Consider the following 56,503-nt stretch of genomic DNA (forward strand, 5'->3'; position numbering starts at 1 on the left):
GGGTCCTTGTCCTCGTCGTCGGCGTGGCCGGTGTAGGACTTGGAGGTGAACGCGACGATTGCGTAGACGGTGGAGCCGGGCGCTTCGAACAGGCCGCGGCGCTGCTCGGGGGAGAGGGAGGCTTCGATGGCGGCGGCTCCGGCGTCGACCTTCACCTCGGGTACGGCGTCCTTGGCGAGCTTGGGCATGTGCGCTGTCCTTCCGTTGGTGTTGCGGGTGCGGGCGGGTCAGGTCTGCGGGATCAGGGGGATCACGGGGGAGATCGCGGCGACCAGGTCGGCGACGACGGTGTCCCGGAGCGGGGTGGGCATGTCGGCGTCGAACGCCATGTGGAGGCGCACGGCGACGGCGCCGTCGGGGCCCGCGATCTCGATGCGGTGGCCGGTGGGCACGAGGTCGTCGGCGCCGAGGTTGACCGCCCACTCGGACACGTCCGCAGCGTGGTTGATCAGGTCGTCGATGGCACGCTGCGCGGTGTCGAACTGCTCCTCGGGCAGGTCGTCCCACTGGCGTCCGTCGCCGCCGTCGGCGGGCACGGTGCTGGCGATGTCGGCGCCTTCCATCTGCTCGCCGATGCCCATGAAGTCGGGGTCTTCGAGGGCCGTGGCGTGCTGGCGGGCGGCTTCGTGGCGGAGGTCGGCGTCGGTGTACGGCGGCGGTTCGGTGGTCACGGGGTGTGGTCCTCTCGGGGATCAGCGGGCATGGGGATGGGTTGGGGCAGGGCGTCGAGGCCGTCGCCGAGGTCGTCGGCCAGCGCCCGGCGGCGGGCGGCCAGTTCGGGCGCGCGGTCCTCGCACACGTCAGCGGCAGCAAGCAGCGCGTCCACGAGCTCGGCCAGATCGGCGGCGGCGGGCAGGCGGAGGGAGATCACGCGGCGGTCCCCACGGGTTCCGCGTACCGCGAGATCGCCTCGCCGGTGATGGCCTCGACGAGCGCGCAGAGGATGACCTCGGCGGCATTGGGGGTGACGGCGTTGCCGTACTGGCGGACGCGCTCACGCTTGCTGCCGAGGACGATGTAGGTGTCGGCGAAGCTCATGGCCCGGCCGATCTCGTGCGGCTCCAGCATCCGGAACAGCACGTCCTCGATGTCCACGTCACCGCGGACCAAGGCGTACCGGTCGCGGGTCGACAGCGTCCCGACGGGCTCGGAGACCGGGCGGGCCGTGCTGTTGCCGTAGTACGGCACGAGCAGGTGCTCCCAGGTGACCAGCGACTGGTGGCCGGCGGTCGTGAGGGTTCGGGCGGGCTCGTCCACGCCGGTGCACATCTGCCCGGCGCCCCCGCGCGGGGTGTTGTTCCGCATGAGCATCGCCGGCGGCGCGATCAGGCCGTGATGGTTGCCGTTCGCGGAGACCGTGCCGACCGGTTCGTGGATGGACCGCCCGCGCAGCTGGTTACCACCGCCGCGCAGGGTCACCATGAACGGGAGCCAGGCGAGGCCGGTTTCGTTGCGGGCGGTCTGGGTGCGCAGCGGCGCATTCGCCGTCGCGGGTTCCTTGCCGTCGCGGCCCTCGACGGGAACCAGCAGCGGGGGAACGGCCAGGCCGTCGTTCTCCCGGGTGGTGCGAGTCGGCATCGGATCGCCGACGCTGGTGGCCGAGTCCCGCCAGGTGCCGCCGGCGGGCACGATCAGCGGGTCGTACGCCATCGCCTTCGTCGCGGTGGTCGTCTGCGTGGTGAGGGGCTGATCGGCGGGCCAGGTGCGCACCCCAGGGCGCCGCTCGAAGGTGTTCCCGGCAGCCTCCAGGGTGATCGGCCGGGCGAACTTGTCCAGGCCGGCCTGGATCCGGGCGAGCGTCTTGTCGGCGAGCGGCTTGGCGCGGCTGCCGATGCGCTGCCCCGGGATCGACCAGTCGATCGCGACCGCGGCCGGGAGCACGGCGGGTTCCACGATCTGGTTCCGGCAGGTGGTGCGCGGGCAGCGGTACACGTACTGCTGCCGGTACCGGCCCATGTCCCGGGTCGGGTCCTTGAAGACCTGCACGGCCTGCACCCACTCGTCGCACCCGGTGCAGAACGCGGCCGGCCGCAGCCACTTGTCCCAGTCCGGGGTCCGCCAGAGGGAGTGATGCCAGTACGCGACGTACAGGCGGTCGCGGGACTGCGGCGCCTGGTGGACCGCGCGCGGGTGGGCGTGCATGGAGTTCAGCGCGATGGTCCGCGTGGTGTAGCCGAGCTTGCGGATCTCGCCGAGCCAGCGGTCCCACTGGTCCCACGCTCTGACGTCGGTGACGTTCTCGACGACGCCGGCGCGGACCAGGCCGCCGCGGTCCTGGACGCCGCGGAGGTACAGCGGAACTTCCTCCATCAGCGCGCGGGACCGTTCGACTTCCTCCGACGGGGCGAAGCCCTCGAACAGGTCGCCTTGCAGGGAGGTGTCGAAGTCGCGGCGCTTGCCGCGGGCGTTGGACCACTGCGGGCATTCCGGCGATGCCCAGAACAGGTCGGTGGCGGGCCACCGGTCGACGGGTGCCTCTCGGATGTCGCCGCGGTAGTGGTCGGTGTCGGGGAAGTTCGCCGCGTGTGACTCGATCGCGCGTTCCCAGTGGTTGGCGGCGCGGGTGACGGACAGGCCGGGGATGGCGTGCGCGCCCTGCGAGGAGCCGCCGGCCCCGCAGAACCAGTCCATGAGGGTGAGGGTCATAGCGTCTGTCCTCCGTATGCGGCGGTCGCCTCGGCGGCCTGCTGGGCGAGCGCGTCCTCAGCGCACGTCTTGTGGGATGGGTGCCGGCCGGAGTCCAGGAGGAACGCCGGGCGGCCGCACCACCTGCACGCGGCCGGGCCATCCCAGTTCCAGTGCGAGGACGCCGCCCAGTCCAGGAGCTGCCCCGGCCGGAACACCGGCGGCGCCGTCCGCTTCTTGCGGGGCGTCACGCCGCACCCCGCAGCGCGGCCAGCAGATCAGCACGGTGCCGGCCCTGGATCTCTTCCACCCGGGAAGGAACCGGACCCTGCCGCGGGGCCCGGGCACGGGCCAGCGCAGCCCGCTGCGACGGACTCAACCCACCCCACACACCGGCCCGCCCATGCCGCCCAGCGGTGCCCTCGCGGGCCATGGCGTCGTCCAGACACGCCGACCGGACAGGGCAGCCAGCACAGACCGCGCGCGCCCGGCCGGTGGAGTACAGGGGCTGCTCCTCGGGCTCGTCCGAGGGGAAGAAGAACGCGGCGCCCACCTCACGGCACGCTGCGTTCTCCCGCCACCGGGCCTGCTCCTGGAGGGGCTGCGAGGGCAGCGATACGGGTTGTGCCCGCCACCGGTTGATGGTGCGGGTGGTGATGCCGAGGAGTCCGGCGATGTCCTTGGCGCCGCGGCCGGACCGGGTGAGGAGGTGGACGGCGTACCGCTGTTCGGGCCGGTTGAGGGTGGGGAAGGGCGGTCGGCCGGTGATGGCCCGCTCGACGGCGATCAGGTCGATATCGATCACGTCGTCACCGCCGCGGGCCACTTGGCCTTGGCCAGCCGGTCGCGCTGCGCCTGCGGCAGTACGATCTCCGGCACACCGAGCCAGTCCAGGCCGGCATGCCGCAGCCACCAGGCGTCGCACTGGTTGTCGTCGCCGAACTCCCGGCCGGCCCGCTTGTACGCGGCCATCGCCATGCCGGTCTTGTCGCCGTTGCCCTTGCCCGTCGCGAACGCCTTCAGCGTGGCCGGGGGGATGAGGGCGTACGGCACGCCTTCCTCCAGGAGCACGACCCGCACGCAGCCGTGGACCATGCCGGTGATCCCGGCGGACATGGCGTGGGTGGGCAGGTCTTCGACGACGGCGAGGTCGGGGTGCTCGGCGCGGATGATGGTGCGGATGGTGTCGGCGATCTGCCTCAGGCGCCGGTCGCCGTGCGCCGTGCGGGTCTTGATGGTCTCGGTGTCGCCGCCGGTGTAGGCGATGCCGGTGGCGGTCAGGGACAGGTCGAGGCCGATCGCGGTGGGCGTGCTCATGCGTGGTCCGTTCGGATGGCGCCGCACTCGCGGCAGATCGCGGTGCCCGGCTGGTCGGCGTTGGGCAGGTGGCGGGTCGTCATGTGGCCGCACGCCAGCCCGTGGCACGGCAGGCGCAGGTACGGGTCCGGCACCAGCACGGGTCCGGCCGGGCGGTCGGCGCCGCGCGGGCGGTGCCGGCGGATACCGACGACGAGCAGCGCGAGCGCGACGGTCACAAACCCGTACGCGATGAGGTCGGTGATCACCGGGCCACCCCCCGCGGTGCGAGGTTCCCGGCGCGGTCCACGGCCTCACGGGAGAGGTCGTCGTTGCAGCGGCGCAGCTCCTCGATCTGATCGACCAGCGCGCGCCGCGCCCGGTTGACGAGCAGCAGCTCGCGGCGCGTCGTCTGAGGTTCGACAGCCGGGCCCGCCGGGGCCGGGGCCGGTTCGGTCGCCTCCTTGCGGAGCGCATCGATCTCGTCGCGGGCGTCGCTGATCTGCCGCGACAGGCGCCGGGTATTGAACCGCTCGCCGTCCGCGTCCTTGAGCGCGACATCGCGGGCCTCGTAGGCGGCATCGCGCTGGCGGCGGGCGTCGGCCAGCTGGCGGGTGAGGGTGCGTTTGGTGGGCATCACGCACCAGCCCCCTCAGCGGCCGGCACGTCCTCGGCCTGCTCAAGCGGCCACTGCGTGCTCACGCCGTCCGCCTGGGCGTGCTCGCCGCGCGCCCGCAGGTAGACCTGGTACGACTCGCCCTGCTCGCGAGCCCACACCACCTGCCGCCGGTGCAGTTCCTCCACGTCGGTCACGGCGAGGTCGTCGAACCGTTCGTACGGGCCCCTGCGGTTCCGCAGCGACTGCACCCATGCCGGGCGGTCGGCGCGCGGTGTGAACGCGATGGCGCCCATCCGGTACGCCGCCCGGGCCGACATCAGCGCGTCGTACTCCGCGCCGTGCGCCTGGTCCTCATCCCAACCGAGGCCGTACGCCTCGGCGGTGGTCCGCATCTGGTACGCGCCCTGCGTCTCCGACACCCGCTTGCGGTACGGGGCGGCGTGCTTGTCGAGCACCATCGTGTCGATGACCCGTGTCAGCGGCTGCCGCACGATCCCTTCGAGGGTGTCGCCCAGGTGGCGGGCGCACTCCGCGTTGAGGAGGTTGAGGTCGTAGCCGCCGAGGTTGTGGCCGACGAGCGGCACCCCGGCGGTAACGACCTCCATCAGGGCCTGGGCGATCTCCCCGACACCCTGCTCGGCCGGGATGCCGTGCTCGGCGGCGTACTCGTCGGTGATGCCGTGCACGCTGATGGCCTCGGCCTCCATCGGGATGCCCGGGGACAGCAGCCAGGTCCGGGTGGACGGGGCCTGGCCGCCGCCGACGAGGATCAGCGCGCAGGTGACGATGCGGGCGGTCTGGGGGTGCTTGTCGCTGCTCTCGAAGTCGAGGCCGGCCATGCGCTGGAGGAACCACGGGGCGCTCACTCCGCACCACCGCCCGAAGCCGCCTTGCGCTCGTTGAAGTGCCGCATCCCGAGCGAGTCGAGACTCTCCTCGTCGCCGCTCTCGTTCTGCACCAGCACGTGCAGCATCTGTGCAGAACGCAGCTCGTAGCCGATCTGCTCCAGTCGGCCAGCTGACGTCTTCGGGTTGATGATCTCGTCGCGGTAGTCGTTGGCCGTGCGAGTCGGGGCGTCGCCGCGCTCGACGGGCACCGCCTCCGGCTCCGGCTCGCCGGTGGGGATCAGCCCGGTGTTGAACAGCAGGGCCCGCAGCGCGAGGGACTGCGCCTTCGCGGTGCCCTTGTCGCCTGAGTCCAACGACTCGCCCGCGGACTTGCCCAGCGGCAGGCTGTCGCCCATTGGGCCGATGACCTGCCAGGTCACCAGGACCGTGCACTCCCGCATGGGGTTGCCCCGCGAGGACTTGGTGTCCCGGTAGGTGGCGACCATGTCAGTGGCCACGACGTTGACGCCGTGCCGGAGCGTCGCCGGACCGAACGCGTTGAGGGCGGACTCGACGCCGCGGAACCGGTACTTCTCCTTCGACTTTCCGGACCGCTGGTCGAACTCGATGTGCCGGTCGTTCTTCCCGACGAACCGCACGTCGTGGCGCACGCGCAGCCACGCGAGGTGGACCGGGATCATCTCCGGCACCGGATAGTCGCCGGCCACGAACTCGGTGTCGGTGATGTCGAGGCCGGCGCCGGACTCCGGGGCGGGGTACATCTCGGAGGCGGGAGCCGGGGGCGTGTAGTCGTCGGCGGTGGCGCGCTCCGCGCGCTCGGTCAGGGACGTCACGGGGTGAACTCCTTGCGCACGAAAGCGGGGATGGCGATGCGGTCGTGCGGCACGTCGGCCACGCACGTCCGGTACGCCTCGGGGAACTCCTCGGCCAGCCGGGCCAGATCGGGCGTCCGCTTGTGGGACTGCTCGATGGAGAAGAACGGCTTGTCGCCGACCAGCGCGGCCTGCGCGTTGCCGAGCGCGGCCACCAGCCGGGCCTGCGCCGCCTTGCGGCGCTTCTCCGCCGCGGCCTTGTCCGCGACGGCGACCAGGTAGTCGGTCATCGCGTCCTGCGTGTCCAGGTCCCGGTCCAGGACGACGTCACCGGACCGGTCGGGGTGCAGGCGCCCGTAGAGCTCGATCAGGGCGTCCGGCGGTTCCTCGCCGGTCGACGCCGGGGGCCGGCCGACGGTGATGTGCTCCCACCACAGGCGGTTGGCCTCGGCGTTGAGGTACGCGACGAGCTTGAGGTGCTCGTCGCGGCGGACGGTGTACTGCCGGTAGTCCTGGCCGCCGATCAGGCACACGACGTGGATGTGGTCCAGGCCGGTGACGAGGATCTGCCAGAGGACCTGGGCGAGGACGTCGTCCGGGGGGCCCTCGCGCCAGAGCTGGGCGACGAACGCGTTGCGGGTCTTGACCTCCAGCGCGCACAGCGACCGCTGGGACCTGTTCAGGGGGCATTCGGTGCAGAGCCTGTCGAGGGTGCACATCTGCCAGGTGTCGTCCTGGTTGGCGATGATCCCGACGGGTTCGACGACGGTGCGGTTGCGGCGTGCCCAGTCCCGGGCGAGCGGCTCTTCGAGGACGGTGCCGAAGTGGGCGGCCTCGGACCACGAGTCGTCGTGGGGGAGCTGGCCGCGCTTGTCGTAGTAGACGTGCAGGGGGGTCTTGAACCCGGACAAGCCGAGAACGCCCGGCAGGTCGCTGCTGCCGATGCCGGCGCGGCGGGCGTCGAGCCACTGCTCGCGGGGGGTGTCGTGGTGGAGGATCAGGCGGCCGGTGGGTGTGACGCGGCGGCCGGGGGCCGGGGTGGTGGCCCCGGCCTCGGTCATAGTCGTCATCGGGCCTCCGCCCGTCGGGCGCGCCAGCCGCGCAGGTACGTGCGCATGTACGTGTTGTAGGCGTCACGCGAGGACTGGCAGGCGGGGACCTTGTGGCACTGGTGCCACTGCCAGCCGGCGTGGTCGCCGGTGCAGCAGCCCTCGGGTGACCAGCGCAGTGCGGGGTGGATCTGGGGCTCGGTGGGGATGGTGCGGATGTCGGCGAGGGCCTGCTCGAACACGGCGTCAGCCACGGCGCACCTCGCCCTCAGCGAGGCGGCGGGCGAGCGGCACGGCCACGGCGAGCGCGAACCGCCCGTCGTCGCACAGCCGGTCGTCGTCGGGCTCGTACATCCAGCCCTCGGGGTACCAGCGGCGGCCGGTGCGGTCGCAGATCGCCCACCGGTCGGCGTGCCCGTACGAGAGCCGTAGCTGGAGCGGCGTCCAGGGCGACACGGGCCGGGGGATCTCCAGGACGGTGGCGAGCGCCAGGAGTGCGGCCGGGTCGTCCCCTGCGGCCGTGGTGGACTCGCCCTCGCGGGTGTCCTTCCCGGCCATGTCCCGCACGGTGCGTGCGGCCTCGCGAACCATGTCGGCCGACCCCGGGCCGATCCCGGATGCGGCTCCGTAGTGCTCGGCGACTCGCGCTTCGGCCTCGTCCGCGATGGCCGTGAGTCGGTCGGCAGCCTCCGCCAGCACCTCGGCGCGATAGGCATCGAGCGCGCGCTCGCGCTTGGTGGGTTTGGTCGCCATCAGGGCGAAGAGCCGGTCACGTGCCGGGCGGGCGCTCACGATGCCCTCCGGTCCTGCTGCTGTGGCAGGGCGACGACCGACCCGGCGCCGATGGCGTGGGCGTGCATCGCCTCGTCCGCCAACTGCGAGACGTCGGAGGCCGTCAGGTCCATCGCGGCCCGGCCCATGTCCGCGACGTCCTCGATGTCGCCGACGAGCGCGTTGATCTGAACGTCCGGCGCGTTGTGTGCCACGGCGTCGATCAGTTCGTCGAGGGCGTTGAGGACGTCGTTCTCGTGGTCGTCGGCGAGTGCGGCGGCGAGCATGGTGAGGGTGTCGCGGCGGATCCGGTCGGCGCGCAGCCGGGCCGGGGACGCGGCGGTACGGGGGGTGACCCCGATGTTCTTGTTGATCACCGGGACTCACCCGCCTCGGCGTCAGCGGCGGCGTCGAGCGCGTGCTCGTCGGCCTGGTCCAGGTCGTACATCTCGGTGGCGGACATCACGTCCGCGTCGGTCATCTCGTCTTCGGGCTCGGCCGCGTTGGCCGCAGCCTGTGCGTGCACCGCGTCTGCGTTGAGGAGAGCCACCAAATACGCGGAGATCTCGCCGTGCCCGGCCTCGATCCACGGCGTCGGGCAGCAGTCGTACACGCCTGTGTCGTCCTGGACCGAGCCGTCCGAGCGATCGATCACGTGCAGTCCAGTGGTGTCCGCGACGGACGGGCAGACCGGCGCGAGGCCGTCCATCGACTCGCTGTCGCCAATGATTACGCGCCAGTAGAGCGGCAGGGCCGGGGTGTTCTCGGGGACGTTGAACCGGCGGATCGCGTACAGTGCGGCGGCCCTGAGTTCATTGAGATCGGTCATGAGTGGTTGCCCTCCTCGGGCACGGCGGGAACGAGCTCGGTGGGGGCAGGCACGACGGGCACAGGCGGCGTGGGGGCGGGGCGGCTGCGCATCGCGCTGCCGAAGAGGAGCGCGAGCGGGACCTGCAACGCGAGCCAGATCAGCAGCCCGATCGCGACGGCGGACATCACGCGCCCACCCCCGCCCGGTGCCGGCCGTGCGACCGGAGCGCCGCCACGAGGACCAGCACGGCGACCGCGCGGGGCAGACCGGCCAGCAGGGCCCGGGCCCGGGCGGCCTGCGCGCGGCGGGCACGCGCCCACGCACGGCCCTCCCGCCAGTTCGCGGCGACCTCCGCAGGGCGGCCAGCCAGGTAGCAGACCGTCACCCACGCGGCGATGGCGGCCAGGGAGCGGACCAGGATCACGGCCAAGGTCACGTCAGCCACGGCGACCACCGCCACCCGGCTTCTTCGGGTTCGGGGTCGGCTGCCCGGGGAACCACGAACGGTCGGCGGCCATCACGCGCCACCGCCAGCCAGCTGACGGGCACGGTGGACGACCTCGCACCACTCGTCGTGCTGCCCGCAACCCAGGGCCTGCATGAGCTCGCCCTGCTCGGTTTGCAACCGGCCGATCTCATTCCGCTGCGAGTCCCGCACCTCGGTCAGGAGCGCCGCCTGCCTGGCCCCCTTCAGGAACTGCTGCCGGATCCGCGCGGCCTCGGCCAGGATGCCGTCACCCTGGACCGTCAGCGGCGTGACGCTGCCCGCCCCACGACTCACGGGCCGGTCCGTGTCCGGGTCGGTGGACCACTGCTGCCAGACGCCGTCCTGCTCGTACCAGTCCCAGGCAGGGTCGGCGAAGTCCGCACACGCCTGCGCGACCCACGCCTTCGCGGCATCGACAGTGGTGTGCAGGCTCGGCCCGTCGCTGATGCCCTCGTAGTCGGCGAGGTAGAAGGTCCGCACGGCGAGCTGCTGCTCCAGCAGCGTGGCGCGGGACCTCGATACGGCTGCGGCGGCCACCTTCTTGAGGGCGTCGTGCACCGCCCGCGCCTGCGCGGTGATCCGCGTGTCCTTCGCCCGGATCTCCGCGACTGCGGTGTCCAGCGCCTCGTTCGTCGAGTGCCGCTCCGCCCGCAGTCGCACCAGCTCGGCCGCGACCTCCGGCGTCATCAGCAGACCGGTGTCGTCCAACCGGGCCGCCATCGCCGTGTACAGGTCGCCCGGCCGGGCGTTGTACCCGTTCCAGTTCTGCGCCACAGCCGCGAGGACACCGACCACCGACTGCTGCTGCTCGGCCGGCGCCGGCACCTGGCCGCTCACGCCGACACCTCGGCGGACCACGCCTGCGGCAGACCCGACGGCACCTCGTCCGACGCCAGACCGGCGGCCTCCGGCAGCACCGACGCCACCTCGACCGAGACCGGCACCGTGAACGTGTTCACCTGGAACGGCACGCCCATGAACTCGGCGTCCATCGCCAGCCACACCGTGTCCTTGTGCGTCTTCAACTCGACGATCTCCGGCAGCCATCCGAGCGCCACCCGCCACGCCTCCAGCGCGGCCGGTCCGTCGAGGCCCACGTACACGAAGCCGTCGATGCTGCCGCCGGAGTACAGGTTGATCGAAGGGCCGGGCAGGTCGGGGTTGTTCCGGGCCAGGGTCGCCAGCGCGGTGAGCGCGGCGAGCTGGATACGATTCGTCTTCAAGGCGAGTGCCTCACTTCTTGATTGGTTGGTGGTGGGGTGCGGCGCCGAGTGGGGCTGCTGGCCGGACAGGGCCGGTAGCCCCGCGCCACTGGGGGGACAGGTCAGGCGGACTTCGCGGCCGGGGACGCCGGCCGCAGGTACGAGCGGTGGATGACCACCAGGGCCCCGATCTCCTCCGGCGTGAGCCGGCAGCCGGGGCAGTCGACCGGGTTCGGGATTCCGTGCTCGCACGGCGCGTCCCATCCGGCCTGGAACGCCTCCTCCGGCGTCCGGCACATCACGCGACGGCCTTGGACGGCCCGGCGGTGTTCTTCGGCTGGGGGGAACGGCTGTTCTTGCGCGGGATCACGCCGTTGGTGATGTCGCCGAGCGAGCAGTTGAGGATGTCGGCGGCCGCGCGGAGGAACTGCGGGCCGGCGTTGAGGCGGCCGAGCTCGACTTGGCTGACGTGGTTCTGGCTGTAGCTGATGAGCTGGGCGAACTCGACGATGGTGAGCCCCTTGAGGGTTCGCCGTTCGCGGAGTGCCGCCCCGTCGGTTCTGAGTGGCATGGAAGAAGTGAACCAGAATCCCTAGGGATTCACAAGGGTTCACACATGGGAAAGCCTAGGGATCACCGTGCAGGTCACGGCTGATTCCCCACTGGTCCCATAGACTTTTCCTAGGATCTCTGTCACCATCCTGTGACATGAGCCAGACCCCCGAGCGCCCCCACTCGGTCGGACAGCAGATCAGGTCACGCCGCATAGCGCTGGACCTGACGCAGCCCGCGTTGGCCCAACGCGTCGGCATCGACCCCTCCACCGTCAGCGCCACCGAACGCGGCCTCACTGAGATCCAGCGCGGCAAACGCGCAGCCTGGGAGAGAGCCCTCGAACTCAGACCCGGAACCATCACCCGGGCCTACACCGACGACACCCTCATCGAACCCGCCCCCGCCGACCAGACCCCCTACGCAGACCTCACCGACCCCCACGAGCGAGACATCTGGGAGATGCGAATCTCCGAGGAGGACCGACGCGCCATCATCGACATCCTTCGGGCAGACAGACAGGGACACCGCCGCCCCGCCTGACACCCACCCTCCAGCACCCGCCCCGGCCGCCGCCCCCACGGCAACCGGGGCGGCCTACGTTCCCCCCGGCCCCTCCGGATCCCGCGGATACGCAGCCATCCACGCCAGATACCGCGCCGCCGGCCGCCCCTGGTAGTTCCACACCGGATCCTCCTCGGCGATCGCCCGCCGCTCGGCCTCCTCGGCATCCGCCCGCCGCACGAACCGCGTCAGCGTGACCTTCACCGCGTACACCGTCCACGGCGCCGACGCGGCATGCTGCGCCAGCCGAATGAACTCGCCATCGCTGACGCCGACGTAGAGCAGTCGGTCGCGGTCGTCGTATGCGCGGTACAGCGTGCAGGTCACAGCACCTCCAGTTGCTGGTTTTTATACATCGTCAGCGGGCTGTGGACGGCGCTGCTCGCCAAGGAGCGCGACCCCGGCCGCGACGTGGTGCTGGTCGAGGGGGACAGGGTCGGCTGGGCCGCCTCCGGGCGCAACGGCGGCTTCTGCGCCGCCAGCCTCACCCACGGCGCGGCCAACGGGCTGGCCCGCTGGCCGGACGAGTTCGCCGCGCTCCAGGCGCTCGGCGCCCGCAACCTGGACGCCATCGAGGCGGCGGTCGGCCGGTACGGCCTCGACTGCGAGTTCGAGCGGACCGGCGAGATCGACGTGGCCACCGCGCCGTACCAGTACGAGGAGCTGCGCGCGGCCGCCGGCACCGCGGCCGAGCACGGCATCGACATCGAACTGCTCGACCGCGACCAGATGCGGGCCGAGGTCGACTCGCCGACCTTCCACGGCGGCCTGTACGACCGGCGGGGCGTGGCCATGCTGCACCCCGCCAAGCTCGCCTGGGGCCTGGCCGCGGCCGCGCGGCGGCTCGGCGTGCGGATCTACGAGCGCACCCCGGCCACCGAGCTGGTCAGGCACCGGGCCGCGATGGCGGTCCGCACCCCGTACGGCAGAGTGCTGGCGCACCGGGTGGCGCTCGGCACCAACGTCTTCCCGTCGCTGGTCCGGCGGATCCGCCGGTACACCGTGCCGGTCTACGACTACGCGCTGACCACCGAGCCGCTGACCGACGCGCAGCTCGCCTCGGTGGGCTGGAAGGGGCGGCAGGGCCTCGGCGACAGCGGCAACCAGTTCCACTACTTCCGGCTCACCGCCGACCGGCGGATCCTGTGGGGCGGCTACGACGCGGTGTACCCGCGCGGCGGCCGCATGCGGCCGGAGTACGAGCACCGCCCGGACACCTACCTGACCCTGGCCCGGCACTTCTTCCACTGCTTCCCGCAGCTGGAGGGGCTGCGGTTCAGCCACGCCTGGGGCGGGGCCATCGACACCTGCACCCGGTTCTCGGCGTTCTTCGGCACCGCGCACGACGGGCGGGTCGGCTACGCGGCGGGCTACACCGGGCTCGGCGTGGGGGCGACCCGGTTCGGCGCCGAGGTGATGCTGGACCTGCTGGCGGGGGAGTCCACCGAGCGGACCCGGCTGGCGATGGTCCGGGACAAGCCGCTGCCGTTCCCGCCCGAGCCCTTGGCCTCGGTGGGGATCGGGCTGACGAAGTGGTCGCTCGACCGGGCGGACCGGTCGCAGGGGCGGCGCAATCTGTGGCTGCGGGCGATGGACCGGGCGGGCCTTGGCTTCGACAGCTGAGCCGCGCCGGGGGGCGGGGCGACGCGGGGTGCGGCGGGCCGGGTGCCCCGGTCTGTCCGGGGCGGCGGGCGGCCCGATGATCACCCCGGCGCACGACCGCGTGCGGATGTGACCCGCTTCACTACCGGTCAGTAGTGAAACCCGCGTAATAATCCGTGACCTGCCCGCTCTCTCTCCTGACAGCAAACTCGCGCGAAGCGAACGGAGGGACCGGCATGGGCAGCGCCGGAGCGAAAAGTGCGGTCGAATGGCTGGTGTCGGTGGCGGCCGATCCGGAGGCCTGCCGGGCGGAGTGGGAGCGCAACCCGCTCGGGGTGGCACTGCTGCCGGCCGGGCGGATCTGGGACGTCCTGATCCTGAACGGCGAGCTCGGCTACCCCACTCTCGACGTGCTCACCCGGCTGGTGGACCGCCCGGGGCCGGTGCTCGCGGACTTCGGCGACTCCCGGATGGGCTTCTTCGTCCCGCCGGGCACCGCCGCCCGCTGGCTGGCCACCGGAGTGCGCGCGGCCGGCCGCGGCACCTGGATCGTGGTGCCCTACCCGGGCCGGGCCACCGGCGGGGTGCGCTGGCTGGTGCCGCCGGACGGCACCGGCCACCTCACCGACCCGGTGCTGCTCGAACTGGCCATGCACGAGGCGGCCGCGCAGCTCGCGGGCGGCGGCTGAGCCGGCACCCGTCCGCTGTGCGCGCCCGGCCCGGTCCCATGGCCCGGTGCGCGGTGCTTGTGGCCCGGTGCCCGGATGGTGAGACTGGCGGCAGACGACGACGGAAGGGTCTGCCCCGTGACGACCACCAAGCGCATCACCCACTGGATCGCCGGCCGGCCCTGGACCGGCGGCCCCGCCGAGCGGCACGGCGACGTGTACGACCCGGCCACCGGCCAGGTCACCGCGCAGGTCGACCTCGCCCCCGCCGAGGTCGTGGACGAGGCGGTCGGCGCCGCCCTCGCGGCGTTCCAGCAGTGGCGGCACGCCTCGGTGGCCAAGCGCACCGGCGTGCTCTTCGCCTTCCGCGAGCTGCTCAACGCCCGCCGCGAGGAACTCGCCGCGATCATCGTTTCGGAGCACGGCAAGGTGCACTCCGACGCGCTCGGCGAGCTGGCCCGCGGCCTGGAAGTCGTCGAGTACGCCTGCGGGATCCCGCAGTTGGCCAAGGGCTCGTACACCGAGCAGGCGTCGACCGGCGTGGACGTCTTCTCGATCAGGCAGCCGCTGGGCCCGGTGGCGATCATCTCGCCGTTCAACTTCCCGGCCATGGTGCCGATGTGGTTCTTCCCGCTCGCCGTCGCGGCCGGCAACACCGTCGTGGTCAAGCCGTCGGAGAAGGACCCGTCCGCCGCGAACTTCCTGGCCGGGCTGTGGCGGGAGGCCGGCCTGCCCGACGGCGTCTTCAACGTCGTGCACGGCGACAAGCCCGCGGTGGACAGGCTGCTGGAGCACCCCGACATCAAGGCGGTGTCGTTCGTCGGCTCCACCCCGATCGCCCGGTACGTCTACGAGACCGGCACCCGGCACGGCAAGCGGGTCCAGGCGCTCGGCGGCGCCAAGAACCACATGCTGGTGCTGCCCGACGCCGACCTCGACCTGGCCGCCGACGCCGCGGTGAACGCCGGCTACGGCGCCGCGGGGGAGCGCTGCATGGCGGTGTCGGTGCTGGTGGCCGTCGAGCCGGTGGCGGACGCGCTGGTGGAGCGGATCAGGGAGCGGATCGGCACCCTGACCGTCGGCCCCGGCCGCGCGCCCGGCTCCGCGATGGGCCCGCTGGTCACCGGCGGGCACCGGGACAAGGTCACCTCCTACCTGGACACCGGGGTCGCCGAGGGCGCCGAACTGGCCGTGGACGGCCGCAAGCACCCGATCGAGGGAGAGCCGGGCGGCTTCTGGCTCGGCCCGACGCTCTTCGACCGGGTCAGGCCCGGCATGTCGGTCTACGACGAGGAGATCTTCGGCCCGGTGCTCTCGGTGGTCAGGGTCGGCTCGTACGACGAGGGCCTGGCGCTGATCAACGCCAACCCGTACGGCAACGGCACCGCGCTGTTCACCAACGACGGCGGCGCGGCCCGGCGCTTCCAGAACGAGGTGGAGGTCGGCATGGTCGGCATCAACGTGCCGATCCCGGTGCCGGTCGCCTACTACTCCTTCGGCGGCTGGAAGTCCTCGCTGTTCGGCGACGCGCACGCCTACGGCGAGGACGGGGTCCGGTTCTTCACCCGCGGCAAGGCCGTCACGCAGCGCTGGCTCGAACCGTCACACGGGGGGCTCAACCTCGGATTCCCCACCAACAGCTGACGGAGGGGCGGCGGGTGGCCCGTCGATCGGCGCCGGCGGGCGGGCCGGCCGCGCGCAGGCGTTCGCGGCGGCCACCACGGCCAGCAGCGCCACCGCCAGGCACCAGCTGGCCAGCACGTCCAGCGGCCAGTGGTAGCCGTGCCAGACCAGGCCCGCGCCGACCGCCAGGAGCAGCAGCACCGTGACCGCCGCCAGCAGCCACCGTACGACCGGGCGCCGTACCCACGGCAGCACCAGCAGCACGGCCGTGCCCACCGCCACCGACGAGGTGGCGGTGTGGCCGGACGGGAAGAAGCCCGCGTAGGTGTGCGGGCCCAGGTGGATCTTGCCCGGCGCGGGCCTGGCCACCGCGGACTTCACCTTGCTCACCACGACCGGCACCACCGCGATCACCAGCACCCCGGCCAGCGGCGGCAGCCACCAGCGCGGGCGCCCGTCCCGCCGGCCGCGCCACACCGCGAAGACCAGCCCGGCCAGCAGCACGGGCCCGGAGACCTGGACGTTGCCGACGTCGGAGAGCGCCTGCGCGATCCCGTCGAATCCCGGGTGCGCGGCGGCGGTCCGCTGGAACCAGCCGAGCACCGACCAGTCACGGCCGACCAGCCGGCCGTCCCGCGACACCTGGCGGGTCAGAACCACGAAGCCGGTGACACCGAGCGCCACCAGCGCGGCACACCACCCCAGGACGACAGCAGGCAGCCCCGGAACAGGGGGGAGAGTTCCGGGGCCGCCGTGGCGATCACCGTGCCGAGCGTCCCGGGGGGTGTGGGACGAACGGACTGCTGACCGGCCGTTGTTGCCGGATCCACCATCGGATCCGGCGGTTTCGTGCGCGAGGGCACTGCTGTGCCGGTGTTGGGGATACACCGGCGTGGTGTCGCCCGTGCCTTGCTCCGAAGGAGCCCGCCACGAGCGGGTTGTTCTGGGAAGACCGTACGTCATGCCCGAGGCCCCCAGCGGCCCGATCACCCCTCCGCCATCAGGCCCGCACAGGTTCTTCACGACCCCCCTTTTCTCCGCGTCAGCCGCGTGTCGGTCACACCTCGGCGAACGCCGCCTCGATGATGTCGAGGCCCTCGTTGAGCAGGTCCTCCCCGATCACCAGCGGGGGAAGGAAGCGCAACACGTTGCCGTATGTACCACATGTGAGCACAACAAGGCCCGCGGCATGACATGACCGGGCAAGTTGCCCGGCAACTGCCGGGTCGGGCTCCTTGCTCCCCGGCACCACCAGCTCCACCGCGATCATCGCGCCGCGCCCCCGCACCTCGCCGATGACCGGGAACTTCTCCTGCATCGCGCGCAGCCGGGGCGTCATGATCTCGCCGATCCGCCGCGCCCTCGCGTTCAGATCCAGCTCCTTCATCGTCTCGATCGCGCCCAGCGCCGCCGCGCACGCCACCGGGTTGCCGCCGTAGGTGCCGCCGAGGCCGCCCGCGTGCGCCGCGTCCATGATCTCCGCGCGGCCGGTGACCGCGGCCAGCGGCAGGCCGCCCGCGATGCCCTTGGCCGTGGTGATCAGGTCGGGCACGATCCCCTCGTCCTCGCAGGCGAACCACTGGCCGGTACGGCAGAAGCCGGTCTGGATCTCGTCCGCCACGAAGACGATCCCGTTGTCCTTGGCGAACTGCGCGATCCGCGGCAGGAAGCCCTTGGCGGGCTCGATGAAGCCGCCCTCGCCGGAGATCGGCTCGATCACGATCGCCGCCACGTGCTCGGCGCCGATCTGCTTGGTGATCTGGTCGATCGCCTGCGCCGCCGCCTCCTCCGCCGCGTGCTCCGGGCCGGTCAGCCAGCGGTAGCCGTACGCCAGCGGCACCCGGTACACCTCGGGCGCGAACGGGCCGAAGCCCTCCTTGTACGGCATGTTCTTCGAGGTCAGCGCCATCGTGAGGTTGGTGCGGCCGTGGTAGCCGTGGTCGAAGACCACCACGGCGCTGCGCTTGGTGTACGAGCGGGCGATCTTCACCGCGTTCTCCACCGCCTCGGCGCCGGAGTTGAACAGCGCCGACTTCTTGGCGTGGTCGCCCGGCGTCAGCTCCGCCAGCCGCTCGGCGACCTCCACGTACTCCTCGTACGGGGTGATCATGAAGCAGGTGTGCGTGAAGTCCGCGAGCTGCGCCGACGCCCGGCGCACCACGGCCTCCGCGCTGTTGCCGACCGACACCACCGCGATGCCGGAGCCGAAGTCGATCAGGCTGTTGCCGTCCACGTCCTCGATCACCCCGCCGCCGGCCCGGCTGACGAAGACCGGCAGTGTGACCCCGATGCCGTCGGCGACCGCCGCGGACTTGCGGGCCAGCAGCTCCCGGGACTTCGGGCCGGGGATGTCGGTGACGAGCCTGCGCTCCTGCGGAAGTGCGGTCATGGCGGGCATCTCCTCTTGTCTTGCGTCTCGTGCGGCACGGGCATCCTGCTGGCAGGCTAGGCCGGGGCCCGGCGGCCCCGCATACGCCGATAGGTAGCACTGACCGGGGGGTCTGCGCCGGAACGGCCAGTGCGCGCGTCGCGGGCGGGACGGGGTCGGGGTCGGAGCGGGGACGGGCCGGTGTCGGGTCGCGGCCCGGTCGTACACCGGTCGCGGTTCGTTCGCGGCCCGGTTGTGGACAAGATCCTTTTGTCCGGGTAGCCGCTCGACTACATTGAGCGGCATCGGCGGCCACGACGGGCGAGGGGCAGGTGCGCCATGGATGCCATGGAATACGGGGGCGCGCAGGGCTACGGCCGTCAGCCGGGCCCCGGCAAGCAGCCGCCCGCGGTGCCGCCCCGGCCGTCGGCGCCCGTGCCGCGCCCCGCCGGGCCGCCGCCGATGCCGTCCGACGCGCCGCCGCCCTCCGCACTGGAGATCTGGCTGCGCGCCCCGCGCGCCCAGGACGCCCCCGGCATCTTCGCCTACGGCCACACCCCGCGCCCCGCGCCCGACCCCGACCGGCTGCCGGGACGGCGGCTGGTCGGCGGCGCGGTGCTCAGCTTCCTGGTCGGGCTGCTGGTCTGGTCGCTGTGCAACAACGGGTACTTCCACTTCTGGATCTGGCCGGTCATCTGGGTCACCCCCGACCACTGGCGCAGCGGCAAGGGCGGCGACGTCAACGCCTTCAACACCGCCACCCGGGTCTACGCCGTGCTGTGCACGCTGGTGCTGGCCTGGATCTGCGCCCGGATCGGCAACTGGCATGAGGTATGGCGCCGTTACGGCCGGCCCCGGTTCAGCAAGCTCTGGGACGAGCCCGCGAAGGGCGCGCCGGAGGAAGGCAGGCCCGACCCCGTCGAATGGCCCGAGCTGCGCGAGGCCGGGCAGCACGCGCTCGCCGACCGGCTGGCCGCCGAGGTCCGCACCGGCCGGATGAACGACGTGGACTACGCCCGGATCCGGCGCGCCTGGACCGGCGTCCGGTTCCAGCCCGCCCGGCTGGACTCGTTCGCCGACGCGGTGCTGCGCGGCGGCTCCGACGCCTGCGGCCACCCGTCGGGCGACCGCGACCTGCCGCACCGCGGCGCCCCGCACGACCTGATGACCGGCCAGGTCAGGATCGGCCAGGGCGTGGACGACCAGCGCAACCCCTACCAGCACCGCGGCTCCGGCATCGGCCTCGACACCGGGCTGCTCGGCACCGGGCTGCTGGTGGTCGGCCCGCCCGGCGCCGGGAAGACCCGGCAGCTGGTCAGGCCGGTGGTGGAGTCGCTGTGCCTGCAGGCGCTCACCGGGCAGACCGCCGTCGTCGCGGTCGGCTCCGCGGGCACCGACCTCGGCCCGGCCGACGCCTACGACGTGGTGATCTCGTTGGCCGACCCCGCCTCCCGCTACGACCTCGACCTGTACGGCGGCGCCGATCCCGACACGGCGGCCGGCACCCTCGCCGAGGCGCTGCTCGACGCGCACATCGGCGAGGACACCGAGCTGCGGAACGCCACCACCGCGCTCAGCCAGCTGCTCGGCCCGTACGCCGCCGCGCACGGCCACTTCCCGTCGGTCAGCGAGCTGCGTGAGCTGCTGGACGGCACCCCGCACGCGTACGCCGCGCTGCGCGGCGCGCTGGACGCGGCCGGCGCGCCCGGCATGATCAGGGAGCTCGACGCCCGCGAGCGGCAGGCGGGGCAGCGCGGCGACATCGGCGCCCGGCTCGCCGACCGGGTCGCGCTGCTCGACCGCCCCGCGTTCGCCGGGTTCTTCGACGTCACCGGCAGGTCCAGGCCGTTCTCCATGTACGCACTCGAACACCCGCTGCGGGTCAGGATCGACCTGCCGCAGCGCGGCCACGCCGAGGCGTCCAGGATCCTGACCCGGCTGGTGCTCGCGCAGTTCACCGCCGCCGTCACCGCCCGCAGGGACCGCTCGCTTTTCGCCTGCCTGGTGCTCGACGACGCCGCGCACACCGTGACCGCCGAGGCGCTGCGCGGCCTCCAGCGGCTGCGGTCGGCCAACGCCGGTGCGCTGCTCACCCTGCGCACCCTGGACGACGTGCCGGAGTCGCTGCGCAGCGCGCTGCTCGGCGCGGTCGGCTGCCGGATGGCGCTGTCCGGCATCACCACCTGGGACGGCCGGCGCTTCGCCGAGTCCTGGGGCACCACGTGGGTGGAGACCCGCGATGTCACCCGCACCCCCGACATGTCAGGCGGGATGCTGCGCCGCACGTCACGGGGTGTGCGGCGGCTGTTCACCGGGGAGGCGGCGACCACGGAGTCGGTCACCGTCCGGGAGGTCGAACGCGAGCGCTGGTCCGCCTCCGACCTCGCGCACGCGCTGCCCCCCGGGCACGGCGTGCTGTCCCTGACCACGACGGCGGGCGAGCACGCGCCGCCGGTCCTGGTGGACCTCCGGTCGTGACCTCGGCCCCTGGGCGCGGGCGCAGCGGCGGCGCTCGGCGGGACGCGGAATGTACAGTGCGGCACAATTGACCCCGGCCACCGCTCCCGGTCGGCCAGAATCCACCGATTGCCGGTACCGGATCCGTATGCCGCTCACCCTCGCCTCCCTCGCCCACCACTCGGCGCTCAAGCTCACCGTCCTCGCCGGGGGCGACCGGCTCGGCGCGCAGGTGCGCTGGGTGCACACCAGCGAACTGGACGACCCCGGGCCGTACCTGGAGGGCGGCGAACTGCTGCTGACCACCGGCCTGAAGCTGGCCGTCGGCGACCCGAAGTTCATCCGCGGGTACGTGAAGCGGCTGGCCGCCGCCGGGGTGGTCGGGCTCGGGTTCGGCGTCGGCGTGGTGCACGACGAGGCGCCGCCGGCGCTGGTGGAGGCCGCCGGGCGGGCCGGGCTGCCGCTGCTCGAAGTACCCAGGGCCACCCCGTTCATCGCGATCAGCAAGGCCGTCTCCGCGGCCGTCGCCGCCGACCAGTACAAGGCGGTGACCGCCGGCTTCGAGGCGCAGCGCGACCTGACCAGGGCCGCCCTCGACCCGGACGGCAGCACCGCGCTGCTGGCCCGGCTCGCCGCCCACCTGAGCGGCTGGGCCGCGCTCTACGACGCCTCCGGCACCGTGCTGGCCGCCGCCCCCGAGTGGGCGGGCCGCCGGGCCGCCCGGCTGGCCGGCGAGATCGACCGGCTGCGTGACGTGCCCGCCCCGGCGAGCGCCGCCGTCGCCGGTCCGGCCGGCACCGAGGACCGGGTCGAGGTCCAGTCGCTCGGCACCGGCCGCCGCCCGCGCGGCTTCCTCGCCGTCGGCACCGAGGAGCGCCTGGACACCGCCGCCCGCTACGTCGTCAACGCCGCCGTGGCGCTGCTCACCCTCTCGCTCGAACAGTCCCGTGCCCTCCAGGACGCCCAGTCCCGGCTGGCCGCCGCCCTGCTGCGGATGCTGCTCGCGGGCGAGACCGAACACGCCCGCAGCGTGTCCGGGCGGATGTACGGCAGCCTGTTCGACCACCCGGTGCGGCTGCTGATCGCCGAGCCCTCGGACCCGCAGCAGGGCCCGGAGGCCGTGGCGCTGCTCGCGGAACGCGCCGAGGCCGCCGCCGTACGTGCCGCCGAGCCGCTGCTCACCGTCCGCGACGGGCCCCGGCTACTGGTGCTGGCCGCCGAGGACGCCGGAGCGCTGTCCACCGCCGCCGACCTCGCCGAGGGCGCCGACGCGCTCGCGGCGGGCATGTCGGGACCGGTGCCGCCCGCCGAGGTGCCCGAGGGCCACCGGCAGGCCGAACGCGCGCTGGCCGTGGCCCTGCGCCGGGGCCGCAACCTGGTCGAGCACGACGAGGTCGGCGCGGGCTCGGTCCTCCCGCTGCTGGCCGACGACGCCGTCCGCGCCTTCGCCGAGGGCCTGCTGCGCCCGCTGCGCGAGCACGACGCGACCTCCCGCGGCGACCTGGTGGCGTCCCTGCACGCCTGGCTGTCCCACCACGGCCAGTGGGACGCCGCCGCGGCCGACCTCGGCGTCCACCGCCACACGCTGCGCTACCGGATGCGGCGCGTCGAGGAGATCCTCGGCCGCTCGCTGGACGACCCGGACGTGCGGATGGAGCTCTGGCTCGCTCTGAAGGCGGACGCCTGAGGGGTCACTCCTCCGGAGCGGCGGCCGGGGGCTGCGGGACCGCCGGGGGAGTCGGCGGAGAAGCGGCTGCCGCGCGGCGGGCGGCCAGGTCCCAGGAGAGGCGGATGGTCAGGCCGGCCTCGGTGCCGGCCTCGGCGATGATGCCGAGCAACTGGCCGGACTTCACGGCGAGTTTGAGGCCGAACTCGACCTCGAAGGAGTCGGGGGCGCCGGCCGCGCCGCCCTCGCTGACCGTCTCCACCGCCCAGCGGCCGATGCCGCGGACGGTGTCGCGGACCTCGGTGAGGGTGAGGGCGACCGCGGAGCCGAGCGCGGCGGCGCGGTGGCCGGCGCCCACGTCGCCGTAGCCGCCGGGGGTCTCGGTGTCCCGGAACGCGACGTCCCCGATCACCTCGGCCTGCACGGTCGAGCCGTCCCCCAGATCGATCGTCACGGTCTGCGCCACTGTGGTCCCGCCTTCCCCCGCCCGGCCGTACCGGGCCCGTTCCCTGCACCGGCCAGCAGGATAGGGCCGCGCGCGGCACGGCGGGGCGGCTTTGCGCAGCCCCGGCCCCCGGGCCGGTGATCGACCCGCGATGGCCAATCCGGCGCGCCCCGCCGGGTCCGCACTCCGCCGTGGCCAACGTGCCTGCGCCGTGCCGCTGCCTACGGTGGCATCGCCACCTGCCACGACACGAAGGGCGGAACCCACCGTGACAACCACAGCCGCAGCCCCGCAGGCGTTCTGGCTGGCGGGCCGCCCGGCCACCGGCACGGACGGCTTCGACGTGACCAGCCCGTGGGACGGCGGGCTCGTCGGCCGGGTCAGCGTGCCGACCGCCGCCCAGGTCGAGGAGGCGGTCGCGGCCGCCGCCGGCGCGCGGGACGCCTTCTCCGCGACGCCCGCGCACGTCAGGGCGGCCGCTCTCGACCACGTCTCGCGCCGGCTCGCCGAGCGCGCCGAGGAGATCGCCCGGCTGATCACCGCCGAGAACGGCAAGCCGCTGAAGTGGTCGCGCGGCGAGGTCGGCCGGGCCGTGTCGGTGTTCCGGCTGGCCGCCGAGGAGGCCCGCCGCTTCAACGGCGGCGAGGCGCAGCGCCTGGACACCGACCCCGGCGGCGTCGGCCGGCTCGCGCTGACCCGCCGGTTCAGCCGCGGCGCGGTGCTCGGCATCGCCCCGTTCAACTTCCCGCTCAACCTGGTGGCCCACAAGGTCGCCCCGGCCCTCGCGGTCGGCGCGCCGATCATCCTGAAGCCCGCGCCCGCCACCCCGCTGTCCGCGCTGCTGCTCGGCGAGCTGCTGGCCGAGACCGAGGGGCTGCCGGCCGGCGCCTGGAGCGTGCTGCCGGTGCCGAACGAGGCGATGCCCGCCCTGGTGCAGGACCCGCGGCTGCCGGTGATCTCCTTCACCGGCTCCGACACCGTCGGCTACCAGATCGCCGACTCGGTGCCGCGCAAGCACGTCACCCTGGAACTCGGCGGCAACGCCGCCGCCGTGGTGCTCGCCGACTGGTCCTCGGAGGCCGACCTCGACTGGGCGGCGAGCCGGATCGCCACCTTCTCCAACTACCAGGGCGGCCAGTCCTGCATCTCCGTGCAGCGGGTGATCGCCGACGCGTCCGTCTACGACGCGCTGGCCGAGAAGATCGTCGCGAAGGTACGGGACCAGGTCGTCGGCGACCCGTCGGACGACGCCACCGACGTCGGCCCGCTGATCAGCACCGCCGCCGCCGAGCGGGTGGAGAGCTGGGTCGACGAGGCGGTCGGCGGTGGCGCCAAGCTGCTGGCCGGCGGCACCAGGGACGGCGCGAACTACGCCCCCACCGTGCTCGCCGACCTGCCGGCCGATGCGACGCTGGCCGGCGCGGAGGCGTTCGGCCCGGTGCTGTCACTGCACCGGGTGAACGGCACGGAAGAGGCTTTCGCGGCCGTCAACGACTCCCGGTTCGGCCTGCAGACCGGCGTCTTCACCCGTGACCTCCAGGTGGCGTTCCGGGCCCACCGCGAGCTGGAGGTCGGCGGTGTGATCATCGGCGACGCGCCCTCGTACCGCGCCGACCAGATGCCCTACGGCGGGGTGAAGGACTCCGGCACCGGCCGCGAGGGCGTCCGCTACGCGATGGACGACTACACCTACGAACGGGTCATGGTGCTCACCGGCCTGGACCTCTGAGCGCGCCCATCAGGTGAGCCGCGTCCCCGTGACCGGCGGCCGATCGGCCGCCGGTCATCTGGTGGGATCCACGGATCGCGGGTAATACGGACAAGTAGCACCGGTTGGTAACCGGCTACCCCGGAGGTGACGCAACCGTGTCCGCAACCGCCACACGCAACGTCTCGGAACGAGAAGCCCGCCAGGTGGCCGAGGCCGCCAGGGAGCAGGACTGGCGCAAGCCCAGCTTCGCCAAGGAGCTGTTCCTCGGCCGCTTCCGCCTGGACCTGATCCATCCTCATCCGCTGCCCTCGCCGGAGGCCGTGGCCAAGGGCGAGGCATTCCTCGACCGGCTCCGCGAGTTCTGCGAGACCCAGGTGGACGGGGCCAGGATCGAGCGCGAGGCGCAGATCCCGGACGAGACGGTCCGCGGCCTGAAGGAACTCGGCGCGTTCGGCATGAAGATCGACGAGTCGTACGGCGGTCTCGGCCTCACCCAGGTGTACTACAACAAGGCGCTGGCCCTGGTCGGCACCGCGAGCCCGGCGATCGGCGCGCTGCTGTCGGCCCATCAGTCGATCGGCGTACCGCAGCCGCTGAAGATGTTCGGCACCAAGGAGCAGAAGGACAAGTTCCTGCCGCGCTGCGCCCGTACCGACATCAGCGCCTTCCTGCTCACCGAGCCCGACGTCGGCTCCGACCCGGCCAGGCTCGCCACCAGCGCGGTGCCCGACGGCGACGACTACGTGCTCGACGGCGTCAAGCTGTGGACGACCAACGGCGTGGTCGCCGACCTGCTGGTGGTGATGGCCCGGGTGCCGAAGCGGCCCGGCGACGAAGGCACCGAAGGCGGCAAGGGCGGGATCACCGCCTTCGTGGTGGAGGCCGACTCCGCCGGCATCACCGTGGAGCGGCGCAACGCCTTCATGGGCCTGCGCGGCATCGAGAACGGCGTCACCCGCTTCCACCAGGTCCGGGTGCCGGCCGCGAACCGGATCGGCCCCGAGGGCGCCGGCCTGAAGATCGCGCTGACCACCCTGAACACCGGCCGCCTGTCGCTGCCGGCCGGCTGCGTCGGCGTCGGCAAGTGGTGCCTGAAGGTGGCCCGCGAGTGGTCGGCCGCCCGTGAGCAGTGGGGCAAGCCGATCGCCGGGCACGAGGCCGTCGGCTCCAAGATCGCCTACATCGCCGCCACCACGTTCGCCCTTGAGGCGGTGGTGGACCTGTCCTCGCAGATGGCCGACGAGGACCGCAACGACATCAGGATCGAGGCCGCCCTCGCCAAGCTCTACGGCTCCGAGGCGGCCTGGAAGATGGCCGACGAGCTGGTGCAGATCCGCGGCGGCCGCGGCTACGAGACCGCCGACTCGCTGGCCGCCCGCGGCGAGCGCGCGGTGCCGGCCGAGCAGGTGCTGCGCGATGTGCGGATCAACCGGATCTTCGAGGGCTCCACGGAGATCATGCACCTGCTGATCGCCCGCGAGGCGGTGGACGCCCACCTGTCGGTGGCCGGCGACCTCATCGACCCCGACAGCACGCTCGGCGACAAGGCCAAGGCGGGCGCCAAGGCCGGCCAGTTCTACGCCCGCTGGCTGCCCAAGCTGGTCGCCGGGCCCGGCCAGCTGCCCAACTCCTACGCCGAGTTCGGCGAGCTCGCCGGGCACCTGCGCTACGTCGAGCGCAGCGCCCGCAAGCTGGCCCGCAGCACGTTCTACGCGATGTCCCGCTGGCAGGGCCGGATGGAGACCAAGCAGAACTTCCTCGGCCGGATCGTGGACATCGGCGCCGAGCTGTTCGCGATGAGCGCCGCCTGCGTGCGCGCCGAGCACCTGGCCGCGACCGGCGAGAACGGCCGCGAGGCGCGGCAGCTCGCCGACATCTTCTGCCGGCAGGCCAAGGTGCGGGTGGACGAGCTGTTCGGCCGGCTGTGGACCAACACCGACGACGGCGACCGCAAGCTCACCAAGGCCGTCATGTCGGGCTCGCTGACCTGGCTGGAGGGCGGCATCGTGGACATCAGCCGGGAGGGCCCGTGGATCGCGGACACCACCGCGGGGCCGTCGCAGACCGACAACGTGCACCGGCCGGTGCGCTGACGCGGCCCGCGTCATGCGCGGTCCCCGCATGGCGCACAGGCCGGACAGGACACAATGAATCCATGACGGACGCTCTCGCAGACCCCCACTACCTCCCACACGTCACCGAGGGACCCGGTGACGGCCCCCGGGACATCGTGATTCTCGGCTCGACCGGCTCGGTCGGCACCCAGGCCATCGACGTGGTGCTCCGCAATCCCGACCGGTTCCGGGTGGTGGCCCTGTCGGCCGCGGGCACACGGGTGGAGCTGCTCGCCGAGCAGGCGCACCGGCTCGGGGTGCGGACGGTCGCGGTGGCGGACGAGGCCGCCGTCGAGCCGCTGCGCCGCGCGCTGGCCGGCCGCTACGGGGCCGGCGGCACGCTGCCGGAGATCCTGGCCGGGCCGCGGGCCGCCACCGAGGCCGCCGCCCTGGAGTGCCACTCGGTGCTCAACGGCATCACCGGCTCGATCGGGCTGCGCCCCACGCTGGCCGCGCTGGAGGCCGGCCGGGTGCTGATCCTGGCCAACAAGGAGTCGCTGATCGTCGGCGGCCCGCTGGTGAAGGCGATCGCCAGGCCCGGCCAGATCGTGCCGGTCGACTCCGAGCACTCCGCGCTGTTCCAGGCGATGCGCGGCGGCAGCCGGGCCGAGGTGCGCAAGCTGGTCGTCACCGCCTCCGGCGGACCGTTCCGCGGCCGCACCCGCGCGGAGCTGGCCGGCGTGCTGCCGGCCGACGCGCTGGCCCACCCCACCTGGGACATGGGCCCGGTGATCACCGTCAACTCCGCGACGCTGGTCAACAAGGGCCTTGAGGTGATCGAGGCACATCTGCTGTACGACGTCCCGTTCGAACGGATCGAGGTCGTCGTCCACCCGCAGTCCTACATCCACTCGATGGTGGAGTTCGCCGACGGCTCCACGCTCGCCCAGGCCAGCCCGCCCGACATGCGGATGCCGATCGCGCTGGGCCTGGGCTGGCCGCACCGGGTGCCGGACGCCGCGCCGGCCTTCGACTGGGCCAAGGCATCGACCTGGGAGTTCTTCCCGCTCGACGACGACGCGTTCCCGGCGGTCGCGCTGGCCCGCCATGTCGGTAGCCTCGGGGGCACCGCACCCGCGGTGTTCAACGCGGCCAACGAGGAGTGCGTCGACGCCTTCCTCGCCGGCCGGCTGCCGTTCACCGGGATCGTGGACACCGTCGCCAGGGTGGTCGAGGAGCACGGCACACCCGCGGCGGGAACTCGGCTGACGGTCGAGGACGTCCTACAAGCGGAGACCTGGGCACGCGCCCGGGCCAGGGCACTGGCGCAGCAGGCATCGGAGGCAGCAGGCGTATGACCGCTCTCATGACGGTCCTCGGCATAGTCGTCTTCGCCGTGGGCCTGATGGTCTCGATCGCCTGGCACGAGCTGGGTCACCTCACCTGGGCCAAGGTCTTCAAGATCCGGGTGCCGCAGTACATGGTCGGCTTCGGCCCGACCCTGTGGTCCCGCAAGAAGGGCGAGACCGAGTACGGCTTCAAGGCCGTACCGCTCGGCGGCTACATCCGGATGATCGGCATGTTCCCGCCCGGTGAGGACGGCCGGATCACCGCCCGCTCCACCTCGCCGTGGCGCAGCATGATCGAGGACGCCCGCTCGGCCGCGTTCGAGGAGCTGCAGCCCGGTGACGAGTCGCGGCTGTTCTACACGCGCAAGCCGTGGAAGCGCGTCATCGTGATGTTCGCCGGTCCTTTCATGAACCTGATCCTGGCCTTCGCGCTGGCCCTGTCGGTCTTCATGGGCATCGGCATCGCGATGCAGACCACCACGGTCAGCTCGGTCAGCGACTGCGTGATCTCGCAGGCCGACACCTCCAAGCGGGACGCGAACAACCCGTGCCTGGCCAGCGACCCGGTCGCCCCGGCCAAGACGGCCGGCTTCCAGCCCGGCGACAAGTTCCTGGAGTTCAACGGGCAGCCGGTGAAGAGCTGGGCCGAACTGTCCAAGGACATCAGGGGCGGCGCGGGCAAGGCCACCATCGTGGTCGAGCGGGACGGCAAGCGGGTCACCCTGACCCCGACGATCACCAGGAACGTCGTCGCCAAGACCGACAGCGACGGCAACCCGGTGGACGGCACGGTGACGGCCGGCTTCCTCGGCTTCAGCCCGGCCGCGCACATCCAGCCGCTCGGCTTCACCGACTCCGTCGACCACATGGGCGACATGGCCAGGCAAGGCGTCAGCTCGCTGCTGCGGCTGCCGCAGCGGATCCCGGACCTGTGGCGGGCCACCTTCGACGGCGCCCCGCGCAAGGCCGACTCCCCGATGGGCGTGGTCGGCGCGGCCAGGGTCGGCGGCGAGGTGTTCTCGCTCAAGGAGCCGGCGATCGACCGGATCGCCACCATGGTGATGCTCGTCGCGGGCTTCAACCTGTCGCTGTTCCTGTTCAACATGCTCCCGCTGCTGCCGCTGGACGGCGGCCATATCGCGGGCGCGCTGTGGGAGGCGCTGCGGCGCAATCTGGCCAAGGCGTTCCGCAAGCCCGACCCCGGACCCTTCGATGTGGCCAAGCTCATGCCGGTCGCTTATGTCGTGGCCGGAATCTTTGTGTCCTTCACGTTGCTTGTACTGATCGCGGACGTGGTCAATCCCGTCAAACTGAGTTCCTAGTGGGCTGAGCCGGGTGAGACGAGCGGGACCGGTGCCGTAACCTCGGTGCCGGAGCCCGCCCACGCCGGGACCTCGTTCCACACCTTGGGGATGCCACGCAAATGACCGCTATTTCGCTCGGTATGCCGGATGTTCCGACCAAGCTCGCCGACCGCCGCAAGAGCCGTCAGATCCAGGTCGGAAGCGTCGCGGTGGGTGGCGACGCACCGGTGTCCGTCCAGTCGATGACCACCACGAGGACATCGGACATCGGCGCGACCCTGCAGCAGATCGCCGAGCTGACGGCGTCGGGCTGCCAGATCGTCCGGGTCGCCTGCCCGACGCAGGACGACGCCGACGCGCTCCCGACGATCGCCAGGAAGTCGCAGATCCCGGTCATCGCCGACATCCACTTCCAGCCGAAGTACGTCTTCGCCGCGATCGACGCCGGCTGCGCCGCCGTGCGGGTCAACCCCGGCAACATCAAGCAGTTCGACGACAAGGTCAAGGAGATCGCCAAGGCCGCGTCGGCCGCCGGCATCCCGATCAGGATCGGTGTGAACGCCGGCTCGCTGGACCGCAGGCTGCTGGAGAAGTACGGCAAGGCCACCCCCGAGGCACTGGCCGAATCCGCGCTGTGGGAGGCGTCGCTCTTCGAGGAGCACGACTTCCGCGACATCAAGATCTCGGTCAAGCACAACGACCCGGTCGTCATGGTCAACGCCTACCGGCTGCTCGCCCAGAAGTGCGACTACCCGCTGCACCTCGGCGTCACCGAGGCCGGCCCCGCCTTCCAGGGCACCATCAAGTCCGCGGTCGCCTTCGGCGCGCTGCTCGCCGAGGGCATCGGCGACACCATCAGGGTCTCGCTCTCGGCGCCGCCCGCCGAGGAGGTCAAGGTCGGCATCCAGATCCTGGAGTCGCTCAACCTCCGGCAGCGCCGGCTGGAGATCGTCTCCTGCCCGTCCTGCGGCCGCGCCCAGGTCGACGTCTACAAGCTCGCCGACGAGGTCTCGGCCGGCCTTGAGGGCATGGAGGTGCCGCTGCGGGTGGCCGTCATGGGCTGCGTCGTCAACGGCCCAGGCGAGGCCCGCGAGGCCGACCTCGGAGTCGCGTCCGGCAACGGCAAGGGCCAGATCTTCGTCAAGGGCGAGGTCATCAAGACCGTCCCGGAGTCCAAGATCGTCGAGACGCTGATCGACGAGGCCATGAAGCTCGCCGAGCAGATGGAGGCCGAGGGCGTCGGATCGGGCGAGCCGCAGGTGAACGTCTCCTGACTGCCCGTTCCCGCCGGGGCGCCCACCCGCGCCCCGGTTACGGCTTGATGAGCGCGGGGCAGGGCACGCCCGTGCGAGGTAAAGTTCGGAGATCATCCTCCGCCTGCGCTTGCGGCCCATATGGTGAGGCGCCCCCGTGTTGACCCACTCGACTGCCCGAGTCCTCGAACCCGGCGACCTGGACGCCGCCCTCGCCGTCCTCGACCGCGACCCGGTGGCCAACGCCTTCGTCACCGCCAGGGTGAACGTGGCCGGCCTCGACCCCTGGCGGCTCGGCGGCGAGATGTGGGGCTGGTACAGCGGCGGCCGGCTCACCTCGCTGTGCTACGCCGGTGCCAACCTGGTGCCGATCTGCGCCACCCCCGACGCGGTCCGCGCCTTCGCCGACCGCGCCCGGCGGGCCGGCCGCCGCTGCTCGTCCATCGTCGGCCCCGCCGAGCAGGTCGCCGACCTGTGGTCGCAGCTCGAACGGGGCTGGGGCCCGGCCCGCGAGGTGCGCGCCCACCAGCCGCTGATGACCACCCGCTCGCTGCCGGCCGAGACCGTCCCCGACCCAGGCGTGCGCCGGGTCCGGCGGGACGAGATGGAGGTGCTCATGCCGGCCTGCGTGGCGATGTTCACCGAGGAGGTCGGCATCTCGCCGCTGGCCGGTGACGGCGGGCTGCTCTACCAGGCCCGGGTCGCCGAACTGGTCACCACCGGGCGGGCGTTCGCCCGGATAGAGAACGGCGAGGTGGTCTTCAAGGCGGAGATCGGCGCCGCGACCCGGCACACCTGCCAGATCCAGGGCGTCTGGGTGGCCCCCTCGCACCGCGGCCGCGGACTGTCCGAGACCGGCATGGCCGCCGTGCTGAACTACGCGCTGCGCGATGTCGCCCCCGTCGTCAGCCTCTACGTCAACGACTTCAACGCACCGGCCCGCGCCGCCTACCACCGGGTGGGCTTCCGCGAGGTCGGTGCCTTCATGAGTGTCCTGTTCTGAGCGGCAGATAGGGTCCCGGCTCATGAAGAACGTGGTGGTCGGAGCGATCGACCTCGCCGTACAGGTGGACGAGGCACTGGCCGTGCAGGCCCAGGCCTTCGGCCTCGGCCCCGACGAGATCGCCATCCGGCGGCAGATCGTGCTGCGGCACCTGGCCTGCCCGGGCGCGCGGGCGCTCGGCGCGACCAGCGTGGCCGACGGCCGGCTGGTCGGCTTCGTCTACGGGATGCCCAACGACCGCAGCCACTGGTGGTCCAGCGTCGTCCAGCCGTACGTCCGCCGGGAGGGCAACGACGCCTGGCTCGACGACTCGTTCGTGATCACCGAGCTGCACGTACTGCCGCCGTTCCAGGGCCAGGGCATCGGCCGCCGGCTGATCACCGAGATCACCGACACCGCCACCGAGCCGCGCAGCATCCTGTCCGCGATCGACGGCGACAGCCCCGCCCGGCACCTCTACCGCGCGCTCGGCTACCGCGATCTGGCCCGCCCGGTGCACTTCCCGAGCGCGGCCCGCCCCTACGCGGTGATGGGCGCGCCGCTGCCGCTGCCGCGCAAGGAGCCGGCGCAGGCGTAGCAGCGCGGCCGGCGCGCGGATAAACCGTTTCGGTCCGCCCTGGGCGTCTCGGTACCCTCGCCGGACCCGAAACCCGCACCACCCCCAGGAGACCGCCATGGTCCTGCGCATGTCCCGGCTGCTGCTCAAGACGCTGCGCGACGCGCCGGCCGACGCGGAGACCACCAGCCACAAGCTGCTGGTCCGCGCCGGTTACGTACGCCGCACCTCGGCGGGCGTCTGGAGCTGGCTGCCGCTGGGCAAGCGGGTGCTCGACAACGTGGCCAGGGTGGTCCGCGAGGAGATGGACGCGATCGGCGGGCAGGAGATGCAACTGCCCATGCTGCTGCCCCGCGAGGCGTACGAGGCCACCGGCCGCGCCGCGGAGTACGGCGACCTGCTCTTCCAGCTCAAGGACCGCAAGGGCACGGACTACGTGCTCGGCCCCACCCACGAGGAGGTCTTCACCCAGCTGGTGAAGGACCAGTGCACGTCCTACAAGGACCTGCCGCTGATCCTCTACCAGATCCAGACCAAGTACCGGGACGAGGCCAGGCCCCGCTCCGGGGTGCTGCGCGGCCGCGAGTTCCAGATGAAGGACGCGTATTCGTTCGACCTCACCGACGAGGGGCTGGACGAGGCGTACCGGCTGCACCGGGCGGCCTACGTCCGGATCTTCGAGCGGCTCGGGCTCGACTACCGGATCGTGTCCGCGATCAGCGGCGCGATGGGCGGCTCGGCCTCCGAGGAGTTCCTCGCGCCCGCGGCGGCCGGCGAGGACACCTTCGCGGACTGCCCGGCCTGCGACTACGCGGCCAACACCGAGGCGGTCACCTTCACCGCCGCGCCCGCCGACGCGGCCGGCCACGGCCCGGTCGAGGAGCTCGACACCCCCGACACCCCCACCATCGAGGCGCTGGCCGCGCTGCTTCGGGTGCCGGCCTCGGCCACCCTGAAGAACCTGCTGGTACGGATCGACGGCGAGATCACCGCGGTCGGGGTGCCCGGCGACCGCGAGGTCGACCTCGGCAAGCTCGCCGAGCACCTGGCGCCGGCCACCGTGGAGCTCGTCACCGCCGAGTACTTCGCCGGCCGGCCCGACCTGGTACGCGGCTACGTCGGCCCGCAGGGCCTGGGCATCCGCTACCTCGCCGACCCCCGGATCGCGGCGGGCACGGCGTGGATCACCGGCGCCAACAAGTCCGGCCGGCACGCCGCGAACGTGGTCTGCGGCCGGGACTTCGACGTGGACCAGTACCTCGACGTGGTCACCGTCGAGGCCGGCGACCCCTGCCCCCGCTGCGGCACCGGCCTCACGCTGGACCGGGCGATCGAGATCGGCCACATCTTCCAGCTCGGCCGGCTGTACACCGACGCGTTCCAGGTCGACGTGCTGGACCGGGACGGCAAGCCGGTGCGGCCCACCATGGGCTGCTACGGCATCGGGGTGTCCCGCGCGGTCGCCGCGCTCGCCGAGCAGACCGCCGACGAACGGGGCCTGTGCTGGCCCCGCGAGATCGCCCCGGCCGAGGTGCACGTCGTCGCCGCCGGCAAGGCCGCGCAGAGCGAGCTGGCCGAGGAGGCCGCGACACGCCTTGAGGCGGCGGGCGTACGGGTGCTGCTCGACGACCGGGCGGGCGTCTCGCCGGGCGTGAAGTTCACCGACGCGGAACTCCTCGGCGTCCCCACGATCCTGATCGCCGGCCGCCGCGCGGCGGAGTCGGTGGTCGAGCTCAAGGACCGCCGCACCGGCACCCGGGAGGAACTGCCGCTGGCGGAGGCGCTGGAGCGGCTGGCGCGCTGACGGCTCGCCGCGGGGCGGTGTCGCCGGCGGCGGGGTCGACGGGCCGCGGGCTGGTTTGGCGCGGGCCGGTCGCGGCGCCGACGCTCTCCGGCGCGTGACGGCCTGGGCTCGGCCGGCTCGCTGCGCCGGGCCCGGCGGCCGGGCGGTCACCCCGGCCGGGCCGGCGCGGCGTCAGAGCCAGCTGGCGAACTCCAGCAGGAGTTCGCCGTCCTCGCGGCTGCCGAAGGACAGCGACCACAGGGCGGCCTCCACCGCGCGGAACAGCGACCAGCCGCGCAGCCGGTCCCGGTCCACCTCCAGGTCGGAGGCCAGCTTGGCGACCCGGCGGCGGGCGGCGGCCCGCGAACCCGGCTGCGCGGCCAGCGTCGGCAGCCGGTCCCTGACCAGCCAGGCCAGGTCGTACGCGGGCTCGCCGACCAGCGGCTTCGGGTCGATCGCCAGCCACGGTATGCGGTCGGCGGCGAGGACGTTGCCGTGGTGGTAGTCGCCGTGCAGCAGCACGGACTCCACCGGGTCGGCGAGCAGCCCGTCGCGCAGCTCCAGCGCCTCGTCCACCAAGGGGCGGGCGTCGGCCGCCCACGGCTGCTCGCGGCGCTCCCGCAGCACCGTGGCCAGCTCTTCGGTGTAGCCGGCCACGGTACGGAACGCGTGCGGCGCGGCCGGCGGCACCCACAGCCGGCGCAGCACGCCGGACGCCTCCAGCATCGCCTTGGGCTCGGCGAGTGAGCGCAGCGAGACATCGGCCTGGAGCCGTTCGAGCAGCATCACCCCGTGCTCGGGGTCGGCCCGCAGCAGGCGGACGGCGCCGTGGCCGTCCCAGTGCGCGAGGGCCGCATGCTCCTGGGCGCTCTCCCGGGTGATCATGCCCGCCTTGAGCACGGCGGGCGTGCCGTCGGCGGTCCGCACCAGCACGATCATGCTGATCTGGCCGCCGGCCGCGAAGACCCGCTCAGGCGTGAGCTCCCAGCGCCGGACGAAGTCCGCGACGAGCCCCGGCAGCGCCGCCAGCCACACCTGCCCCGGCTCGCCCTCCCACAGCCCGACGGTCCTGGCGAGCCGCTCCGGCGGATCAAGGCGTACGGGCTCGCCGCCCCCCGCTGCCGCGTCCATCAATCCGCCGTCCCTCCATCGCCCCGAGCGAGCCACCGTACCCCCCGGCCTCCGGCCACGTTACGACCCACCCACCACTTGCGCCGCCCCCGCCGCGCCCCGACGACCACTCCAGCCCCCCCGGACGGGCTGCCTCCCCGCGGGCCGGTTGGGGCTGGTCGCGCAGTTCCCCGCGCCCCTACCGGGACCCGGTTCGCCTTCCTAGGCGCGCTCGCCAAGCCCCCGGTCAAGGGGCCGCCCCAGCAGGGGCGCGGTCCGGGAACGACAGGGAGGAGCTGCGCGGAGCGGGGCACCCGGAGGGTGCGTTTGGGGGCGCGGGGAACGGCGCGACAAGCCCCCGCCGGGGGTGCGGTCCGGTAGCGACGGGAGGGGGCTGTTCGGGCGGGGTCGCCCGGAGGGCGGGTTTGGGGGCGCGGGGAACTGCGCGATCAGCCACCCGCCGGGGGGTGCGGTCCGGGAAGGACAGGGCGGGGCTGGGCGGTCGGCTCGCCCGCAGGGCGGCGAGGCCCCACCGGGGGTCGGGTGCGGCGGGCCACCGCAATGGGCTGAGGCGGGCGGCAGGCCGTGAAGTTTCGTGGGGCGAGCTACGCGCGCTCCGCCAGCCCGGGGAAAGGCGTGCTCGCGCCCCGCCAGCGAACCGCCCGCACCGCCGCATCCCGCATCGCCGCCGCCGCGTCGCGGCGGATCCCGCCGATCGCGAGCCGCACGACATCGCCGTGCGCCCCGGCCACCCGTTCCTCCAGGAACACCGCGAACCGCCCCGCCGCCTCCGGATCCCGTACCGCGAACGGCAGCTCGTAGGCCGCCGCCGCGTTCACCGGGGCGCCACCGAGATCGGCGACCGTGCGCCGCAGCGCGTCCCGCCTCGCCTGGTGCGCCTGCAAGCACTGGAGCGCCTCGGCCCGCCGGCCGACCGCGACCCGTCCGCCGACGACCCCGTACCCGTAGACCGCCGCATGCTCGGCGGCCAGCGCCGCCCGCGCCGCGTCGATGACCGTACTCATCCCGCACCTCCGAGCAGCGCCGCGTGCCCCGCCCCGGCCGCGGCGACGGACGCCATCAGCCGGGCCAGCTCGCCCGGCACGTCGAGCAGCACCTTCGCCCGCCGGTCCGCGAGCGTGCGCTCCGCGCCGGCCAGCGCGGCCAGCGCCCCCGCCGGAGTCGGGGGAGCGGTCGGAGCCGCCGTGCTCGCGGCAGCGGCCGAAGCGGTCGGCGGCACCCCGCCGAACGCCGTCACATGCCGGGCGACCTCCGCCCGCAGCGGCGCGAGCCGCGCCGCCAGCGAGGGATACGCGGCGATCACGCCGTCGTACTGCCCGGCGAGCGCCGCACTGTCGCGGGCCGCCGCGGCCTGTTCGGCCACCCCGGGCTCCGCGGCCGTGGACCGCGGCCGCCCGTCGTCGCCGCCGTCACGTTTCGAACACCCCGCCGCTCCGACCGCGAGCGCCGCCACCGCCACCACTCGGCGCCTGCTCGGCCGAGCCACCTCCGGGATCATGGCGGGAGTCTACGGTCCCGGGCCGGCCGCCACGGACCGGCCCACCAGGGGCCGCGGCCCCGCCGGAGGGCCGCACCCGGCGGCGTCAAGGGGGGTGGGAACTCCGGTAACCTGGGCTTCACACGCGACAGGCGAACTTCCCATGACAACAGCACACGCGGCCGAGGAGTCACCCGGATGAGCACCACCCAGAGCGAGAGGCTGCGCGCGCTGCTTGAGCCCGTTGTCGTCGAGACGGGACTTGAACTGGAAGAGGTCGCCCTGACCGCCGCGGGCAAGCGGCGGCAGCTGCTGGTCGTGGTGGATTCCGAGCAGGGCGTGCAGCTCGACGCGGTGGCCGGCCTCAGCCGGGCGCTGTCGGCGGCGCTCGACGCCTCGGACGCGATGGGCGACAGCGAGTACGTGCTCGAGGTGACCTCACCCGGCACCGACCGCCCGCTGACCGAGCCCCGGCACTTCGAGCGGAACGCCGGCCGGCTGGTGAAGCTCCAGCTCAAGGAGCGCGGCGAGCTGATCGCGCGGATCATGACGGTGGACGGCACCGGTCTCGACCTGGAGGTCCCGGGCGTGAAGGGCCGCAAGCCCAAGCCCGCCCGCGCCGAGTTCGCGGAGATCACCCGGGCCCGGGTGGAGGTCGAGTTCAACCGCAAGGGCACCGACGACCCGGACGACGGCGACGAAGCCGAGCACGACGACGAGCTCGACGCTGACAACACTGACAACACTGACAACGCTGACAACACTGACGAGAGCACTGAGGAGGCGTAGCCGTGGACATCGACATGAAGGCCCTGCGGGGCCTGGTACAGGAGCGGCAGATCTCGTTCGATCTGCTGGTCGGGGCCATCGAGTCGGCACTCCTCATCGCGTACCACCGCGAGCCGGGCAGCCACCGCAGGGCCCGGGTGGAGCTCGACCGCACCAGCGGCCATGTGACCGTGTGGGCCACCGAGGACCAGGAGGAGGCCGGTGAGGGCGCCGAGCCGCGCGAGTTCGACGACACGCCGACCGGCTTCGGCCGGATCGCCGCCTCCACCGCCAAACAGGTGATCCTGCAGCGGCTGCGCGACGCCGAGGACGACGTCACGTTCGGCGAGTACGCCGGCCGCGAGGGCGACATCGTCACCGGCATGGTGCAGCAGGGCAAGGACCCGAAGAACGTGCTGGTGGACATCGGCAAGCTGGAGGCCATCCTGCCGGTGCAGGAGCAGGTCCCCGGCGAGGACTACAAGCACGGCACCCGGCTGCGCAGCTACGTCGTCCGGGTGGTCAAGGGCGTCCGCGGCCCGTCGGTGACCCTGTCGCGTACCCACCCGAACCTGGTGAAGAAGCTGTTCGCGCTGGAGGTCCCGGAGATCGCCGACGGCTCCGTGGTGATCGAGGCCATCGCCCGGGAGGCCGGCCACCGCAGCAAGATCGCGGTGCGCTCCACCCGCTCCGGGCTGAACGCCAAGGGCGCCTGCATCGGCCCGATGGGCTCCCGGGTGCGCGCGGTGATGGCCGAGCTGAACGGCGAGAAGATCGACATCGTCGACTGGGCCGACGACCCGGCCGAGATGGTGGCGAACGCGCTGTCCCCGGCCCGGGTCTCGCACGTCGAGGTGGTGGACGCCGCCGCGCGGTCCGCCCGGGTCACCGTGCCCGACTACCAGCTGTCACTGGCCATCGGCAAGGAGGGCCAGAACGCCCGGCTCGCCGCCCGGCTGACCGGCTGGCGGATCGACATCAGGCCGGACACGGAACCGATGCCGCTGCCGCCGGGCACGGAGGAGTAACCACCGGGCACGGCCCGGCAACCGGCGGGTCAAGGACAAACGAACAGGCGTACGTCGACTAACTCGTAGGAGTGAGGTCGTTGCGGGGAGGTAGACTAAAAGGTGTCTGGTCGGACGCTGTCCCGGGCATGCCCTGAGCGAACCTGCGTGGGCTGTCGGCAGCGGGCGGCCAAGATCGATCTGCTGCGTGTGGTGGTGGACGGGGACGCGTGCGTTCCCGATCATCGCGGTACGCTGCCCGGTCGGGGCGCTTATCTGCACCCCGCCCTTGCCTGCTTTGACCTGGCAGTCCGTCGCCGGGCGTTCGGCAGGGCCTTCCGAGGCCCGGTCCCGCCCGATACCGCGGAATTGCGCCGGTTCGTCGAGCAGGCAGCCCCGTAAGAACCCGTAAGAAGAGAACGGCACGGCACACCGTGCGGTCAGGTACCTCGCGAGATGGAAGTAGGTCGAGATTGCGATGAGCACTCGATGAGTACGCGATGAGTACGCCCATGAAGTAGCGACGGTCCGGCGGACGATCACCCCGGACCTAAAAGGAGCGAAGTGGCTAAGGTCCGGGTATACGAGCTCGCCAAGGAGATGGGAGTGGAGAGCAAGGTCGTCATGGCCAAGCTCCAGGAACTCGGCGAATTCGTCCGTTCGGCGTCCTCGACCATCGAGGCGCCGGTTGTCCGCAAGTTGACCGATGCGTTCCAGGGACCCGGCGGTGGCGCCGGCAAGTCCGCTGCGAAGCCGTCGGCCCCGCGCAAGAGCACGCCTTCCCCCGCGGCACCCCGCGCGGCAGGCACCACCAGCACGCCGGCCCCCGGGCCGGCCCGTCCCGCCGCGCCCGGTCCCAGGCCCGCCGCCGGCGGCCCCGTCACGCCGGCCCCGGCCGGCAGCAACGGCTCCGGGTCCGCGGCCGGTCCGCGCCCCGGCCCCAAGCCGGCCCCGGCGGCACCCGCCGCCCCGGCTCCGGCACCGGCCCCCGCGCCGTCCAAGCCCGCCCCGTCGGCGCCGGTCCCGGCTGCCGACTTCCAGGCGCCGCCGTCCGCCCCCGCGCCCTCGACCGCACCGCGTTCCGGTGCGACCCCGGGCCCGCGCCCCGCTCGTCCGGCCCCGGCCGGCCAGGGCGGCGCGAGGGACGGCCAGCAGCGTGACGGCCAGCGTCCCGGCCGCCCCGCGGCCGGCGGCCAGAGCGGTGCCCGCCCCGGCGGCGCCCGCCCGGCCGGCCCGCGGCCCGGCAACAACCCGTTCACGTCCGGCGGCTCCACCGGTATGCAGCGCCCCGGCGGCGCCCCGCGTCCCGGCGGCGGCCAGGGCGGCGCCCCGCGTCCCGCGGGTCCCGGCGGCGGCGCTCCGCGCCCCGGTGGTGCCCCGCGTCCCGGCGGCGGTGCCCAGGGCGGTCCCGGCGGCGCACGTCCGGCCCCCGGCGGCATGCCCCGTCCGCAGTCGGCGGGCCCGCGTCCCAACCCCGGCATGATGCCGCAGCGTCCGGCCCCGTCCCCGGGCGGTCGCCCGGGCGGCGGTCCCGGTGGTCGCAGCGGCGGCCCCGGCGGTCGTCCCGGCGGCGGTCCCGGCGCGCGTCCCGGTGGTGGCGGCGGCTTCGCCGGCCGTCCCGCGGGTCCGGGCGGCGGCGGTCGTCCCGGCGGTGGCGGTGGCGGCTTCGGCGGTCCCCGTCCCGGTGGCGGCGCCCCCGGCGGTGGCGGCGGCTTCGGCCCCCGTCCCGGCGGCTTCGGCGGACGTCCCGGCGGCCCGGGTGGCCGTGGCGGCACGCAGGGCGCGTTCGGTCGCGGCCCCGGCGGTCGTCCGGCGCGCGGCCGTAAGAGCAAGCGCCAGCGGCGCCAGGAGTACGAGGCCATGCAGGCCCCGTCCGTGGGCGGCGTGCTGCTGCCCCGCGGCAACGGCCAGACCGTGCGGCTGTCGCGCGGTGCCTCGCTCACCGACTTCGCCGAGAAGATCAACGCCAACCCGGCGTCGCTCGTCCAGGTGATGCTGAACCTCGGTGAGATGGTCACGGCGACCCAGTCGGTGTCCGACTCCACCCTGGAGCTGCTCGCCGGCGAGATGAACTACGTGCTGGAGATCGTCAGCCCGGAGGAGGAGGACCGCGAGCTGCTCGAGTCGTTCTCCATCGAGTTCGGTGAGGACGAGGGCGGCGAGGAGATGCTCGTCTCCCGTCCGCCGGTCGTGACCGTCATGGGTCACGTCGACCACGGTAAGACCCGGCTCCTCGACGCGATCCGCAAGACCAACGTGGTCGCGGGCGAGGCGGGCGGCATCACCCAGCACATCGGTGCCTACCAGGTCGCCACCGAGGTCAACGGCGAAGAGCGCGCGATCACCTTCATCGACACCCCGGGCCACGAGGCGTTCACCGCCATGCGTGCCCGCGGTGCCAAGTCCACCGACATCGCGATCCTGGTGGTCGCGGCCAACGACGGTGTGATGCCGCAGACGATCGAGGCGCTGAACCACGCCAAGGCGGCCGACGTGCCGATCGTGGTCGCGGTCAACAAGATCGACGTCGAGGGCGCCGACCCGACCAAGGTGCGCGGCCAGCTCACCGAGTTCGGGCTGGTGGCCGAGGAGTACGGCGGCGACACCATGTTCGTCGACATCTCCGCCAAGCAGGGTCTGAACATCGACTCGCTGCTCGAAGCGGTCATCCTGACCGCCGACGCCTCGCTCGACCTGCGGGCCAACCCGGAGCAGGACGCGCAGGGCATCGCGATCGAGGCGCACCTGGACAAGGGGCGCGGCGCCGTGGCGACCGTCCTGGTCCAGCGCGGCACGCTGCGGGTCGGCGACACCATGGTGGTCGGCGACGCGTACGGCAGGGTCCGCGCGATGCTCGACGACAAGGGCGACAACGTGGAAGAGGCGACGCCCTCGACCCCGGTCCTGGTCCTCGGTCTGACCAACGTCCCCGGCGCGGGCGACAACTTCCTCGTCGTGGACGAGGACCGCACCGCCCGGCAGATCGCCGAGAAGCGCGCCGCCCGCGAGCGCAACGTCCGCTTCGCCCGCAAGGGTGTGCGGTTCTCCCTGGAGAACCTGGACGAGGCCCTCAAGGCCGGTCTGGTGCAGGAGCTCAACCTCATCATCAAGGGCGACGCGTCCGGTTCGGTGGAGGCCCTCGAGTCCTCGCTGCTCCAGCTCGACGTCGGCGAAGAGGTCGAGATCCGGGTGCTGCACCGCGGCGTGGGTGCCGTCACCGAGTCGGACATCGACCTGGCGACCGGCTCCGACGCGATCGTGATCGGCTTCAACGTCCGTGCGGCCGGCCGGGCCGCGCAGATGGCCGAGCGCGAGGGTGTGGACGTCCGCTACTACTCGGTGATCTACCAGGCCATCGAGGAGATCGAAGCGGCGCTCAAGGGCATGCTCAAGCCGGAGTACGAGGAGGTGGAGCTCGGCACCGCCGAGATCCGCGAGGTCTTCCGCTCCTCCAAGCTGGGCAACATCGCCGGTGTGCTGGTCCGCTCCGGCGAGGTCAAGCGCAACACCAAGGCGCGCCTGCTCCGTGACGGCAAGGTCATCGCGGAGAGCCTCAACATCGACGGGCTGCGGCGCTTCAAGGACGACGTCACCGAGATCCGTGAAGGTTACGAGGGCGGTATCAACCTCGGTAACTACAACGACATCAAGATCGACGACGTCATCGCCACGTACGAGATGCGGGAGAAGCCGCGCGGCTGATCCAGCGCCTCGACACGAGCGTTAACCCGGTGTGAGCCGGGTGTGAGTCCGGTGTGACGACAGCCGGGGCCGGTCCGCGGAAGGTAATTCCGTCGATCGGCCCCGGCCGTCGCGTGTACCGTTCATTCCCATGTACGCAGGCACTCTGTGCTTCGACCTCCTGCTCGGCGACGTACGGTCGCTGAAGGAGAAGAGATCGCTGGTCCGTCCGATCGTCGCCGAGCTGCACCGCAAGTTCGCGGTCAGCGTCGCGGAGACCGGCGACCAGGATCTGTACCGCAGGGCTGAGATAGGCATCGCGGTGGTGTCCGGCGACCTCGGGCACCTCAAGGACGTACTCGACCGGTGCGAGCGCTGGATGATCGCCCGTCCAGAGGTGGAACTGCTGTCGGTCAGGCAGCGCGTCCACGGCGGCGATGACTGAGACGACCGAACCGAAGAACAGACCGAAGAAGAGAGAAGAAGACGATGACCGACACCGCGCGGGCGCGCAAGCTGGCCGACCGCATCCGGGTCGTGGTCGCGGAGACCCTGCAACGGCGGATCAAGGATCCGCGGCTGGGTTATGTGACGATCACCGACACCCGGGTCACCGGTGACCTGCGGGAGGCGACGGTCTTCTACACGGTCTACGGCGACGACGAGGAGCGCGCCGCGTCCGCCGCCGCACTGGAGAGCGCCAAGGGTGTGCTGCGCTCCGAGGTCGGCCGGCAGACCGGGGTGCGGTTCACCCCCAGCCTGGCTTTCGTCGCCGACGCGCTGCCCGACAACGCCAAGACCATCACCGACCTGCTCGCCAAGGCCCGCGCGGCCGACGAGGAGGTCCGCAAGGCCGCCACCGACGCGCAGTACGCGGGCGACGCGGACCCGTACCGCAAGCCGGCCGACGACGATGACATCGACGACGACATCGACGACGACCTGGATGACGCGCCCGACGAGGCGCCCGCCCACGGTGAGGACGGTTCTTCGCCGGCATGACGAGCAGGAAAGAGGGTCCGTCCGGGCTGGTGATCGTGGACAAGCCCGGCGGGCTCACCTCACACGGGGTGGTCTCCCGGCTGCGCCGGCTGGCCGGCACCCGGCGGGTCGGGCACGCCGGCACGCTGGATCCGATGGCCACCGGCGTGCTGGTCATCGGGGTCGAGAAGGCCACCCGGCTGCTCGGACACCTGGCGCTGACCGAGAAGGAGTACACGGCCACGATCCGGCTCGGCCAGGCCACGGTGACCGACGACGCGGAGGGGGAGGTCACCGAGACCGCCTCCGCCGCGGGGGTCACCCGCGAGGCGGTGGATGCCGGGATCGCCGCGCTCACCGGGCCGATCCAGCAGGTGCCGTCCAAGGTCAGCGCGATCAAGGTGGGCGGGGTGCGGTCGTACACCCGGGTACGGGAGGGCGAGGAGTTCGAGCTGCCCGCCCGGCCGGTGACCGTCTCTTCTTTCACCGTCCAGGACCTGCGCGCCGAGGGCGACACGCTGGACCTCGACGTCACGGTGGTCTGCTCCTCCGGCACGTACATCCGCGCACTGGCCCGCGACCTGGGCGCCGGCCTGGGCGTAGGCGGCCACCTCACGGCCCTGCGCCGCACCCGGGTCGGCCCCTACACCCTGTCCGCCGCCCACACCCTGCCCCAGCTGGAGGAGACCTTCGCGTTCCTCCCGATCGCCGAGGCCGCGGCAGCGGCGTTCCCCCGCTGGGACGCTGACGCTGATCAGTCCCGGTTGCTGGCCCACGGCGTCCGCATCACCCTCCCCCCGCTGCCCCCGGGCCCGAACGCGGTCTTCGACCCCGACGGCCGCCTCTTGGCCCTCGTAGAGGAACACGCGGGCCAAGCCAAAATCCTGGCCGGCTTCGCCCCATAGCCCCGGGCACGGTTCGGGGCTGCCCCGGCGTCATCAGGGGCGCGGGGAACTGCGCGACAAGCCACGACGGGCCCGCGGGCGGCCGATTGCCCAGCCACTTGCGGTGGTTGCCGGGCCCCCGGCGGACGGGGGAAGCGCGGCCTCAGGGGGAGCCGTGAGAGCGGGGCCGTCTGTCCCCTGAGCGACCCCGCTTCACGTCCCCCCGCCTGGTCCTATCCACCCCGCACCCGAAAATCACTCCAACGGGCGGGCGCTCGGAGTGAACCACGGGAGCATTGGGGGGCGCTCTTTCCCCGCGATCTAGGCGGGAGATCATCGTGCGCCTACCGTCGAAGCGGGACGAATCGGGGCGCGGCGGCGGGGAGGTGCCCAATGGCGGCACGGGTGACCGGACCTGACCAGGCGCTGGTACGGGTCTGCGACCTGGCCGGACGGCCACGCGGCAGCGGTTTCCTGGCGGACACCGAAGGCACGATGATCACCAGTCACGAAGCCGTGGACGGGCTCGCGCGACTCGTACTGCACGCCCCCGGCGACCAGATCTGCCTGGTCGAGGCCGCCGCCATCACCGTACTGCCCGAGGCGGGCCTCGCCCTCGTCGCCACCGAGGGCCTGACCCTGCCGCCGCTGCCCGTCGCGCCGGGCGGCCCCGCGCACCCCGGCGGCCGGGTGAGGCTGAGGCTGCCGGGCCCCGCCGAGGGCGCGGTGATCGGCACCGCCGCCGTCACGTACACCGCCACCGACCGCTTCCACCTGCTGGAGGAGGTCTACGAACTGTCCCTGGACAGCCCCGACCCGAACGGTATCCCGCCGCAGGCGTCCGGCGCCCCCGTGTTCGACGCGGCGACCGGCGCGGTGCTGGCCGTCCTCGCCACCGCGCTGCACGCCGGCCACCGGGCCGCGGGCTTCGCCGTCCCGCTGCGCGCCCAGGACGCGCCGCCGCCGCTCGCGGACCTGCTCGCGCGCAACGCGGCCACCGTCCCCGCGTACGGTCCGCACCTCAACCTCGCCGGCGCGCTCCAGCTCACCGGCACCTCGGTCGGCACGGCGGCCGGACCCGGCCCGTGGCGCGAGCCGGTGAGCCGCCCCGAAGTGGCCGCCGCGCTGGGCGACTTCCTCGACCTGCGCGGCCCGTCCGCGCCCCTCGTGCTGGGCCTGGTCGGCGAGCCCGGCAGCGGACGCAGCACCGAACTGGCCGCGCTCGCCGCCCGCCGGGCGCGGGGCCCGCTGCCGCAGCCCACCGTCTGGCTGCGCGGGGCCGAACTGCGGCCGGGTGACGGCGGGATCAAGGACGCGGTGGAGCGCGCGCTGCGCACCGCCGCCCGGATCGTCGGCGCGGCGCGGTCCCCGTACGAGGCCGAGGGGCCCGCGGTCGGTGCGGGCGACCCCACCGACGCGGTCGCCGAGCTCGCCGGGGCCGCCGGCCGGCCGCTGCTCGTACTCCTCGACGGTCCCGAGGAGATGCCGCCGGTGCTCGCGCACGCGCTGGCGGACTGGACGGCGGGCACGGTGAGTTGGCTGCGCGCCGGCGGGGTGCGGCTGATCGTGGCGTGCCGGCCCGAGCACTGGGAGCAGGCCGGGGCGCTGCTGCCGGCCGGGTTCGCGTACGGGGTGCCGTCCGGCGGCCGCCCGCTGCCGCCCTGCCTGCGGCTCGGCGACCTGACCGAGGACCAGGCGTCCGGCGCCCGGATCCGCTACGGCCTGGCGCCGGCCGCCCTCGCGCCCGTCGACGCGGCCCATCCGCTGGCGATGCGGCTGCTGTCCGAGGTGCGGGCCGCGCTGCCCGAGGGCGGCGCGGCGCACGGCGGCGGCCCGCCGACCCGCGAGGAGATCTTCGGCGCGCACCTGGATCTCGTCTGCCTGCGGATCGCGGTACGTCTGGCAGCCGGCCGCGAGCCCCCGCTGCGAGGCACGGCCGTCCGCCGGCTGGCCGCCCGGGTGGCCGGCCAGGTCCACGAGGCAGCCCGCCGTTGCCTGGGCCCCGGCCAGGGGGAACTCGACCGCGAGGCGTTCGAGGAACTCTTCCCCTGGCGCACAGGCTGGGCCTCCGCAGTCCTCACGGAGGGCCTCATCGCCCCGGCTGGAGCGGGCTACCGCTTCGCGCAGGAGGAGCTCGCGGACTGGCTCCAGGGCCTCCACCTCGACCTCCACGAAGCGCTCTACGCCTTGATCCACCGCTGGTCCCCACTCCCCACCCTTGCCCCGGCACCGACCGCAAATGGCTTGGCGGGCCCCTCGCCTGCGGGCCGCATCGTGGCTGATCGCGCAGTTCCCCGCGCCCCTTTCGGGGCGCAGCCCGTTTCCCCGCCGGGATCGCCCGACGCGGAGTGGCCGGGTGCCCCCGGTTACTCCGGGGGTGCGGGGAACTGCGCGGCCGGCCCCGACCGGGGGTGTGGTCCGGAGGCGACCTCAGGTGGCTGGGCGGGCGGGTCTTGGCCCGGTGTCTCGGAGGACACGGGGTTCTGCCAGACGTGCGTCCGCGCGGGCGGGGCTTGCCCCGGTCACCCCGGGGGCGCGGGGAACTGCGCGGCCGGCCCCGACCGGGGGTGTGGTCCGGAGGCGACCTCAGGTGGCTGGGCGGGCGGGCCTTGGCCCGGTGCCTCCGGGGACGCGGGGTGCCAGATGTGCGGCGTCGCGGGTTGCCCCGGCCACCCCGGGGGCGCGGGGAACTGCGCGGCCGGCCCCGACCGGGGGCACGGGCCGGAGGCGACCGCAAGTGGCTTGGCGGGCGGCTCGCCCGCAGGGCGCGCGGGGGCGAACCGGGAGGCTGGGTTGCCGGGGGAAGCGCCCGTGCGGCTGCCCTCTAAAGCGAGTGCGCGGGCCGGGCAGCCGCCCCCCGTGCCGCCGGCCCCGGCGATCGGGCCGGCCTCGTCGCCCCGGTCGCTGCCGGTGCCCCGGCACCGCGCCGCCCCCGTCGTCCAGGCGCTGCTGCACTGCGCGCACCGCCCCGAGACCCTCGCCCACCACCTCACCGCCCTCGTCGAGGCACTCGACCACGAACCGACCGCGCCGTCACCGCCCGACGCCCGGCGGGCGGACGCCGTGTGGTGGGCCGCGCACCTGGTGCGCGAGGTGCTGACGCGGGTCTCCGACGCCGAGGCGTACTGGCCGGTGCTGTGCGGCCTCGCCGACCGGGTGGCGGCCCGCGCGGTGGCGTGTGGCGGGTTCGATCCCCAAGCGCTGGGCGGACTGGGCGAGTTCGGCCCGCGCTTCTGGCAGAGCCTGCCGCTGCCCCCGGCGCACCGGCTGGAACTGCTGCGCGCGCTCCTGCCCGCCGACCCCCCGCCACCCGCGCGGGACCGGTTCCTGGACGCCGTGGTCGGCGTGCTGCGGGAGGTGCCGGGGAAGGCCGTGGCCGTCCTCTGCGGCTGGTTCGGGGACGACCGGGCGCTCCAGGCCGGGCCGGGGGCGGGGCGGCCCATGACCGTCGCCTCGGCCGCCCAGGCCGTCCTGCACACGCACCGCCGCCTCGCCGTCGACGACCTCACGGAAGCACTGGTGGACGCGGCCCACCCGGCCGCCGACGACGTCCTGGCCGCGCTCGCCGAGGACGAGCCCTCGGCGCTGTGCCGCGCCGTGGACCGCTGGGCCCACGACCCGCGCCCCGACCGCCATGTCGCGGCAGCCACGTACGGCCGCCGTGCCGCGCCGTTCATACGGTCCGAGGCCGACCGAGAGCTGCTGCGTTATGCCGCGCTCGCGATCCTGGCCCGCCCCGGCGACTGCTCGCTGCACGGCGCCGCGCTGGGGCTGCTGGTCCGCGACCCGGCGACCCGTTCGCGCCATCTGCCCGCCGCCCTCGCGCACTTCGCCACCGGCGACCCCCAACTGCCCGCTTCCGCGCTGGCCGAGGCGATGTCCACCCACCCGGAGCAGGTGCTCGCCGCGTTCGGCCGCCGGCTGCGTACCGCCGGTTCGGCCGCCGTCGAACTGCTCCCGGAGCTCGCGGAGATCACCGATCCCGCCCTCTCCCGCCGGGTGGCGGCCCTGGTCCAGGACCACGTGCTGCGCCGCCCGGAGAGCGCCCCCGCCGCGGCCCGCTTCATCGACCTGCGGCTCGAACAGGGCCCGAGCGTGCGCGCCGTGCTGCTGCCGCTCACCGCGGCCCTGCTGCACGACCACCCCGCCCCGGTGCGCCGCGCGCTCGCCCCGGTGCTGGCAGCCCCCGGCACCCACCTGTCCCGGCCGCTGCGGCAGGAACTCCTCGACATGGCGCTGGCCGCCGAGCGCGACCAGGAGGTGCTGCACGCCCTGCTCACCGCGGCGGCGGACGGCTGCCGCCGCCGTCCGCCCGTCCTCACCCGCGACCTGGTGCACCGGCTCGGCCTGCTGCTCGGCCGTACCCCGGAGGGCGCCACCCGCTTCGACGGCCGGATCGTGGCGCTGGCGACGGCGTCCCCCGACTTCGCCCGGATGGTCGCGGACTGGGTCGGCCGGGACGGCGACCCGGCCTGGGACGCGGTGATCGGCCCGAGCGCGCGCCACCGCCTGCACTCCGCGAGCGGCACCTGGAGCACGGGGAACACCGGGACCGCGGGAGCCATCGAGACCGCGGGAGCCACCGGCACCGCGGGAACCACAAGGACCGCTGGGCGCACCGCAATCGCGGAGAACACCGGGACCACCGCTACCGGGACCACCCCTCAACCCCGGCTGGAAACCGCCCATACGCCGTGAATCCGCGCGCCCTGCGGCCCCCCGACGTCACGTTTCCGCTGCCTACTCCGTCTAGTAGGTGCATGCGGAAGGTCCTGGGGGTGAAAAGACGTTGTAGCTCTGGGGCGCCCCGGCCCGCCGGCCACAAGCCGCGGAGTCGCGTCGCCCCTCGGGCGACCGAACGCCGGAGGGAGCGCCAGGTGGGTATCGACGTCGAGGAGCCGACCGAGGATCTGGTCGGCGAACTGTCCGTGGCGCCACTGGACACCGGACTGGCCCGCGATCCGGCGGCGGCCGGCGCGAAGGCCGCGAACCTGGCCCGGGCCGCGGCCGAGGGCCTGCCGGTGCTGCCCGGCTTCGTCCTGGTGCCGGCCGCCCGCGCGGAGGGCGCCCCCGCCGGCGCGGACGCGCTGCGCGCCGCCTGGCGGCAGTTGGGCGGCGAGGACGGCCGCCCGCTGGTGGTCCGCTCGTCCTCCGCGCACGAGGACACCGAGGAGTCCTCGATGGCCGGCCGCTTCGAGTCTGTCCTCGACGTGCGCGGCTGGACCGCCTTCCACGAGGCCGTGCGGCGCGTGCTGGAGTCCGCCGCCCGGGTGCCGGGCGCGCATGCCGAAGGCGACCCGTTCGGCGGTATGGCGGTGCTGGTCCAGCCGATGCTGAAGGCCGCGTCCGGCGGTGTGATGTTCGGCGCCGACCCGGTCGAGGGCCGGTTCGACCACATCCTGGTCAGCGCCGTGACCGGCGGCCCCGACCAGCTGGTGGACGGCAGCACCCAGGGCGTCAGGTACCAGCTCACCCGCCGCGGCCACCTGCTGCGCACCGAACCCGAGACCGGCCGCGCCGACGGCCCCCTCAGCCGCCGCCGGCTCGCCCAGCTGGTCCGGCTCGCCCGCCGCACCGAGCAGGTCTACGGCGGGCCCCAGGACGTCGAGTTCGGCTTCGACGCCGACGGCACCCTGTGGCTCTTCCAGGCCAGGCCGATCACCGCGATGGCCGCGCGCCCGCCGCGCGGCGCCCGGCTGCTCGGCCCCGGGCCGGTCGTCGAGACGCTGCCCGAAGTCCTCCAGCCGCTGGAGGAGGACCTGTGGGTGGCGCCGATGAACCAGGGCCTGGCCCTGGCGCTGGACATCGCCGGCGCCGCCCCCCGCCGCAAGCTGCGCCGGCTGCCCGTCGCGACCACCGTGCAGGGCCGGGCCGCCGCCGACCTGCTGCTGCTCGGCGCGGCGCCCGCCGCGCACCCGATGCTGAACTTCTTCAACCCCGCCCCCGGCGGCCGCCGCGCCGCCGCGGCCTGGCGGGTGGGCCGGCTGCGCAGCGCGCTGCCGCTGCTCGCCCAGGACCTGATGGCCGACGTGGACCGGCAACTGCACGACTTCCCGCCGCCCCGTCAGATGCTCAGCGGCCAGCTGCTCGACGCGGTGTCCTGGGGCCGTACGGTGCTGGCCTCGCTGCACGCGCAGGAGTCGTTGGCGGGCGCGCTGCTCGGCGCCGACGGCGGCTCGACGGCCGCCGGCGAGGCGCTCGCCGTGCTCGCCGAGGGGCGGGACCGGGGCGAGAGCGACGACGAACTGGTCGCCCACCACCCGGTGCTGCTGACGCTGCTGCCGCCCACCCTGGGCGAGCGCGCCGCGCTGCCCGAGCGGATCGGCTGGAACGGCGTCCCGCGCGGTGTGGGCTTCCTGTCGGTGCGCGAAGGGCTGCGGCTGCGGGCCCGCTGGGTGCAGGAGATGCAGACCGCGATGGTCCGCGAGGTCGGCGACCGGATGAACGAGCACTGCCCGGCGGGCGAGCGCGGCAAGATCGCGCTGCTGCGCTGGCACGAGCTGCTGGCCGTCACCGACGGCGGCAAGCGGCCCCCCGACCTCGCGCAGCGCACCCCGCGCCCGGACAGCCCGTCGCTGCCCACCGCCTTCCGGCTCGCCGACGGCCGGCCGCAGGCGGTGGCGATCGGCCGCCGCAGGAACCAGGAGCACGAGGGCCAGGGCGCGGGCGGCGGCCGTGGCAGCGGCACTGCCTGGGACGGCGCGGGCAGCCGCCCGCAGGACGCCGTGCTGGTCGTCAGGTCGCTGGACCCGGCGCTCGCCCCACTGCTGCCCGGCCTGGCGGGGCTGGTCGCCGAGACCGGCAGCGTGCTGTCGCACCTGGCGGTGCTGGCGCGCGAGTACGGCGTGCCGATCGTCGTCGGCGTGCCCGCCGCGACCGACCGGTACCGGCCGGGCACCGTCCTGACGGTGGACGGCACGACCGGCGAGGTGGAGGCGGCCCCGGCCGGTCCTGACGAGCCGTCGGCCGGTCCTGACGAACCGCGGCCCGGGCCGGACGAACCGCGGTCCGGTCCTGACGAACCGCCGCCACCTGACCGCGCCGATCCGGCGGCCGGCGGCTCCTCGCCCGTCCTGCCGCTGCCGTCCGACAACGGGGAGTCCGCCGGTTTCGAGGGGCCGGTGCCGCCCGCCGGCGGGCGGGGGAGGGGAGCGGTCGCGTGAAGTACGTCAGCTATCTGTTCGGCACCCTGTCCACCGTGGCCGCGGCCGTGTACCTGGTCGTCTACCTCTACCGGTGGGAGTGGCAGCGCGCGGTGATCTGCGGGGTGCTGCTGCTCGCCGTCGAGGGGTTCCTGATCTGCGTCATCCTGATCGGCCGGATGAGCCGGCTCGAACGCCGGCTGTCCGACGCCGACTCGCGCGTCGAGGAGGTGCGGCGGCGGCTGGAGCACAGCCGCGAGGAGTCGGTGCGCCCGTTCCGCTGGCTCGGCACCGACACCCGCGAGGACCTCGACGGCAGCAACCGCACCTTCGTCTTCGTACCGATACTGATGGTCACCGGGGCCGCGCTGTCCGGCGCCGCCTGGGTGATCCAGCGGATCGCGGCTGTCACCGCCCGCCCGGGCGCCGAGCGCCGGCTGGCCGGCCGGCTCGCCGGTCTCGCCGCGCCGCCCGGCGGAGTGCGTGGCGCGGTGCTGCAACTGGAGGACCGGCCCGCGGTGCCGCCGGCCAGGCCGGTTCGGCTGCTGGTGGGCACGTTCGGCGCGGTGGCCGGGGTGGTCCTGCTGGTCTTCGGCGTCTACTGGCTGTCGGACGCCACCGAGACCCGGGAGGAGGCGCGGCCGGACGCCGCCGCGACCACCGTCGTCTTCCAGGTCAAGGTGCACGGCACCTCCAGCAGCGCCGCACGGGAGTTGGCCGCCCGCGACCTGTGGGAGAGCTGCCGCCGCTCCACCGCGGCGACCAACACCGGCGCCAGCCTCGGCACCCTGGAGAACGGCGTCTACGCGGGCGTCATCCGGCCCGCGCTCAGCTCGCACGACGTGATGCGGCTGCGCGGCTGCCTGTCCGACGCGGTCGCCAACAGGGCCAGGGCCTCGGTGCTCGGCGACGGGCAGGCCGAGCACGCGCACTGACGAGATCCCGCTGACGCGATCGCATCGACCCCGGCCCCGCTGACCACCTGACGGCCCTGACCACCTGACCGCTCTGACGAGACGTCGCACACATCACGGAACTCCTGGTCGCCGCCGCTCTGAGCGGTCCCGGCGGCGGCCCGGGAGGGCGTTCGCCCCGGGACCGCACAGCGGCACCGGGTAGCCTGCTGGGACTGGCGCCGCCCCCTGGGAGGGACGGCGACCCCGTCCCCCAGGCCCCTCCCAGGTGGTGACCAGCGCTTGTCCCCGTCCCCCGCCGCTTCTCCCGCGCTCACTGCTGCCGCGGCACCGCTCGCCGCGGCCCTTCCCGCCCCGGCCGGCCCGCCGGGCCCGCCGCAGCCGCCCGGTCCCGACCCGGAACCCGGGGCCGCGGCCGACCTCCCGCCGGGCGCCGTCCGCCCGTTCGGGCCGGTGCTGGCCCGGCGGATCACCAAGGTGCTGCTCGGCTGCCTGGTCGGATACGGCGTCCTGTGGGTGTGCTCGGTGGGCGGCATGCTCGCGCTGTCCGCCTGGGCCCGGCACGACGGGACCGGCACCTCCTCCGGCAGCCGCACCTCGGCCGGCATCAACCACTTCCTCCAGGTCGACCCGCACCTGTGGCGCGGCTCCGCGCCGAGCGCCGCCGGCTACCGGGAACTGGCCGATCAGGGCATCGCCACCGTCGTGGACCTGCGGGCCGAGGACCTGTCGGCCGCCGAGCTGGCGCAGCCGCGGAAGGCCGGACTGCGGGCCGTCCGGCTGCCGATCCGGGACGGCCAGACACCCACTGAGCAACAGGTCGATGAATTCCTGCGGATCGTCCGCGGCTCGGACGGGCCGGTGTTCGTGCACTGCGGCGCCGGCGTCGGCCGGACCGGGTCCATCACCGCCGCCTACCTCGTCCGCACCGGGGAGGCCACCTCCCGGCAGGCCGCGCTGCGCACCGTGGCGGTCGGACCACCGTCGATCGAGCAGGTGTATTACGTGCTCAACGTCTCGCGTGACGACAGCGACCAGCCGCCCGCGCTGGTCCGGGCGATCAGCCGGCTCTTCGACGCGCCGCGCCGGATCAAGGCCAGGCTGTGAGCCGCGGGACGGCCGGCGGCTGAGACCCGCTACCTGGCCACCGGCGGTTTCGCGTACCGTGCCGATGGGCCCGGCCGGCCACCGGCATGGCAGGCTTGGATCCGCAGGGCGACACGGGGTCAGTGATTCGGCAGTGATTCGGCGAAGAAGAAGCGGAGCGTCAAGGTGCAGCGCTGGCGGGGCTTGGAGGACGTTCCCGGTGACTGGGGACGCAGCGTCGTCACCATCGGCTCGTACGACGGTGTGCACCGGGGCCACCAGCTGATCATCAGGCGCGCCGTCACCCGGGCCCGCGCGCTCGGGCTGCCCTCGGTGGTCGTGACCTTCGACCCGCACCCCAGCGAGGTGGTACGCCCCGGCAGCCACCCGCCGCTGCTGTCCGCCCACCACCGGCGCGCCGAACTGGTCGCCGGGCTCGGCGTGGACGCGCTGCTCATCCTCCCGTTCACCAGCGAGTTCTCCAAGCTGCCGCCGAGCGACTTCGTGCGCAGGGTGCTGGTCGACGGCCTGCACGCCCGCTACGTGGTGGAGGGCCCGAACTTCCGCTTCGGCCACAAGGCCGCCGGCGACGTGGAGTTCCTGTCCGCGCTCGGCCTGAAGTACGACTACGAGCTCGAAGTCGTGGACCTCTTCATGCGCGGCGAGGCGGGCGGCGGCGAGCCGTTCTCCTCCACGCTGACCCGGCGGCTGGTCGCCGGCGGCGACGTGGAGGGCGCCGCGGAGATCCTGGGCCGCCCGCACCGGGTGGAGGGCGTAGTGGTGCGCGGCGCCCAGCGCGGCCGGGAACTCGGCTACCCCACCGCCAACGTGGAGACGCTGCCGCACACCGCGATCCCCGCCGACGGGGTCTACGCGGGCTGGCTGCACGTCGACGGCGAGGCGATGCCCGCGGCGATCTCGGTCGGCACCAACCCGACGTTCGACGGCACCGCCCGCACGGTGGAGGCCTACGCGATCGACCGGGTCGACCTCGACCTCTACGGGCTGCATGTGGCCGTGGACTTCGAGGCGTATCTGCGCGGCATGGAGAAGTTCGACACCATCGACGCGCTGCTGGAGCGGATGGCCGACGACGTCAAGCGAGCCCGCGAACTGGTCGACCCGGCCGGCCGGTAGCCGGGCCCGGAGCCCAGGTGCCGGCGGGCGGTGCCGCCCACCGGGCTCAGGCCGGACGGATCAGCCGGGTCTCGTACGCGAAGACCACCGCCTGGACCCGGTCGCGCAGCTGGAGCTTGAGCAGGATCCGGCTGAAGTGCGTCTTCACGGTGGCCTCGGCCAGGTGCAGGGTGCCGGCGATCTCGGTGTTCGACAGCCCGCGGCCGATCTCCACCAGCACCTCGCGCTCGCGCGCGGTCAGCCGGGCCAGCCGCTCGTCGCCCTCCTCGCCGCCGCCCGACGGCAGTTGGTGGGCGAACGTGTCCAGCAGCCTGCGGGTGATCCGCGGCGCCACCACCGCGTCACCGGCGGCCACCACCCGGATCGCGCCGAGCAGCTCCTCGGGCAGCGCGTTCTTGAGCAGGAAGCCCGAGGCGCCCGCCCGGAGCCCGGCGAAGGCGTACTCGTCCAGGTCGAAGGTGGTCAGGATGAGCACCTTGGAATCCGGGCAGTCCTCGACTATCCGCGCGGTCGCCTCGATGCCGTCGGTGCCGGGCATGCGGACGTCCATCAGCACCACGTCAGGCCGCAGTTCGCGGGTCAGCCGCACCGCCTCCGCCCCGTCGCCCGCCTCACCGACCGGCCGCATGTCCGACTGCGCGTCGAGCACCATCGTGAACGCCATCCGCAGCAGCGGCTCGTCGTCCACGAGCAGCACCCGGATCGGCTCGGCGACTCCGGCGGTTGCGTCGGCGGTGCCCGCCGGGTCGGTGGTCACAGCGGCTCCGGGGCGGTCAGCGCCAGCACGGCCGCCACCCGCCAGCCGCCGCTGGGCAGCGGGCCCGCCGTCAGCGTGCCGCCGTACGCCGCCGCGCGCTCCCGCATGCCCGGCAGACCGTGACCGGGGGAGCGGTCCGGATCAGCCGGCTCCGCGGGGCCGGCGGCCCCGGCGCCGTCATCGGTGACGGTGACCGACACCGCGTCCGACGCGCAGCCGACCGCGACCTCCGCCCGGGCGCCGGGCGGTGCGTGCTTGAGCGTGTTCGTCAGTGCCTCCTGCACCAGCCGGTAGACGGTCAGTTGGGCGGCGGCCGGCACCACCGCCGGCTCGCCCGCGATCTCAAGGCGGGTCGGCAGTCCGGCCGCCCGCACCTGCTCGGTCAGCGCCCCCAGCTCGGCGATGCCCGGCATCGGATGCCGCAGCGCGTCCGGCTCGTCCGCCCGCAGCACCCCCAGGAAGCGCCGCATGTCCGTGATGGCCTGCCGGCCGGTCGCCCCCACCTGCCGCATCGCGGTGGTGGCCCGCTCCGGGGTGCGCTGCTGCGCGAAGACCGCGCCGTCGGCCAGCGCCACCATCACCGACAGGTTGTGCGTCACGATGTCGTGCATCTCCCTGGCTATCCTGGCCCGTTCGCCGGCCACCGCGAGCTGCGACTGCTGGTCCCGCTCCCGCTCCAGCCGCACCGCGCGGTCCTCCAGCCAGGCCAGCTGGTCACGCCGGCTGCGCATGTTGACGCCCAGCACCCCCGCCGCGATCGCCATCGCCGACATCGACAGGAAGGTGGCCGCCACCCGTTCGTGCAGCGCCCAGCTCACCGTCGCCAGCGTGATGCCCAGCTCCAGCACGCCGAACGCCATCAGCGCGTACCGCCGCGGCCGGCGATAGGCCGCCACCGTGTACAGCGCCACCAGCAGCGCCGCGTCGGCCGGCATCCGCAGGTCCGCCAGCCACTGTGCGAACGCCGCTGCGGCCACACACCCGAACGCCACCAGCGGCGCCCGCCGCCGCCAGACCAGCGGCACCAGCAGCCCGAGCTGCACCAGCATCACCGGGACGAGATCGCTCCGCAGCTGGACCCGGTCCGCCGCCGAGGCCACCATCAGCAGCCCCGCGGCGAACAGCGCGTCCACCGTCAATGTCGACCGCCGCGCCCAGGAGACCCCCGCCTCGATCCGGTCGCCCGCCCACAGCCGCGTGACCGACCGCGCCCGACCGTCGGCCGCCGGAGCCGGCCGTTCCTGCGGGCGGCCCGCGGCCGGCTGCGCGTAGGTCATCGGCCGGCCCTCATGCGTCCCGGCGCCGCAGGGCCACCGCCGCGCCCGCGAGGGCCAGCAGCGCGTAGAGGCAGAAGACCGCGAGTCCCGTCCACGGCGCCAGCGTATGGGCCTGGTGGTGCAGGGACAGCACCGACTGCCCCGCGTTGCTCGGCAGCCACTGGTTGACGTGGTCGGCCCAGGAGGCGGGCAGCGTCTCGGCCAGGGCGGGCAGCACCATCAGGATGCCGAAGACCGTGGCGATGCCGCCCGCCGTGTTGCGTATCAGCGCGCCGATCGCGACGCCGAGCAGTCCCACCAGCGTGAGGTAGAGGCCGGTGCCCAGCACCACCCGGAGCACCCCGGGCTCCCCGAGCGTGGTGTCTATGTGCTTCGGCGACAGCAGCGACTGGCCGGAGAAGAAGGCGATCAGCGCCGAAGCCGTCATCAGCGTCCAGACCACGGCCATGTACAGCCCGGCCTTCGCCCACAGCACCGGCAGCCGCAGCGGCACGGCGGCCAGCGTGGCCCGGATCATGCCGGTCGCGTACTCGCCGGAGACCACCAGCACCCCGAGCACGCCGACCGCCAGCTGCGCCACGATGTAGCCGCGGACGCTGGTCAGGGCGGGCTCGAAGTCGGCCCGGTCGTGCGCCGACATGGTCGGCCAGTTGTGCGCGTTCACCGCGCAGAACAGCAGGCCGAAGCCGATCATCATCACCACGGCGGTCAGCAGGGTGTAGAAGGTGGACCGCAGCGAGCGCAGCTTGATCCACTCCGAGTGCAGCACCCGCCTCTGGGTGA

At 73.6% G+C, this 56,503-nt stretch carries 57 protein-coding genes (2 of these 57 cut by a window edge); 26 read left to right on the forward strand and 31 right to left on the reverse strand.

The window, feature by feature from the left end:
• From ACQPW6_RS31270 to ACQPW6_RS31370, 21 genes are all read right to left on the reverse strand, one after another.
• A protein-coding gene (locus tag ACQPW6_RS31270; RefSeq protein ID WP_433893060.1) for a hypothetical protein crosses the window boundary here: on the reverse strand, positions 1-188 show its start. 250 nt of this gene lie to the left of the window's left edge; only the first 188 of its 438 coding nucleotides appear in the window; the start codon lies at positions 186-188; the stop codon falls past the left edge of the window.
• A gap of 39 nt (positions 189-227) precedes the next feature.
• Positions 228-671 carry a hypothetical protein gene (locus ACQPW6_RS31275; protein WP_433893061.1) on the reverse strand — a complete coding sequence of 148 codons (444 nt, stop codon included), beginning with the start codon at positions 669-671 and terminating at the stop codon, positions 228-230.
• Positions 668-871 carry a hypothetical protein gene (locus ACQPW6_RS31280; protein ID WP_433893062.1) on the reverse strand — a complete coding sequence of 68 codons (204 nt, stop codon included), beginning with the start codon at positions 869-871 and terminating at the stop codon, positions 668-670. Before ACQPW6_RS31280 ends, ACQPW6_RS31275 begins: the two co-directional genes overlap by 4 nt.
• Positions 868-2,646 carry a DNA cytosine methyltransferase gene (locus tag ACQPW6_RS31285; protein WP_433893063.1) on the reverse strand — a complete coding sequence of 593 codons (1,779 nt, stop codon included), beginning with the start codon at positions 2,644-2,646 and terminating at the stop codon, positions 868-870. Before ACQPW6_RS31285 ends, ACQPW6_RS31280 begins: the two co-directional genes overlap by 4 nt.
• Before the next feature lie 226 nt (positions 2,647-2,872).
• Positions 2,873-3,430 carry a WhiB family transcriptional regulator gene (locus ACQPW6_RS31290; RefSeq protein WP_433893064.1) on the reverse strand — a complete coding sequence of 186 codons (558 nt, stop codon included), beginning with the start codon at positions 3,428-3,430 and terminating at the stop codon, positions 2,873-2,875.
• Entirely contained in the window at positions 3,427-3,942 is a 516-nt protein-coding gene (locus ACQPW6_RS31295; RefSeq protein ID WP_433893065.1) for a crossover junction endodeoxyribonuclease RuvC, read from the reverse strand. Before ACQPW6_RS31295 ends, ACQPW6_RS31290 begins: the two co-directional genes overlap by 4 nt.
• On the reverse strand, positions 3,939-4,190 hold the full coding sequence (locus tag ACQPW6_RS31300; RefSeq protein ID WP_433893066.1) for a hypothetical protein: 252 nt from the start codon (positions 4,188-4,190) through the stop codon (positions 3,939-3,941). Before ACQPW6_RS31300 ends, ACQPW6_RS31295 begins: the two co-directional genes overlap by 4 nt.
• Positions 4,187-4,558: a hypothetical protein gene (locus ACQPW6_RS31305; protein WP_433893067.1), complete on the reverse strand. Its 372-nt coding sequence runs from the start codon at positions 4,556-4,558 to the stop codon at positions 4,187-4,189. The genes ACQPW6_RS31300 and ACQPW6_RS31305 overlap by 4 nt, the downstream gene beginning before the upstream one ends.
• Positions 4,558-5,406, reverse strand: a complete 849-nt coding sequence (locus ACQPW6_RS31310) for an exonuclease domain-containing protein (protein WP_433893068.1) — start codon at positions 5,404-5,406, stop codon at positions 4,558-4,560. The genes ACQPW6_RS31305 and ACQPW6_RS31310 overlap by 1 nt, the downstream gene beginning before the upstream one ends.
• Positions 5,403-6,221: an ERF family protein gene (locus ACQPW6_RS31315; protein WP_433893069.1), complete on the reverse strand. Its 819-nt coding sequence runs from the start codon at positions 6,219-6,221 to the stop codon at positions 5,403-5,405. Before ACQPW6_RS31315 ends, ACQPW6_RS31310 begins: the two co-directional genes overlap by 4 nt.
• Complete coding sequence (locus ACQPW6_RS31320; RefSeq protein WP_433893070.1) at positions 6,218-7,270, reverse strand: YqaJ viral recombinase family protein; 1,053 nt, start codon at positions 7,268-7,270, stop codon at positions 6,218-6,220. The genes ACQPW6_RS31315 and ACQPW6_RS31320 overlap by 4 nt, the downstream gene beginning before the upstream one ends.
• Positions 7,267-7,503 (reverse strand): hypothetical protein, encoded by a 237-nt coding sequence (locus ACQPW6_RS31325; protein WP_433893071.1) that lies wholly within the window; start codon positions 7,501-7,503, stop codon positions 7,267-7,269. Before ACQPW6_RS31325 ends, ACQPW6_RS31320 begins: the two co-directional genes overlap by 4 nt.
• On the reverse strand, positions 7,496-8,041 hold the full coding sequence (locus ACQPW6_RS31330; protein WP_433893072.1) for a hypothetical protein: 546 nt from the start codon (positions 8,039-8,041) through the stop codon (positions 7,496-7,498). Before ACQPW6_RS31330 ends, ACQPW6_RS31325 begins: the two co-directional genes overlap by 8 nt.
• Positions 8,038-8,397 carry a hypothetical protein gene (locus tag ACQPW6_RS31335; protein ID WP_433893073.1) on the reverse strand — a complete coding sequence of 120 codons (360 nt, stop codon included), beginning with the start codon at positions 8,395-8,397 and terminating at the stop codon, positions 8,038-8,040. Before ACQPW6_RS31335 ends, ACQPW6_RS31330 begins: the two co-directional genes overlap by 4 nt.
• Positions 8,394-8,849 carry a hypothetical protein gene (locus ACQPW6_RS31340; RefSeq protein ID WP_433893074.1) on the reverse strand — a complete coding sequence of 152 codons (456 nt, stop codon included), beginning with the start codon at positions 8,847-8,849 and terminating at the stop codon, positions 8,394-8,396. Before ACQPW6_RS31340 ends, ACQPW6_RS31335 begins: the two co-directional genes overlap by 4 nt.
• Complete coding sequence (locus ACQPW6_RS31345; protein ID WP_433893075.1) at positions 8,846-9,016, reverse strand: hypothetical protein; 171 nt, start codon at positions 9,014-9,016, stop codon at positions 8,846-8,848. The genes ACQPW6_RS31340 and ACQPW6_RS31345 overlap by 4 nt, the downstream gene beginning before the upstream one ends.
• On the reverse strand, positions 9,016-9,276 hold the full coding sequence (locus ACQPW6_RS31350) for a hypothetical protein (RefSeq protein ID WP_433893076.1): 261 nt from the start codon (positions 9,274-9,276) through the stop codon (positions 9,016-9,018). The genes ACQPW6_RS31345 and ACQPW6_RS31350 overlap by 1 nt, the downstream gene beginning before the upstream one ends.
• A gap of 72 nt (positions 9,277-9,348) precedes the next feature.
• On the reverse strand, positions 9,349-10,155 hold the full coding sequence (locus ACQPW6_RS31355; protein WP_433893077.1) for a hypothetical protein: 807 nt from the start codon (positions 10,153-10,155) through the stop codon (positions 9,349-9,351).
• Positions 10,152-10,541: a hypothetical protein gene (locus tag ACQPW6_RS31360; RefSeq protein ID WP_433893078.1), complete on the reverse strand. Its 390-nt coding sequence runs from the start codon at positions 10,539-10,541 to the stop codon at positions 10,152-10,154. Before ACQPW6_RS31360 ends, ACQPW6_RS31355 begins: the two co-directional genes overlap by 4 nt.
• Before the next feature lie 101 nt (positions 10,542-10,642).
• On the reverse strand, positions 10,643-10,819 hold the full coding sequence (locus tag ACQPW6_RS31365) for a hypothetical protein (RefSeq protein ID WP_433893079.1): 177 nt from the start codon (positions 10,817-10,819) through the stop codon (positions 10,643-10,645).
• The gene (locus tag ACQPW6_RS31370) at positions 10,819-11,091 is read right to left on the reverse strand and encodes a helix-turn-helix domain-containing protein (protein ID WP_433893080.1); all 273 of its coding nucleotides are present in this window, start codon (positions 11,089-11,091) and stop codon (positions 10,819-10,821) included. The genes ACQPW6_RS31365 and ACQPW6_RS31370 overlap by 1 nt, the downstream gene beginning before the upstream one ends.
• Before the next feature lie 137 nt (positions 11,092-11,228).
• On the opposite strand from ACQPW6_RS31370, the gene ACQPW6_RS31375 reads away from it, so the two are divergent.
• On the forward strand, positions 11,229-11,615 hold the full coding sequence (locus tag ACQPW6_RS31375; protein ID WP_433893081.1) for a helix-turn-helix domain-containing protein: 387 nt from the start codon (positions 11,229-11,231) through the stop codon (positions 11,613-11,615).
• A gap of 54 nt (positions 11,616-11,669) precedes the next feature.
• Here ACQPW6_RS31375 and ACQPW6_RS31380 read toward each other — a convergent pair whose 3' ends face one another.
• Positions 11,670-11,840: a hypothetical protein gene (locus tag ACQPW6_RS31380; RefSeq protein ID WP_433893082.1), complete on the reverse strand. Its 171-nt coding sequence runs from the start codon at positions 11,838-11,840 to the stop codon at positions 11,670-11,672.
• Positions 11,841-11,870: 30 nt separating this feature from the next.
• On the opposite strand from ACQPW6_RS31380, the gene ACQPW6_RS31385 reads away from it, so the two are divergent.
• From ACQPW6_RS31385 to ACQPW6_RS31395, 3 genes are all read left to right on the forward strand, one after another.
• Positions 11,871-13,259: an NAD(P)/FAD-dependent oxidoreductase gene (locus tag ACQPW6_RS31385; RefSeq protein WP_433893083.1), complete on the forward strand. Its 1,389-nt coding sequence runs from the start codon at positions 11,871-11,873 to the stop codon at positions 13,257-13,259.
• A 215-nt stretch (positions 13,260-13,474) separates the two neighbouring features.
• On the forward strand, positions 13,475-13,927 hold the full coding sequence (locus ACQPW6_RS31390) for a hypothetical protein (protein WP_433893084.1): 453 nt from the start codon (positions 13,475-13,477) through the stop codon (positions 13,925-13,927).
• 75 nt (positions 13,928-14,002) lie between these two features.
• The gene (locus ACQPW6_RS31395) at positions 14,003-15,550 is read left to right on the forward strand and encodes a CoA-acylating methylmalonate-semialdehyde dehydrogenase (protein WP_433893085.1); all 1,548 of its coding nucleotides are present in this window, start codon (positions 14,003-14,005) and stop codon (positions 15,548-15,550) included.
• Here the strand turns inward: ACQPW6_RS31395 and ACQPW6_RS31400 are convergent.
• Both ACQPW6_RS31400 and gabT read right to left on the reverse strand, forming a co-directional pair.
• Positions 15,509-16,213, reverse strand: coding sequence for a phosphatase PAP2 family protein (locus ACQPW6_RS31400; protein ID WP_433893086.1), 705 nt, complete (start codon positions 16,211-16,213; stop codon positions 15,509-15,511). The two genes, ACQPW6_RS31395 and ACQPW6_RS31400, sit on opposite strands and share 42 nt — an antisense overlap.
• Before the next feature lie 373 nt (positions 16,214-16,586).
• The gene (gabT, locus tag ACQPW6_RS31405) at positions 16,587-17,918 is read right to left on the reverse strand and encodes a 4-aminobutyrate--2-oxoglutarate transaminase (RefSeq protein WP_433893087.1); all 1,332 of its coding nucleotides are present in this window, start codon (positions 17,916-17,918) and stop codon (positions 16,587-16,589) included.
• 327 nt (positions 17,919-18,245) lie between these two features.
• Here gabT and ACQPW6_RS31410 point away from each other — a divergent pair, with 327 nt between their 5' ends.
• Together ACQPW6_RS31410 and ACQPW6_RS31415 are read left to right on the forward strand one after the other, a co-directional pair.
• The gene (locus ACQPW6_RS31410; protein ID WP_433894715.1) at positions 18,246-20,375 is read left to right on the forward strand and encodes an ATP-binding protein; all 2,130 of its coding nucleotides are present in this window, start codon (positions 18,246-18,248) and stop codon (positions 20,373-20,375) included.
• 127 nt (positions 20,376-20,502) lie between these two features.
• Entirely contained in the window at positions 20,503-22,041 is a 1,539-nt protein-coding gene (locus tag ACQPW6_RS31415; protein ID WP_433893088.1) for a PucR family transcriptional regulator, read from the forward strand.
• Between the two features lie 4 nt (positions 22,042-22,045).
• On the opposite strand, the gene ACQPW6_RS31420 is transcribed toward ACQPW6_RS31415, so the two are convergent.
• Complete coding sequence (locus tag ACQPW6_RS31420) at positions 22,046-22,474, reverse strand: CU044_2847 family protein (RefSeq protein ID WP_433893089.1); 429 nt, start codon at positions 22,472-22,474, stop codon at positions 22,046-22,048.
• 259 nt (positions 22,475-22,733) lie between these two features.
• Between ACQPW6_RS31420 and ACQPW6_RS31425 the strand changes: the two genes are divergently transcribed.
• The 8 genes from ACQPW6_RS31425 (at position 22,734) to ACQPW6_RS31460 (ending at position 33,499) form a co-directional block, all read left to right on the forward strand.
• On the forward strand, positions 22,734-24,194 hold the full coding sequence (locus ACQPW6_RS31425; protein WP_433893090.1) for an aldehyde dehydrogenase family protein: 1,461 nt from the start codon (positions 22,734-22,736) through the stop codon (positions 24,192-24,194).
• A 137-nt stretch (positions 24,195-24,331) separates the two neighbouring features.
• Entirely contained in the window at positions 24,332-26,269 is a 1,938-nt protein-coding gene (locus ACQPW6_RS31430; protein WP_433893091.1) for an acyl-CoA dehydrogenase family protein, read from the forward strand.
• Positions 26,270-26,331: 62 nt separating this feature from the next.
• Positions 26,332-27,588: a 1-deoxy-D-xylulose-5-phosphate reductoisomerase gene (gene dxr, locus ACQPW6_RS31435; protein ID WP_433893092.1), complete on the forward strand. Its 1,257-nt coding sequence runs from the start codon at positions 26,332-26,334 to the stop codon at positions 27,586-27,588.
• Positions 27,585-28,901 (forward strand): M50 family metallopeptidase, encoded by a 1,317-nt coding sequence (locus ACQPW6_RS31440; protein WP_433893093.1) that lies wholly within the window; start codon positions 27,585-27,587, stop codon positions 28,899-28,901. The genes dxr and ACQPW6_RS31440 overlap by 4 nt, the downstream gene beginning before the upstream one ends.
• Positions 28,902-29,002: 101 nt before the next feature.
• Positions 29,003-30,157, forward strand: coding sequence for a flavodoxin-dependent (E)-4-hydroxy-3-methylbut-2-enyl-diphosphate synthase (ispG, locus tag ACQPW6_RS31445; RefSeq protein WP_433893094.1), 1,155 nt, complete (start codon positions 29,003-29,005; stop codon positions 30,155-30,157).
• 136 nt (positions 30,158-30,293) lie between these two features.
• The gene (locus tag ACQPW6_RS31450; protein WP_433893095.1) at positions 30,294-31,139 is read left to right on the forward strand and encodes a GNAT family N-acetyltransferase; all 846 of its coding nucleotides are present in this window, start codon (positions 30,294-30,296) and stop codon (positions 31,137-31,139) included.
• Between the two features lie 22 nt (positions 31,140-31,161).
• A complete protein-coding gene (locus tag ACQPW6_RS31455; RefSeq protein ID WP_433893096.1) occupies positions 31,162-31,716 on the forward strand; it encodes a GNAT family N-acetyltransferase in 555 nt (184 codons plus the stop codon).
• Positions 31,717-31,813: 97 nt separating this feature from the next.
• Entirely contained in the window at positions 31,814-33,499 is a 1,686-nt protein-coding gene (locus tag ACQPW6_RS31460; protein ID WP_433893097.1) for a proline--tRNA ligase, read from the forward strand.
• Positions 33,500-33,670: 171 nt separating this feature from the next.
• Here ACQPW6_RS31460 and ACQPW6_RS31465 read toward each other — a convergent pair whose 3' ends face one another.
• From ACQPW6_RS31465 to ACQPW6_RS31475, 3 genes are all read right to left on the reverse strand, one after another.
• Positions 33,671-34,609, reverse strand: coding sequence for an aminoglycoside phosphotransferase family protein (locus tag ACQPW6_RS31465; RefSeq protein ID WP_433893098.1), 939 nt, complete (start codon positions 34,607-34,609; stop codon positions 33,671-33,673).
• Between the two features lie 584 nt (positions 34,610-35,193).
• Positions 35,194-35,613 (reverse strand): DUF4439 domain-containing protein, encoded by a 420-nt coding sequence (locus ACQPW6_RS31470; RefSeq protein WP_433893099.1) that lies wholly within the window; start codon positions 35,611-35,613, stop codon positions 35,194-35,196.
• Positions 35,610-36,107, reverse strand: coding sequence for a hypothetical protein (locus tag ACQPW6_RS31475; RefSeq protein WP_433893100.1), 498 nt, complete (start codon positions 36,105-36,107; stop codon positions 35,610-35,612). The genes ACQPW6_RS31470 and ACQPW6_RS31475 overlap by 4 nt, the downstream gene beginning before the upstream one ends.
• A gap of 177 nt (positions 36,108-36,284) precedes the next feature.
• Between ACQPW6_RS31475 and rimP the strand changes: the two genes are divergently transcribed.
• The 12 genes from rimP (at position 36,285) to ACQPW6_RS31535 (ending at position 53,686) form a co-directional block, all read left to right on the forward strand.
• Positions 36,285-36,875 carry a ribosome maturation factor RimP gene (gene rimP, locus ACQPW6_RS31480; RefSeq protein ID WP_433893101.1) on the forward strand — a complete coding sequence of 197 codons (591 nt, stop codon included), beginning with the start codon at positions 36,285-36,287 and terminating at the stop codon, positions 36,873-36,875.
• 2 nt (positions 36,876-36,877) lie between these two features.
• Positions 36,878-37,882, forward strand: coding sequence for a transcription termination factor NusA (gene nusA, locus ACQPW6_RS31485; protein WP_433893102.1), 1,005 nt, complete (start codon positions 36,878-36,880; stop codon positions 37,880-37,882).
• 102 nt (positions 37,883-37,984) lie between these two features.
• Positions 37,985-38,263, forward strand: a complete 279-nt coding sequence (locus tag ACQPW6_RS31490) for a YlxR family protein (protein WP_433893103.1) — start codon at positions 37,985-37,987, stop codon at positions 38,261-38,263.
• Between the two features lie 162 nt (positions 38,264-38,425).
• A complete protein-coding gene (gene infB, locus ACQPW6_RS31495; protein WP_433893104.1) occupies positions 38,426-41,563 on the forward strand; it encodes a translation initiation factor IF-2 in 3,138 nt (1,045 codons plus the stop codon).
• A gap of 130 nt (positions 41,564-41,693) precedes the next feature.
• On the forward strand, positions 41,694-41,987 hold the full coding sequence (locus ACQPW6_RS31500) for a DUF503 domain-containing protein (RefSeq protein WP_433893105.1): 294 nt from the start codon (positions 41,694-41,696) through the stop codon (positions 41,985-41,987).
• A gap of 44 nt (positions 41,988-42,031) precedes the next feature.
• Positions 42,032-42,544, forward strand: coding sequence for a 30S ribosome-binding factor RbfA (gene rbfA, locus ACQPW6_RS31505; protein ID WP_433893106.1), 513 nt, complete (start codon positions 42,032-42,034; stop codon positions 42,542-42,544).
• A complete protein-coding gene (truB, locus tag ACQPW6_RS31510; RefSeq protein WP_433893107.1) occupies positions 42,541-43,428 on the forward strand; it encodes a tRNA pseudouridine(55) synthase TruB in 888 nt (295 codons plus the stop codon). The genes rbfA and truB overlap by 4 nt, the downstream gene beginning before the upstream one ends.
• Before the next feature lie 372 nt (positions 43,429-43,800).
• The gene (locus ACQPW6_RS31515) at positions 43,801-48,105 is read left to right on the forward strand and encodes a serine protease (protein ID WP_433893108.1); all 4,305 of its coding nucleotides are present in this window, start codon (positions 43,801-43,803) and stop codon (positions 48,103-48,105) included.
• Between the two features lie 179 nt (positions 48,106-48,284).
• Positions 48,285-50,570: a PEP/pyruvate-binding domain-containing protein gene (locus tag ACQPW6_RS31520; RefSeq protein WP_433893109.1), complete on the forward strand. Its 2,286-nt coding sequence runs from the start codon at positions 48,285-48,287 to the stop codon at positions 50,568-50,570.
• Complete coding sequence (locus tag ACQPW6_RS31525) at positions 50,567-51,484, forward strand: hypothetical protein (protein WP_433893110.1); 918 nt, start codon at positions 50,567-50,569, stop codon at positions 51,482-51,484. Before ACQPW6_RS31520 ends, ACQPW6_RS31525 begins: the two co-directional genes overlap by 4 nt.
• 261 nt (positions 51,485-51,745) lie before the next feature.
• Entirely contained in the window at positions 51,746-52,570 is an 825-nt protein-coding gene (locus tag ACQPW6_RS31530; protein ID WP_433893111.1) for a phosphatase domain-containing putative toxin, read from the forward strand.
• 165 nt (positions 52,571-52,735) lie between these two features.
• Positions 52,736-53,686 (forward strand): bifunctional riboflavin kinase/FAD synthetase, encoded by a 951-nt coding sequence (locus ACQPW6_RS31535; RefSeq protein WP_433893112.1) that lies wholly within the window; start codon positions 52,736-52,738, stop codon positions 53,684-53,686.
• Between the two features lie 46 nt (positions 53,687-53,732).
• Here ACQPW6_RS31535 and ACQPW6_RS31540 read toward each other — a convergent pair whose 3' ends face one another.
• The 3 genes in view from ACQPW6_RS31540 to ACQPW6_RS31550 are tightly spaced (at most 10 nt apart) and all read right to left on the reverse strand, a layout consistent with a single transcriptional unit that may run on beyond the window.
• Positions 53,733-54,443: a response regulator gene (locus tag ACQPW6_RS31540; RefSeq protein WP_433893113.1), complete on the reverse strand. Its 711-nt coding sequence runs from the start codon at positions 54,441-54,443 to the stop codon at positions 53,733-53,735.
• Complete coding sequence (locus ACQPW6_RS31545; protein ID WP_433893114.1) at positions 54,440-55,720, reverse strand: sensor histidine kinase; 1,281 nt, start codon at positions 55,718-55,720, stop codon at positions 54,440-54,442. The genes ACQPW6_RS31540 and ACQPW6_RS31545 overlap by 4 nt, the downstream gene beginning before the upstream one ends.
• A gap of 10 nt (positions 55,721-55,730) precedes the next feature.
• Positions 55,731-56,503: the 3' portion of an ABC transporter permease gene (locus ACQPW6_RS31550; protein ID WP_433893115.1), read on the reverse strand. Its footprint extends 61 nt past the window's final position; only the last 773 of its 834 coding nucleotides appear in the window; its start codon lies off the right edge, out of view; the stop codon is at positions 55,731-55,733.

The sequence above is a fragment of the Streptomyces sp. CA-111067 genome, assembly GCF_050956065.1.
In the GTDB taxonomy this organism is placed as follows: domain Bacteria; phylum Actinomycetota; class Actinomycetes; order Streptomycetales; family Streptomycetaceae; genus Actinacidiphila.

Bases quoted from the DNA above. Each gene is read 5' to 3' on its own strand.
- ACQPW6_RS31470 (WP_433893099.1), bottom strand. From the start codon at position 35,613: ATGAGTACGGTCATCGACGCGGCGCGGGCGGCGCTGGCCGCCGAGCAT.
- truB (WP_433893107.1), top strand. From the start codon at position 42,541: ATGACGAGCAGGAAAGAGGGTCCGTCCGGGCTGGTGATCGTGGACAAG.
- ACQPW6_RS31465 (WP_433893098.1), bottom strand. From the start codon at position 34,609: ATGGACGCGGCAGCGGGGGGCGGCGAGCCCGTACGCCTTGATCCGCCG.
- ACQPW6_RS31500 (WP_433893105.1), top strand. From the start codon at position 41,694: ATGTACGCAGGCACTCTGTGCTTCGACCTCCTGCTCGGCGACGTACGG.
- ACQPW6_RS31365 (WP_433893079.1), bottom strand. From the start codon at position 10,819: ATGTGCCGGACGCCGGAGGAGGCGTTCCAGGCCGGATGGGACGCGCCG.
- ACQPW6_RS31345 (WP_433893075.1), bottom strand. From the start codon at position 9,016: ATGTCCGCCGTCGCGATCGGGCTGCTGATCTGGCTCGCGTTGCAGGTC.
- ACQPW6_RS31285 (WP_433893063.1), bottom strand. From the start codon at position 2,646: ATGACCCTCACCCTCATGGACTGGTTCTGCGGGGCCGGCGGCTCCTCG.
- ACQPW6_RS31545 (WP_433893114.1), bottom strand. From the start codon at position 55,720: ATGACCTACGCGCAGCCGGCCGCGGGCCGCCCGCAGGAACGGCCGGCT.
- rimP (WP_433893101.1), top strand. From the start codon at position 36,285: ATGAGCACCACCCAGAGCGAGAGGCTGCGCGCGCTGCTTGAGCCCGTT.
- ACQPW6_RS31415 (WP_433893088.1), top strand. From the start codon at position 20,503: ATGCCGCTCACCCTCGCCTCCCTCGCCCACCACTCGGCGCTCAAGCTC.
- gabT (WP_433893087.1), bottom strand. From the start codon at position 17,918: ATGACCGCACTTCCGCAGGAGCGCAGGCTCGTCACCGACATCCCCGGC.
- ACQPW6_RS31410 (WP_433894715.1), top strand. From the start codon at position 18,246: ATGGAATACGGGGGCGCGCAGGGCTACGGCCGTCAGCCGGGCCCCGGC.
- rbfA (WP_433893106.1), top strand. From the start codon at position 42,032: ATGACCGACACCGCGCGGGCGCGCAAGCTGGCCGACCGCATCCGGGTC.
- dxr (WP_433893092.1), top strand. From the start codon at position 26,332: ATGACGGACGCTCTCGCAGACCCCCACTACCTCCCACACGTCACCGAG.
- ACQPW6_RS31370 (WP_433893080.1), bottom strand. From the start codon at position 11,091: ATGCCACTCAGAACCGACGGGGCGGCACTCCGCGAACGGCGAACCCTC.
- ACQPW6_RS31515 (WP_433893108.1), top strand. From the start codon at position 43,801: ATGGCGGCACGGGTGACCGGACCTGACCAGGCGCTGGTACGGGTCTGC.
- ispG (WP_433893094.1), top strand. From the start codon at position 29,003: ATGACCGCTATTTCGCTCGGTATGCCGGATGTTCCGACCAAGCTCGCC.
- ACQPW6_RS31455 (WP_433893096.1), top strand. From the start codon at position 31,162: ATGAAGAACGTGGTGGTCGGAGCGATCGACCTCGCCGTACAGGTGGAC.
- ACQPW6_RS31475 (WP_433893100.1), bottom strand. From the start codon at position 36,107: ATGATCCCGGAGGTGGCTCGGCCGAGCAGGCGCCGAGTGGTGGCGGTG.
- ACQPW6_RS31295 (WP_433893065.1), bottom strand. From the start codon at position 3,942: ATGAGCACGCCCACCGCGATCGGCCTCGACCTGTCCCTGACCGCCACC.
- ACQPW6_RS31460 (WP_433893097.1), top strand. From the start codon at position 31,814: ATGGTCCTGCGCATGTCCCGGCTGCTGCTCAAGACGCTGCGCGACGCG.
- ACQPW6_RS31320 (WP_433893070.1), bottom strand. From the start codon at position 7,270: ATGACGACTATGACCGAGGCCGGGGCCACCACCCCGGCCCCCGGCCGC.
- ACQPW6_RS31375 (WP_433893081.1), top strand. From the start codon at position 11,229: ATGAGCCAGACCCCCGAGCGCCCCCACTCGGTCGGACAGCAGATCAGG.
- ACQPW6_RS31440 (WP_433893093.1), top strand. From the start codon at position 27,585: ATGACCGCTCTCATGACGGTCCTCGGCATAGTCGTCTTCGCCGTGGGC.
- ACQPW6_RS31305 (WP_433893067.1), bottom strand. From the start codon at position 4,558: ATGCCCACCAAACGCACCCTCACCCGCCAGCTGGCCGACGCCCGCCGC.
- ACQPW6_RS31340 (WP_433893074.1), bottom strand. From the start codon at position 8,849: ATGACCGATCTCAATGAACTCAGGGCCGCCGCACTGTACGCGATCCGC.
- ACQPW6_RS31385 (WP_433893083.1), top strand. From the start codon at position 11,871: ATGCTGCGCCAGCCGAATGAACTCGCCATCGCTGACGCCGACGTAGAG.
- ACQPW6_RS31390 (WP_433893084.1), top strand. From the start codon at position 13,475: ATGGGCAGCGCCGGAGCGAAAAGTGCGGTCGAATGGCTGGTGTCGGTG.
- ACQPW6_RS31395 (WP_433893085.1), top strand. From the start codon at position 14,003: ATGGTGAGACTGGCGGCAGACGACGACGGAAGGGTCTGCCCCGTGACG.